The 55,976-nt window shown below is 64.1% G+C and carries 55 protein-coding genes and 1 tRNA gene (2 of these 56 running past the window's edge); 28 read left to right on the top strand and 28 right to left on the bottom strand.

The features are described 5' to 3' along the window. The 4 genes from prmC to FJ950_RS11580 form a co-directional block, all read right to left on the bottom strand. Positions 1-583 carry the 5' portion of a peptide chain release factor N(5)-glutamine methyltransferase gene (gene prmC, locus FJ950_RS11595; RefSeq protein WP_140616873.1) on the bottom strand. The gene continues 296 nt to the left of window position 1, outside the view, so 583 of the gene's 879 nt are visible here — the first part of the coding sequence; the start codon lies at positions 581-583; its stop codon lies off the left edge, out of view. Beyond that, entirely contained in the window at positions 576-1,655 is a 1,080-nt protein-coding gene (prfA, locus tag FJ950_RS11590) for a peptide chain release factor 1 (protein WP_140616872.1), read from the bottom strand. Before prfA ends, prmC begins: the two co-directional genes overlap by 8 nt. A 10-nt stretch (positions 1,656-1,665) precedes the next feature. Continuing rightward, positions 1,666-3,936: a phosphoenolpyruvate--protein phosphotransferase gene (gene ptsP / locus FJ950_RS11585; RefSeq protein WP_015315601.1), complete on the bottom strand. Its 2,271-nt coding sequence runs from the start codon at positions 3,934-3,936 to the stop codon at positions 1,666-1,668. Between the two features lie 81 nt (positions 3,937-4,017). After that, a complete protein-coding gene (locus FJ950_RS11580) occupies positions 4,018-5,271 on the bottom strand; it encodes an aspartate kinase (RefSeq protein ID WP_140616871.1) in 1,254 nt (417 codons plus the stop codon). Positions 5,272-5,514: 243 nt separating this feature from the next. Here FJ950_RS11580 and FJ950_RS11575 point away from each other — a divergent pair, with 243 nt between their 5' ends. Continuing rightward, entirely contained in the window at positions 5,515-7,353 is a 1,839-nt protein-coding gene (locus FJ950_RS11575) for a CHASE3 domain-containing protein (RefSeq protein ID WP_140616870.1), read from the top strand. A gap of 203 nt (positions 7,354-7,556) precedes the next feature. Next, positions 7,557-8,306 carry a bifunctional 2-polyprenyl-6-hydroxyphenol methylase/3-demethylubiquinol 3-O-methyltransferase UbiG gene (gene ubiG / locus FJ950_RS11570; RefSeq protein WP_140616869.1) on the top strand — a complete coding sequence of 250 codons (750 nt, stop codon included), beginning with the start codon at positions 7,557-7,559 and terminating at the stop codon, positions 8,304-8,306. A gap of 76 nt (positions 8,307-8,382) precedes the next feature. On the opposite strand, the gene FJ950_RS11565 is transcribed toward ubiG, so the two are convergent. Then, positions 8,383-9,273: a DMT family transporter gene (locus FJ950_RS11565; protein ID WP_140616868.1), complete on the bottom strand. Its 891-nt coding sequence runs from the start codon at positions 9,271-9,273 to the stop codon at positions 8,383-8,385. A 99-nt stretch (positions 9,274-9,372) separates the two neighbouring features. Here FJ950_RS11565 and FJ950_RS11560 point away from each other — a divergent pair, with 99 nt between their 5' ends. Beyond that, entirely contained in the window at positions 9,373-9,858 is a 486-nt protein-coding gene (locus tag FJ950_RS11560; RefSeq protein ID WP_140616867.1) for a MarR family transcriptional regulator, read from the top strand. Positions 9,859-9,862: 4 nt separating this feature from the next. On the opposite strand, the gene FJ950_RS11555 is transcribed toward FJ950_RS11560, so the two are convergent. Genes FJ950_RS11555 through FJ950_RS11540 form a run of 4 tightly spaced genes read right to left on the bottom strand, consistent with a single transcriptional unit; the run spans position 9,863 to position 12,281 of the window. Next, positions 9,863-10,288, bottom strand: a complete 426-nt coding sequence (locus FJ950_RS11555) for a DUF1178 family protein (RefSeq protein ID WP_140616866.1) — start codon at positions 10,286-10,288, stop codon at positions 9,863-9,865. Further along, the gene (locus tag FJ950_RS11550) at positions 10,285-11,163 is read right to left on the bottom strand and encodes a carbon-nitrogen hydrolase family protein (RefSeq protein WP_140616865.1); all 879 of its coding nucleotides are present in this window, start codon (positions 11,161-11,163) and stop codon (positions 10,285-10,287) included. The genes FJ950_RS11555 and FJ950_RS11550 overlap by 4 nt, the downstream gene beginning before the upstream one ends. Positions 11,164-11,173: 10 nt before the next feature. After that, positions 11,174-11,443 carry a glutaredoxin 3 gene (grxC, locus tag FJ950_RS11545; RefSeq protein WP_127280365.1) on the bottom strand — a complete coding sequence of 90 codons (270 nt, stop codon included), beginning with the start codon at positions 11,441-11,443 and terminating at the stop codon, positions 11,174-11,176. A 25-nt stretch (positions 11,444-11,468) separates the two neighbouring features. Then, positions 11,469-12,281: a ComF family protein gene (locus tag FJ950_RS11540; RefSeq protein WP_015315592.1), complete on the bottom strand. Its 813-nt coding sequence runs from the start codon at positions 12,279-12,281 to the stop codon at positions 11,469-11,471. Between the two features lie 66 nt (positions 12,282-12,347). Here FJ950_RS11540 and FJ950_RS11535 point away from each other — a divergent pair, with 66 nt between their 5' ends. Continuing rightward, entirely contained in the window at positions 12,348-13,220 is an 873-nt protein-coding gene (locus tag FJ950_RS11535; protein WP_140616864.1) for a methyltransferase domain-containing protein, read from the top strand. Positions 13,221-13,240: 20 nt separating this feature from the next. On the opposite strand, the gene FJ950_RS11530 is transcribed toward FJ950_RS11535, so the two are convergent. The 5 genes from FJ950_RS11530 to argJ form a co-directional block, all read right to left on the bottom strand. Further along, on the bottom strand, positions 13,241-13,420 hold the full coding sequence (locus FJ950_RS11530) for a Flp family type IVb pilin (protein ID WP_140616863.1): 180 nt from the start codon (positions 13,418-13,420) through the stop codon (positions 13,241-13,243). A gap of 110 nt (positions 13,421-13,530) precedes the next feature. After that, on the bottom strand, positions 13,531-13,845 hold the full coding sequence (locus tag FJ950_RS11525; RefSeq protein ID WP_015315589.1) for a hypothetical protein: 315 nt from the start codon (positions 13,843-13,845) through the stop codon (positions 13,531-13,533). A 121-nt stretch (positions 13,846-13,966) separates the two neighbouring features. Next, complete coding sequence (locus FJ950_RS11520; protein WP_140616862.1) at positions 13,967-14,389, bottom strand: (deoxy)nucleoside triphosphate pyrophosphohydrolase; 423 nt, start codon at positions 14,387-14,389, stop codon at positions 13,967-13,969. 8 nt (positions 14,390-14,397) lie between these two features. Then, positions 14,398-15,150: a GNAT family N-acetyltransferase gene (locus FJ950_RS11515; protein ID WP_140616904.1), complete on the bottom strand. Its 753-nt coding sequence runs from the start codon at positions 15,148-15,150 to the stop codon at positions 14,398-14,400. 29 nt (positions 15,151-15,179) lie between these two features. Continuing rightward, complete coding sequence (argJ, locus tag FJ950_RS11510) at positions 15,180-16,421, bottom strand: bifunctional glutamate N-acetyltransferase/amino-acid acetyltransferase ArgJ (protein ID WP_140616861.1); 1,242 nt, start codon at positions 16,419-16,421, stop codon at positions 15,180-15,182. Positions 16,422-16,642: 221 nt separating this feature from the next. Between argJ and FJ950_RS11505 the strand changes: the two genes are divergently transcribed. After that, a complete protein-coding gene (locus FJ950_RS11505) occupies positions 16,643-17,242 on the top strand; it encodes a TetR/AcrR family transcriptional regulator (protein ID WP_140616860.1) in 600 nt (199 codons plus the stop codon). A 61-nt stretch (positions 17,243-17,303) separates the two neighbouring features. Here FJ950_RS11505 and FJ950_RS11500 read toward each other — a convergent pair whose 3' ends face one another. After that, entirely contained in the window at positions 17,304-18,239 is a 936-nt protein-coding gene (locus tag FJ950_RS11500) for a peptidylprolyl isomerase (protein ID WP_140616859.1), read from the bottom strand. 261 nt (positions 18,240-18,500) lie between these two features. On the opposite strand from FJ950_RS11500, the gene secA reads away from it, so the two are divergent. Continuing rightward, the gene (gene secA, locus FJ950_RS11495; protein WP_140616858.1) at positions 18,501-21,233 is read left to right on the top strand and encodes a preprotein translocase subunit SecA; all 2,733 of its coding nucleotides are present in this window, start codon (positions 18,501-18,503) and stop codon (positions 21,231-21,233) included. A gap of 56 nt (positions 21,234-21,289) precedes the next feature. Here the strand turns inward: secA and FJ950_RS11490 are convergent, their stop codons facing one another. Then, positions 21,290-23,875: an AAA family ATPase gene (locus tag FJ950_RS11490; protein ID WP_140616857.1), complete on the bottom strand. Its 2,586-nt coding sequence runs from the start codon at positions 23,873-23,875 to the stop codon at positions 21,290-21,292. 213 nt (positions 23,876-24,088) lie between these two features. On the opposite strand from FJ950_RS11490, the gene FJ950_RS11485 reads away from it, so the two are divergent. From FJ950_RS11485 to FJ950_RS11460, 5 genes are all read left to right on the top strand, one after another. Next, entirely contained in the window at positions 24,089-24,361 is a 273-nt protein-coding gene (locus FJ950_RS11485) for a DUF4242 domain-containing protein (RefSeq protein ID WP_023770749.1), read from the top strand. A gap of 426 nt (positions 24,362-24,787) precedes the next feature. Beyond that, on the top strand, positions 24,788-25,285 hold the full coding sequence (locus tag FJ950_RS11475; protein WP_140616855.1) for a hypothetical protein: 498 nt from the start codon (positions 24,788-24,790) through the stop codon (positions 25,283-25,285). Positions 25,286-25,346: 61 nt separating this feature from the next. Continuing rightward, positions 25,347-25,544, top strand: coding sequence for a DUF1127 domain-containing protein (locus FJ950_RS11470; protein ID WP_140616854.1), 198 nt, complete (start codon positions 25,347-25,349; stop codon positions 25,542-25,544). Positions 25,545-25,723: 179 nt separating this feature from the next. Beyond that, positions 25,724-27,124 (top strand): lipopolysaccharide biosynthesis protein, encoded by a 1,401-nt coding sequence (locus FJ950_RS11465; RefSeq protein WP_140616853.1) that lies wholly within the window; start codon positions 25,724-25,726, stop codon positions 27,122-27,124. Further along, entirely contained in the window at positions 27,124-28,404 is a 1,281-nt protein-coding gene (locus tag FJ950_RS11460; protein WP_140616852.1) for a GNAT family N-acetyltransferase, read from the top strand. The genes FJ950_RS11465 and FJ950_RS11460 overlap by 1 nt, the downstream gene beginning before the upstream one ends. Before the next feature lie 201 nt (positions 28,405-28,605). Here the strand turns inward: FJ950_RS11460 and FJ950_RS11455 are convergent, their stop codons facing one another. Further along, on the bottom strand, positions 28,606-30,141 hold the full coding sequence (locus tag FJ950_RS11455; protein WP_140616851.1) for an FAD-dependent oxidoreductase: 1,536 nt from the start codon (positions 30,139-30,141) through the stop codon (positions 28,606-28,608). A gap of 47 nt (positions 30,142-30,188) precedes the next feature. On the opposite strand from FJ950_RS11455, the gene FJ950_RS11450 reads away from it, so the two are divergent. Next, positions 30,189-30,656 carry a MarR family transcriptional regulator gene (locus FJ950_RS11450; protein WP_015315575.1) on the top strand — a complete coding sequence of 156 codons (468 nt, stop codon included), beginning with the start codon at positions 30,189-30,191 and terminating at the stop codon, positions 30,654-30,656. Between the two features lie 469 nt (positions 30,657-31,125). Here the strand turns inward: FJ950_RS11450 and FJ950_RS11440 are convergent. Beyond that, a tRNA-Leu gene (locus FJ950_RS11440) sits at positions 31,126-31,210 on the bottom strand. Positions 31,211-31,389: 179 nt separating this feature from the next. Here FJ950_RS11440 and FJ950_RS11435 point away from each other — a divergent pair. Both FJ950_RS11435 and FJ950_RS11430 read left to right on the top strand, forming a co-directional pair. After that, positions 31,390-31,974, top strand: coding sequence for a YqaA family protein (locus FJ950_RS11435; protein WP_015315574.1), 585 nt, complete (start codon positions 31,390-31,392; stop codon positions 31,972-31,974). 85 nt (positions 31,975-32,059) lie between these two features. Beyond that, positions 32,060-32,578: a disulfide bond formation protein B gene (locus tag FJ950_RS11430; protein WP_140616849.1), complete on the top strand. Its 519-nt coding sequence runs from the start codon at positions 32,060-32,062 to the stop codon at positions 32,576-32,578. Between the two features lie 280 nt (positions 32,579-32,858). Here FJ950_RS11430 and FJ950_RS11420 read toward each other — a convergent pair whose 3' ends face one another. Together FJ950_RS11420 and FJ950_RS11415 are read right to left on the bottom strand one after the other, a co-directional pair. Beyond that, positions 32,859-33,416 carry an HNH endonuclease gene (locus FJ950_RS11420; protein ID WP_006328497.1) on the bottom strand — a complete coding sequence of 186 codons (558 nt, stop codon included), beginning with the start codon at positions 33,414-33,416 and terminating at the stop codon, positions 32,859-32,861. A gap of 128 nt (positions 33,417-33,544) precedes the next feature. Continuing rightward, positions 33,545-34,186 (bottom strand): DNA-3-methyladenine glycosylase, encoded by a 642-nt coding sequence (locus FJ950_RS11415; RefSeq protein ID WP_140616848.1) that lies wholly within the window; start codon positions 34,184-34,186, stop codon positions 33,545-33,547. 75 nt (positions 34,187-34,261) lie between these two features. Between FJ950_RS11415 and gluQRS the strand changes: the two genes are divergently transcribed. Further along, positions 34,262-35,137, top strand: a complete 876-nt coding sequence (gene gluQRS / locus FJ950_RS11410; protein WP_140616847.1) for a tRNA glutamyl-Q(34) synthetase GluQRS — start codon at positions 34,262-34,264, stop codon at positions 35,135-35,137. A gap of 149 nt (positions 35,138-35,286) precedes the next feature. Beyond that, a complete protein-coding gene (locus tag FJ950_RS11405; protein WP_140616846.1) occupies positions 35,287-36,189 on the top strand; it encodes a DMT family transporter in 903 nt (300 codons plus the stop codon). Here FJ950_RS11405 and FJ950_RS11400 read toward each other — a convergent pair. After that, complete coding sequence (locus tag FJ950_RS11400; RefSeq protein WP_015315569.1) at positions 36,159-37,010, bottom strand: YihY/virulence factor BrkB family protein; 852 nt, start codon at positions 37,008-37,010, stop codon at positions 36,159-36,161. The genes FJ950_RS11405 and FJ950_RS11400 overlap by 31 nt on opposite strands. Before the next feature lie 58 nt (positions 37,011-37,068). On the opposite strand from FJ950_RS11400, the gene FJ950_RS11395 reads away from it, so the two are divergent. The 7 genes from FJ950_RS11395 (at position 37,069) to FJ950_RS11365 (ending at position 42,605) form a co-directional block, all read left to right on the top strand. Beyond that, the gene (locus FJ950_RS11395; RefSeq protein ID WP_140616845.1) at positions 37,069-37,935 is read left to right on the top strand and encodes an SDR family oxidoreductase; all 867 of its coding nucleotides are present in this window, start codon (positions 37,069-37,071) and stop codon (positions 37,933-37,935) included. 26 nt (positions 37,936-37,961) lie between these two features. Further along, the gene (locus FJ950_RS11390; RefSeq protein WP_015315567.1) at positions 37,962-38,153 is read left to right on the top strand and encodes a twin transmembrane helix small protein; all 192 of its coding nucleotides are present in this window, start codon (positions 37,962-37,964) and stop codon (positions 38,151-38,153) included. An 18-nt stretch (positions 38,154-38,171) separates the two neighbouring features. After that, positions 38,172-38,753, top strand: coding sequence for a cob(I)yrinic acid a,c-diamide adenosyltransferase (locus tag FJ950_RS11385; protein ID WP_015315566.1), 582 nt, complete (start codon positions 38,172-38,174; stop codon positions 38,751-38,753). 31 nt (positions 38,754-38,784) lie between these two features. Then, entirely contained in the window at positions 38,785-39,585 is an 801-nt protein-coding gene (locus FJ950_RS11380; protein WP_140616844.1) for a rhomboid family intramembrane serine protease, read from the top strand. 233 nt (positions 39,586-39,818) lie between these two features. After that, a complete protein-coding gene (locus FJ950_RS11375) occupies positions 39,819-40,568 on the top strand; it encodes an electron transfer flavoprotein subunit beta/FixA family protein (protein WP_140616843.1) in 750 nt (249 codons plus the stop codon). Between the two features lie 20 nt (positions 40,569-40,588). Next, a complete protein-coding gene (locus FJ950_RS11370) occupies positions 40,589-41,518 on the top strand; it encodes an electron transfer flavoprotein subunit alpha/FixB family protein (protein WP_140616842.1) in 930 nt (309 codons plus the stop codon). 208 nt (positions 41,519-41,726) lie between these two features. Then, positions 41,727-42,605: a 3-hydroxybutyryl-CoA dehydrogenase gene (locus tag FJ950_RS11365; protein ID WP_015315562.1), complete on the top strand. Its 879-nt coding sequence runs from the start codon at positions 41,727-41,729 to the stop codon at positions 42,603-42,605. Positions 42,606-42,617: 12 nt separating this feature from the next. Here FJ950_RS11365 and FJ950_RS11360 read toward each other — a convergent pair whose 3' ends face one another. The 3 genes from FJ950_RS11360 to FJ950_RS11350 form a co-directional block, all read right to left on the bottom strand. Continuing rightward, positions 42,618-44,600, bottom strand: coding sequence for a PAS domain S-box protein (locus tag FJ950_RS11360; protein ID WP_181171170.1), 1,983 nt, complete (start codon positions 44,598-44,600; stop codon positions 42,618-42,620). Between the two features lie 164 nt (positions 44,601-44,764). After that, positions 44,765-45,403 (bottom strand): NrsF family protein, encoded by a 639-nt coding sequence (locus FJ950_RS11355; RefSeq protein WP_140616841.1) that lies wholly within the window; start codon positions 45,401-45,403, stop codon positions 44,765-44,767. Position 45,404: 1 nt separating this feature from the next. Further along, on the bottom strand, positions 45,405-45,956 hold the full coding sequence (locus FJ950_RS11350) for a sigma-70 family RNA polymerase sigma factor (RefSeq protein ID WP_015315559.1): 552 nt from the start codon (positions 45,954-45,956) through the stop codon (positions 45,405-45,407). A gap of 443 nt (positions 45,957-46,399) precedes the next feature. Here FJ950_RS11350 and FJ950_RS11345 point away from each other — a divergent pair, with 443 nt between their 5' ends. The 5 genes from FJ950_RS11345 to FJ950_RS11325 all read left to right on the top strand — a co-directional run bounded on the left by FJ950_RS11345 (position 46,400) and on the right by FJ950_RS11325 (position 52,771). Beyond that, a complete protein-coding gene (locus tag FJ950_RS11345; RefSeq protein ID WP_015315557.1) occupies positions 46,400-47,449 on the top strand; it encodes a hypothetical protein in 1,050 nt (349 codons plus the stop codon). A gap of 9 nt (positions 47,450-47,458) precedes the next feature. Continuing rightward, on the top strand, positions 47,459-48,811 hold the full coding sequence (locus FJ950_RS11340) for a hypothetical protein (RefSeq protein ID WP_140616840.1): 1,353 nt from the start codon (positions 47,459-47,461) through the stop codon (positions 48,809-48,811). Between the two features lie 121 nt (positions 48,812-48,932). Continuing rightward, positions 48,933-49,940 carry an iron ABC transporter substrate-binding protein gene (locus FJ950_RS11335; protein ID WP_015315555.1) on the top strand — a complete coding sequence of 336 codons (1,008 nt, stop codon included), beginning with the start codon at positions 48,933-48,935 and terminating at the stop codon, positions 49,938-49,940. Between the two features lie 171 nt (positions 49,941-50,111). Next, positions 50,112-51,692 (top strand): iron ABC transporter permease, encoded by a 1,581-nt coding sequence (locus FJ950_RS11330; RefSeq protein WP_181171168.1) that lies wholly within the window; start codon positions 50,112-50,114, stop codon positions 51,690-51,692. Further along, positions 51,689-52,771, top strand: coding sequence for an ABC transporter ATP-binding protein (locus FJ950_RS11325; RefSeq protein WP_140616838.1), 1,083 nt, complete (start codon positions 51,689-51,691; stop codon positions 52,769-52,771). Before FJ950_RS11330 ends, FJ950_RS11325 begins: the two co-directional genes overlap by 4 nt. A gap of 43 nt (positions 52,772-52,814) precedes the next feature. Here the strand turns inward: FJ950_RS11325 and FJ950_RS11320 are convergent, their stop codons facing one another. The 4 genes in view from FJ950_RS11320 to FJ950_RS11305 are tightly spaced (at most 32 nt apart) and all read right to left on the bottom strand, a layout consistent with a single transcriptional unit that may run on beyond the window. After that, a complete protein-coding gene (locus FJ950_RS11320) occupies positions 52,815-53,624 on the bottom strand; it encodes a phosphodiesterase (RefSeq protein WP_140616837.1) in 810 nt (269 codons plus the stop codon). A 32-nt stretch (positions 53,625-53,656) separates the two neighbouring features. Then, a complete protein-coding gene (locus FJ950_RS11315) occupies positions 53,657-54,757 on the bottom strand; it encodes a sn-glycerol-3-phosphate import ATP-binding protein UgpC (RefSeq protein ID WP_015315551.1) in 1,101 nt (366 codons plus the stop codon). A gap of 14 nt (positions 54,758-54,771) precedes the next feature. Beyond that, positions 54,772-55,686, bottom strand: coding sequence for an ABC transporter permease subunit (locus tag FJ950_RS11310; RefSeq protein ID WP_015315550.1), 915 nt, complete (start codon positions 55,684-55,686; stop codon positions 54,772-54,774). Between the two features lie 7 nt (positions 55,687-55,693). Continuing rightward, positions 55,694-55,976, bottom strand: the 3' end of a protein-coding gene (locus FJ950_RS11305; protein WP_015315549.1) for a sugar ABC transporter permease. Its footprint extends 602 nt past the window's final position; only the last 283 of its 885 coding nucleotides appear in the window; its start codon lies beyond the right edge, outside the window — the gene reads right to left on this strand; the stop codon is at positions 55,694-55,696.

Here is a 55,976-nt window from a genome sequence, read left to right as displayed (position 1 = left end):
CGGCAATTACATGGTACCGGCCGGAAACTTTTTTAAACCAGTCCGACTGAACCGCCGTGAACCGGCCGCCGAGGCCGAATTGCCCGGCATTGCGGGCCGCCGTGGCCAGAGCGCCGGCGGAGATGTCGACACCGGTGGCGGTCGCGGCCGGCACGACGCTCAGCAGCGCCAGGGCGATCGCGCCCGTTCCGGTGCCGAGATCGAGGATGCGGCATGTGCCCTCCCGCGTGGCCATTGCCTTGACGAAGGGCAGCACCGCCTCGACCAGCGTTTCGGTGTCCGGTCGCGGCTCCAGCGTCTCCGGCGACAGCGACAAGCGCAAACCGTAGAACTCGCGATAGCCGAGGATGCGATGCACCGGCTCGCCACGGGCTCGCCGTCTCAAGGCGCCGTCGATCGCGGCGATGGCGTTCCCGTCGATCTTGCACTCCGGGTCGGCGATCGCCTGGGTGCGCGTCGTGCCGGAATAGTGCTCGACGATCAGCCTCGCATCGAGCGCGGGATCATCGATGCCGGCTGCGGCAAGCCGGGTCCGCGCTTCCCGCAGCAGCGACCCCAGCGCCGCGGGCGGATGGTCAGCCATCGATGCCGATATCGGCCAGCAGCTTCGACTGATGATCGGCGATCAGTGCGTCGACGATTTCGTCGAGTTCACCCATCATCACCCGGTCGAGTTTGTAGAGCGTCAAGTTGATGCGATGGTCGGTGACCCGGCCCTGCGGAAAATTGTAGGTGCGGATGCGCTCGGAGCGGTCGCCGGAACCGACCTGCGACTTGCGCGACTCGGAACGCTCCTCATCCGCCTTGCTGCGCTCCATGTCATAGAGCCGGGCGCGCAGGATCTGCATGGCCTTGGCCCGGTTCTGGTGCTGCGACTTCTCCGCTTGCACCACCATGATGCCGGTCGGCAGATGGGTGATGCGGACCGCGGAATCGGTGGTGTTGACGTGCTGGCCGCCGGACCCGGAGGCACGCATCGTGTCGATGCGGATGTCCTCGGCCCTGATGTCGATGTCGACCTCTTCGGCTTCCGGCAGCACGGCGACTGTGGCGGCTGACGTGTGGATGCGCCCGCTGGCCTCGGTGGCCGGCACGCGCTGGACGCGATGCACCCCGGATTCGAATTTCAGGTGGGCGAACACACCTTTACCGGAGATCGTGGCGATGATTTCCTTGAAGCCGCCGGCATCGCCGTCGCTGGCCGATACCGTTTCGAACCGCCAGCCGCGTTCGGCGGCATAGCGCTCATACATGCGAAACAGGTCGCCGGCGAAGAGTGCCGCCTCATCGCCGCCGGTGCCGGCGCGGATTTCAAGAATGGCGTTCTTGTCGTCGGCGGCATCCTTGGGCAGGAGCAGGATCTGGATGTCTTTCTGCAGCGTCTCGATGCGCTCCTCGACACCGGGCAGATCTGCCTCGGCAAGCGCCCGCATCTCGGCGTCGGTGCCCTTGTCGGCGAGCATCGCTTCGAGGTCGGCCTGCTCGTGCTCGGCAGAGCGCAATTCCCTGACCTTGGCCACCATCTCCTGCAACTCGGCATATTCCGATGCCATCCTCACATAGGCATCCGGTGCCGGCCCGGCCGACATCTGCGCTTCGAGCATCTCGAAACGCTTGACGACTTGATCCATACGATCGCGGGGCAAATTGACCATGATGAGGGTGCTACAACGGGATCGAGCGGTCGTCGGCGAAGGCCTGCAGCAACGCCCGCATCGGCAGCCCTTGCGCCGGCGCCATCAGATTGTCGTCGAAGAAAGCCTTCAGCTCCTCCAGCGGCAGCTCCGTCAGCATGGCCTTGACCGGACCGATCGAGGCCGGCGACATCGAGATCGAGCGGAAACCGAGGCCGATCAGCGCCATCGCCGAGATCGGCTTGCCGGCGAGTTCACCGCACAGGGTGACCGGCGTGTGATTGCGGGCGCCGGCGTCGGCGATCTGCTTGAGCACGCGCAGGAACGGCGCCGACAACGTATCGAAGCGGTTGGCCAGTTGCGTGTTGCCGCGGTCGACCGCCATGACGAACTGGAACAGGTCGTTCGATCCGACCGAGACGAAGTCGACCGCCTTCATCAGTTCGTCGAGCTGGAACAGCAGCGACGGCACTTCCAGCATGGCGCCCAGCTTGAGACTGGTCGGCAGGTGATGGGCGAAGCGTGAGAGATGCCGCACCTCGCGGTCGATGATTTCGCGCGCCTGGGCGATTTCGCCGAGCTCGGTCACCATCGGCAGCATCAGCTTGAGCTCGCGCCCGCCGCTGGCCTTGAGCAAGGCGCGGATCTGGGTGCGCAGCAAGCCCGGCCGATCTAGCGTCAGGCGGATCGCCCGCCAGCCGAGCGCCGGATTCTCTTCCTGGATCGCGCCCTTGAAATAGGGCAGCACCTTGTCGCCACCAATGTCGATGGTGCGGAAGGTGACCGGCTTGCCGCGCGCTGCCTCGAGCACGTCGCGGTAGAGTTTTTCCTGGGCTTCGGCGCGCGGAAAGGTCGACGCGACCATGAACTGCAGTTCCGTGCGGAACAGGCCAATGCCGGCGGCGCCCGCCTCCGCCAACTGCGGCAGGTCGACGGCAAGCCCGGCATTCATCAGCAGGTCGACCTGGACCCCGTCCCGAGTCGTCGACGGCTTCTTGCGCAGTTCGCGGTAGACCTCCTGCCGGCGCGCCCGGAACCGCACCTTCTCGGCATAGGCGGCTTCAAGATCGGATTGCGGCCGCAGATGGATCGCGCCTTCCTCGCCGTCGACGATGATGGCATCGCCGTTTTCCGCCATGGAAACGGCGCCCTTCATCTGTCCGGCGACGGGAATGCCCATGGCGCGCGCGACGATGACGACATGGCTGGTCGCCGCGCCATCCTCCAGCACCAGCCCGCGCAGCTTGTCGCGAGGATAGTCGAGCAGTTCGGCAGCGCCCATCGAGCGGGCGACGATGATGGCGTCCTTGGGCAGCGAGGCCGCGACATCCTCGGGTCCACGTCCCATCAGCTGGCGCAACAGCCGGTTGGCAAGATCGTCGAAATCGCTCATCCGCTCGCGCAGATAAGGATCGGTCATGTGCAGCATGCGGGCGCGCATGTCGCTCTGAACTTTTTCGACCGCCGCCTCGGCCGTCAGGCCGTTACGGATCGCCTCTTCCAGGCGGCGTACCCAGCCCCGGTCGTTGGCGAACATGCGGTAGGCTTCCAGCACCTGGCGATGCTCGCCCTCGAAGGCGACATCGCGGCGCTCCAGCATGTCGTCGATGGAAAGCCGCAGAGAACCAAGCGAGGCTTCGAGCCGCCGGACCTCTTCCTCGCTGTCCTCGTTGAACAAATTGGTGACGACGATACGCGGCTCGTGCAGCACGACGTGACCGAGCCCGACGCCATCGTTGAAGGACAGGCCGGTGAAGCTGACAGGCCGGCGCAGGTCGAGTTCGAGGCCTGGCCGGGTCAGCCGCGCCAGATCGCCGGTGGCGATCATCTCTGCGATGACCATGGCCGTGGTTTCCAGCGCCTCGACCTCGTCGTCGCGGTAGTGGCGCATGGTCTTGTTCTGGACGACCAGGACGCCCAGCGTGCGCCCTGCCCTGAGCACCGGCACGCCGAGGAAGGAATTGTAGATCTCCTCCCCGGTCTCCGGCAGGTAGGCGAAGGCCGGGTGTTCTTGCGCGTTGGACAGGTTGAGCGGCCTGGCACTCGCGGCAATGGTGCCGACCAGGCCTTGCCCTAGCCGCAGCTGCGCCAAGTGGACGGCGTTCGGGTTCAGACCCTCGGTGGCGTAGAGCTCCAGCACCGAATCGGCGCGCAGCACGTAGAGCGAGCAGACTTCCGCGACCATGTTGGAGGCGATGTCGCGCACAATCCGGTCGAGCCGCTCCTGCGGCTCCAGCGGCTCCTGCATGAGCTCGCGGAGCCGTTTCAGCAAAACGCGCGGGCCAACGGCCGTGTCACGCATCGCGGCTTCTTCTCCAATAGACTTCTTGCCGGGGCAGTTTCCGCCGCGCCCGGCAAGTGCGCAACAGCTGATTCAGTCCTGCTACTGCTTATCCAGACCGTAGACGGAATGCAAAGTGCGAACCGCAAGTTCCGTATAGGGACCGTCGATCAGTATCGAAATCTTGATCTCGGAGGTGGTGATGGCGCGGATGTTGATCGCCTTGTCGGCGAGCGCCTTGAAGGCGGTGGCGGCGACACCCGCATGGCTCCTCATGCCGATGCCGATGACCGAAACCTTCGACATGCCGGCTTCCGACTGCACGACATCGTAGCCGATCTCGGCTTTCAGCCGGTCGAGCACGGCCAGCGCCTTATCGACATCGCCCGACGGCACGGTGAAGGTCATGTCGGTCAGCTTGCCGTCCTCGGAAATGTTCTGGACGATCATGTCGACATTGATGTTGGCCTCGGCCAGCGGTCCGAAAATGCCGGCGGCGACGCCCGGCCGGTCGCCGACGCGGCGCAGCGAAATCTGGGCCTCGTCCTTGGCATAGGCAATTCCGGTGACGACCTGCTGTTCCACGATCTCTTCCTCGTCGCAAATGAGCGTTCCCGGAGGATTGAGCAAATCCCCCATTCCGGGCGCACCGGGATCGTCGAAGGACGACCGCACGAAGGTACGCACCCTGTGCACCATGGCAAGCTCGACCGAACGCACCTGCAGAACCTTGGCGCCGAGCGAGGCCATTTCAAGCATTTCCTCGAACGATATCTTGGCCAGCCGCCGCGCTTTGGGCTCGATGCGCGGGTCGGTGGTGTAGACCCCATCGACGTCGGTGTAGATGTCGCAGCGGTCGGCCTTGACCGCGGCGGCGATCGCCACGGCGCTGGTATCGGAGCCGCCACGTCCGAGTGTCGCGATGCGGTTGTCCGGCCCGATGCCCTGGAAACCGGCGATGACAGCCACCTGGCCTTCGCCGAAGCGCTTGACCAGGAAGGCGCCGTCGATATCGAGGATGCGCGCCGCGCCATGCGCGTTGTCGGTCTTGATCGGAATCTGCCAGCCCTGCCAGGAGCGCGCATGCACGCCCATGTTCTGCAAGGTGATGGCGAGAAGGCCAGCCGTGACCTGTTCGCCGGAAGCGACGACCGCGTCATATTCGCGGGCATCGTGCATCGGTGAGGCCTCGCGGGTCCAGCCGACCAGCTCGTTGGTCTTGCCGGCCATCGCCGAAACCACCACAGCCACTTCGTGACCGGCGTCGACCTCGCGTTTGACGTGACGTGCCACGTTGCGGATGCGAGCGATGTCGGCGACGGAGGTCCCGCCGAATTTCATCACGATACGCGCCATGGAAGCGAAATGCCTTTGACTGGAGCCGGCCCGCGGCCGAAAATGGAAGAAAAGCGCCCGGCTGCCGCCGGCCACTGAATGCGCGGCCTCCATAGCCAAATGAGGAAGGTTTCGCAAGGCTGACGGCGGATTGCGTAACAGCACGACATATTGCCTTCCGGCCCGGCGCCGCTTACCAAATGCTGCCCGCGGGAAATTGCTTTTGGTTCGGCATAACAGATGATTGCTCGGCTTCGGCGCGCCATGCGATTGCAATCGCTCCCGCTTGTCGCGGGCTTTGCGGTGCTGGCACTGATCGTCGGCACCCGTGCGGTGCTCGTCGAGAGCCAAAGGGCCAATCGTGCCGCCGCACGTGAGACAATCGAGTACCAGGAGCAGCTTTCCGGGCTGCTTTCATTGGCGCAGGAGGCCCAGAGTGGTCAGCGCGGCTACCTGCTGACCGGTGAAAAATCCTATCTGGAGCCTTACCGGAAGGCCGTCGAGGCAATTCCGGGACAATTGGCGCGGGTCGACAGCGCGACCGCTCCCGACGATCAGATCGCCCAGCAGATCGGCCACATCAAGGACGCGCTTTCGCAACAGCAGGCCGACCTGGCCGAAACCATAGCTCTTTACGAGCGAGGCGATGCGGCAAAGGCCCTGCAACTGGTCCGCAGTGGCCAGGGCAAGGCCGCCATGGACGAGATGCGGGCCAGCATGGACACAATCCGACGCATCGGCGCCGCCGCGGTGGCCGCGCGCGACGAGCGTACCGACCGGGTCGAGGCCTGGCTGCGGATCGGCTCACTGGCCGCGTTGCTGGCGATTTTCCTGCTTGCCGCCTACACCATACGTCAATCCCGTCGCCGCTTCCACGAGGTGGTCGTCGCCCAGCAAGAGCTGATGCGCAAGAACATCGAACTCGGCAACGAGATCCAGACGCGTGAAAAGGCCGAATCCCAGATACGCCAGATGCAGAAGATGGAGGCTGTCGGACAGCTGACAGGCGGCATCGCCCACGACTTCAACAACATGCTGGCGGTGATCCTCAGCGCCATGAACCTTGCCCAGCGCAAGCTGAAGCGGGGCGAGCATGACATCGAAAAACTCGTCGAGGCCGCGACCGACGCGGCCAGCCGTGCCGCCAACCTGACCTCCCGCCTGCTTGCCTTCTCCCGCCTGCAGCCTCTGGCGCCGCAGGTTGTCGACATCAACGGGCTGTTGACCGGCATGTCCGATCTTCTGCGCCGCACCTTGGGTGAAGGCATCCGCATCGAGACAGTATTAGCGGGCGGCCTGTGGAAAACCCACGCCGATCCCAGCCAGATCGAGAACGCGATCCTCAATCTGGCCGTCAATTCCCGCGACGCCATGGACAATGAGGGCAAGCTGACCATTGAGACTGTCAACAGCCACCTCGACGACGGCTATGCATCGACGCACGCCGAAGTCACGCCTGGCCAATATGTGATGATCGCGGTAACCGACACCGGCGCGGGCATGTCGCCCGAGACCATCGCCAGGGCCTTCGAACCCTTCTTCACGACCAAGCCGGTCAACAAGGGCACGGGACTTGGGCTGAGCCAAGTGTTCGGCTTCGTCAAACAATCGGGCGGCCACGTCAAGATCTACTCCGAGCCCGGCGAAGGCACGACGATCAAGATCTACCTGCCCCGGTTTTTCGGAGCCGAGGAGCCGGCAGCGCCCGTCGGGCGCGACAAGAGCGCCGCCAAGGTCACCGAGACGATCCTCGTCGTCGAGGATGACCCCCGCGTGCGGGCCTCCACGACGGGTGTCATGCGCGAACTCGGCTACATCGTCATCCATGCGGGAAGCGGACCGGAGGCCCTTCAGAAGCTCGCCGCGACACCAGGCATCGCCCTGCTTTTCACCGACATCGTCATGCCGGTGATGAACGGCCGCAAGCTCGCCGAGGAAGCGCTCGCGCGCCAGCCCGAGCTGAGAGTGGTCTTCACCACCGGCTTCACCAGGAATGCCGTGGTCCACAACGGCATGCTCGATCATGACGTGCACTTCCTGGCCAAGCCGTTCACCATCGAGCAGTTGGCGGCCAAGCTGCGTGATGTTCTGGACACGAAATAAGCCGGGCCTTTGATCGCCCAGCCACTTTGTCAGCAGAGGAAAATGTTGCCTTGACATTCGATGCCTCACGCCCGACTTCCTAGCGCATGACCCCGAAATCGACTTCGATTTCGGAAAGGGATCATGCGCAGAATCAAAGTGCTACAGCGTCCTTTGCGCGTCCGAAGGACGCGCGGCGCTGTAGCGTCCGAGGAGACCAACCGATGCCTGAGCCCCGACGATCGACGATCGATGCCGGAGAGGTGGAACGCTTTTCCGCCCTTGCCGCCGAATGGTGGAACCCGAACGGCAAGTTTCGTCCGCTGCACAAATTCAATCCGGTCCGGCTTTCCTATATCCGCGACCAGATCGCGGCGCGCTTCGGCCGCGACCCACGGGCGGCGCGGCCGTTCGAGGGCCTGCGCATCCTCGACATCGGCTGCGGTGGTGGCCTTTTGTGCGAGCCGATGGCGCGGCTCGGTGCCGAGGTGGTCGGAGCGGACGCGTCCGAAACAAACATTGAAGTGGCGAAACTGCATGCCGCCGAGGGCAATGTCAGCGTCGACTATCGTGCCACGACGGCGGAAGATCTCGCCGAGGCCGGTGAAAAATTCGATGTCATCCTCAACATGGAAGTGGTCGAACATGTCGCCGATATCGACCTGTTCGTCGCCAAATGCGGCGAGATGGTCAAACCCGGCGGCATCATGTTCGTGGCCACTATCAACCGCACGCTCAAGGCGCTCGGCCTCGCCATCATCGGCGCCGAATATGTGTTGCGCTGGCTGCCGCGCGGCACCCACCAATTCGGCAAGCTGGTGCGCCCGGAAGAGCTGGAAAAGGCGCTGCGCGGCGCCGGCCTGACCATCATCGACCGCACCGGCGTCTCCTACAATCCGCTTGCCGATCGCTGGGCGCGGTCGAAGGACATGGACGTCAACTACATGGTGCTGGCGGAAAAGGGATCGGTCTGAACAGCCAATCCTCAGCCAGCCGGGGCCGGAGCCCGGCGTTGATGCTGACGGCAGTGCGACGTGAGCCTCGAAGCCTTCAGGCTTTCTGGCTCTGCGCCTTGGTGGTGATGAACACGCCCGCGGTGATGATGACGGCGCCGACCCAGGTCAGCAGTTGATAGTGTTCACCAAGGAAGATCGTGCCGGCAAACAGTCCGACCGCTGCCGCGACATAGCCGATCTGGCTGAGATAGACCGGACCGCCAACCGCCTGCAGCCGGAAGAAGAAAGCAAACATCGCCGATGCCGAGGCCATCTGCGCCACGACGATGAGCGGCACGGCGCCAAGCTGGACGAAGGCCTTGCCTCCGAGCAAGGTCAGGATGCCGACGAGCAGCATCGCCGCGGACGCCAGATGGCTGCCGACCGCGAGTTCGATCGGACCGGTTCCTTCCGGCCAGTCGATGGTGCGGTAGATGTTGCCGGCGGCAAGGCTGACCGGGATCAGCAGTCCCATTATCACCCAGAACAGATCGGCCGGCTGGCCGGCCTCGCCGCGCGTCACCGCCACCATGACGGCGCCGACGAAGCCGACGGCGATGCCTGATACGCTCAGCATGTTGGGGCGCCGGACGCCGAGCAGGATCGAAAACACCAATGTGATCACCGGCGACAGCGTGAACATGATGCCGGTGTAGCCGGCGCCCAGATGCGGAATGGCCGAAAACATCAGGAGATTGGGGACGGCATAGGACACTGCCGCGGTGACGAAGAAATAGCGCAGTTTGTGCGGGGTGAGCCGGATGCGCTGACCATGCGCCAGGAGCACGCACAAAAGCACGCCGCCAGCGCCGAGCGAGATGACAAAGGCCCAGACCATGGCCGGCGCGCCGGCCGCCGTGGCGAGCTTGCCGAAGGGCAGCGTCAGGCCCAGCAGGCCGCCGGTGACAACCAGCAGGCCGAGCGCCGAATCCCAGAGATATTTCATGATGGAACCCTATGGGTGCACAGCCTCTTGGCCGGCGTTGACTATTGAGATAAGATAATGGAAAGATTCTTAACGTCAAGATACATTATGGTGAGATAGATGGACCGCGCTGGGAAAGCCATCGAGCAATGGCGGCGGGAACGGCCGGACCTGGATGTGTCGCCGATGGCCGTGATCGGGCGCTTGAATGAGGTCTCCTCGCTGATAGCACGCGATCGCCTCGCTCCGCTGTTTGCCCGTTTTGGACTGCAGGCGGGAGAGTTCGATGTATTGGCGACGCTGCGCCGCTCCGGCTCGCCTTACGCGCTGACCCCGACAGCGCTCTACGAGGCCACCATGGTGACCTCCGGCGCCATGACCAACCGGCTCGACCGGTTGGAAAAGGCCGGATTGATCCTGCGTGCACCGCACCCCAACGATCGGCGCGGCATCGTCGTGCGGCTGACCGAAAAGGGGCTCGCCTTGATCGACGAGGCCGTTGCGGCCCATGTGGCGAACGAGCACCAGATCCTGTCCGGCCTGACACAGACCGAACGGGAAACGCTTTCGCACCTGCTGGAAAAGTTGATCGGCAGCGTGAGCTGATCGCTCAGTTCCGGTCGCCCGGAAACACCGGGATCGGCATGAACTCGACACCGTCCTCGGCCAGGCCCTTGGCCTCTTCCAGCGTCGCCTCGCCATAGATGCCGCGCGCATCGGTTTCGCCGAAATGGATCTTGCGCGCTTCCTCGGCGAACTTGTCGCCGACATAGTCGGCGTTTTCGCGCACCTTCTCGGCCATCGCCTTCAGCTGCGCCAGCGCCTGCTTCTGCGCCTCGCCCATGGCAAGCGCTATGGTTTCCTGCTTGCGGGCCGTGGAAACGGCCGGGGCCATCAGCGCCTTCCCGACCTTGTGCGAGCCGCAGCTGGGGCAATCGACAAAACCGCGCTTCTTCTGCGTGTCGAAATCGTCATTGCTGCGAAACCAACCCTCGAACTCATGCTCGTTTTCGCAGATCAGGGAAAAGCGGATCAAGATGCGGCGCCCCTGAGACGCGGCCCCTCGCCGGTATTGATGGTGAAATCCCGCGCATTCCTGAGATTGGGGATCTTCTTGCGCGCGGCAAGCGACTGCGCCGGGTCGATCTCCGCGACAATCACCGCTGGCTCGTCATGCGCGGCTTCGGCGATGATGCGGCCCCACGGATCGACGATCAGCGAATGCCCATAGGTCTCGCGGCCGTCCTCGTGCAGGCCGCCTTGCGCGGCGGCGACGACATAGGCGCCGTTCTCAATGGCGCGTGCCCTGAGCAGCACATGCCAATGCGCTTCGCCGGTCTGGCGGGTGAAGGCCGCGGGCACGGTCAGCACCTCGGCGCCGGCCATCGCTTCGGCACGGAACAATTGCGGAAAACGCAGGTCGTAGCAGACGGCAAAGCCTAGTTTCGCATCGTTGATCGGAATAACGACGGCTTCGGTCCCCGGCTCATAGGCGGCGGATTCGCGCCAGCTTTCGCCGTTATCGAGGTCGACGTCGAACATGTGGATCTTGTCGTAGGTGGCGAGCGTCGCGCCATCGGGCCCGAACAGGAGCGCGCGGTTGGCGAGCTTGCCGTCGGCGCGCAGTATGGCGGTCGAGCCAACGTGCAGGAAGATGCCAAGCTCACTGGCGAGCTTCCGCGCGGTTGCGACAACGATGTCCTTGTCCTGCGAGGTGAAGGAGGCGGCACGCGCTTCCTTGTCGCGGATCAGTGCACCGGTCATCTCCGGCGTCTGGATATAGGTCGCGCCCTGGCCCGCGGCCTCGCGCACCAGCCGCTCCATATCGGCCGCATTGCGCTCGGGGCTCTCGCCTGAACGCATCTGCACTGCCGCCGCCTTGAAAACACCCGCCGTCTTGAAAACACCCATTGTCATACCCTCAAATCGACGAGCCGTTGGCGAGCAGTTTGTCCAGTCGGCCTTCTGCCTCCAGATCATGGAGGTCGTCGCAGCCACCGACATGTGTGTCACCTATGAAAATCTGCGGAAAGGTCGTGCGCCCGTGAGCCCGCGACATCATCTCCTGGCGCAGTTCCGGGGAGAAGGAAGCGTCGTGCTCGGTATAGGCGACGCCTTTGCGCTCCAGCAACCGCTTGGCCGCCGTGCAGTAGCCGCACATCATGCGCGTATAGATCGTGACATCGACCATGACGAATTCCGCTTCCGTTGCCGACTTATATAGTCACGGACTCGTCCGCCCGGAAGTCCCCCGGCAACACACGGGCAAAGGTGAGCACGTCGACGGCGGCCGCACCTCCCCTTTTCAGCGCCTTGGTGGCGGCACGCACGGTGGCGCCGGTGGTGTAGACATCGTCGATCAGAAGCACCCTGCGGCCGGCAATCTCGATCTCGGCCTCTGCCGGCACGCGAAAGGCGGCGCGTACGTTTTCCTCGCGCTCCTGCCGCTCCAGTCCGACCTGCTGGCGGGTGAGTTTCACGCGCCGCATGGCGGAGGGCGAGAAAGGCAGCCCGCTGAGCTCGCAAACCGCGCGCGCCAGTTCCGCCGACTGGTTGAACCGCCGCCTGAAAAAACGGCGCCAATGCAGCGGCACCGGCACCACCACATCCGCGTCGGCGATGAGCTCGGCGCCCACACGGACCATCCAGCGCGCCATCCAGGGTGCGAGATCCGTGCGGTCCTGGTATTTCAGCCCTTGCACCATCTGGCGGGCAACGCCGGAGTAGACGACCGCGGCCCGTGCCCGTTCGAAGGGCGGCGGATCCGCGATCGCCTCCGCCGACAGAAAACCATCGCCCATGTGATGGGTGAACGGCGTGCCCATCACCGGACACCAGGGCCGCTCCAGCAGCCGCAGCTTCGGCCAGCAGCCGCCGCACAACACACCGGGCTGCGAGACCTGCCGGCGGCAACCGGCGCAGACCGGCGGAAACAGGATGCGCGCCGGCCAGCCCAGAGCCGACCGTGCAGCAGACCCGGCCAGCTTCCTGATCTCGACGGACTTGATCTTGGGCATCGGATCGGCCACGTGATTGGTTCCTCGGCGCCACCAATACCAATCACATCAAGGCGCCGACATACAAGGATCAATCCCTTGCAGCCTATAATGGACACCTCTCTGTGGCTGGCGCACAAGCGGCGCGCGCTCATCCGCCCGGTTGACGGCGCCGACTTCCTCATGCGCCGTGCCGCCGAGGATCTCGCCGACCGGCTGGGCGCCGTCGAGCGAAAGTTCGCCAAGGCGGCGGTGCTGTTTTGCCAGACATCGGCCGCGGCCGATGTCCTTGCGCGGAGCGGCAAGGTGGCGGATCTCGCCCGTGTCGAGACGGCCGCGGCTTTCCTGAACGGTGCCGCCGGCCTGATTGCACCGCCGGAGACCGTCCCGTTCGAGCCGCAAAGTCTTGATCTGGTGGTATCGCTTTTGTCGCTGCAGGCGATGAACGACATCCCGGGCATGTTGATCCAGATCCGTCGCGCGCTGCGGCCGGACGGACTTTTCCTCGGCGCCTTCGCAGGCGCCGGCACGCTTGCGGAACTGCGCGAAAGCCTGCTTGCCGCCGAGACAGAGCTCTACGGCGGCGTCAGCCCTCGCGTCATCCCGTTCACCGACGTACGCGATGCCGGTGCGTTGCTGCAGCGCGCCGGTTTCGCGCTGCCGGTCGCCGACGTCGAGACGGTGACGGTGCGCTATGCCAACCTGTTTGCCCTGATGGCGGATCTGCGTGCCATGGGCGAAACCAGCGCGCTGGCCGATCGCAGCCGGCGGCCGGGCACGCGCCAGCTGTTTGCCCGCGCCGCGGAAATCTACGCCGAACGCTTTTCCGACCCCGACGGTCGTATCAGGGCAAGCTTCTCGACGGTCTGGATGTCCGGCTGGGCGCCCGATGCATCGCAGCAAAAGCCGCTGAAACCCGGTTCAGCCAAGGTTTCGCTGAAGACTATACTGGAGGGACCTGATGGGCATTGACCTGTTCGCAGGCACCAGCCTCATTGCGCAAAGGCGTTGGCAAGCCTGCTGGAGTTGTCGCTGAACAGCCAGGTCAGCGAGTTGAAGACCTGGCCGATACCGCCGATGATCGTCAACGATAGCACGGCGATGATCAGACCGTATTCGACGACCGTGGCGCCGTTTTCGTCCTCCAGAAAACGCAGCAGCACTGTTTTCATGACCTCGATCCCCGTTGCCAAAACTTTTACCGCGGATCTGTTAAGAAAGGTTAACGGCAAAGGCTTAACAGGCGGTGAAGTCGCCGACCGTCGGAAATGTCCTGGCCTTGTCAGCAGTCTCCACTGCTTTTGCCATCGGAACGGATAATGCAGACGCCTCCCGGATCGGCCTGCAGCACGCTGCGGCGTACCGTATAGGTGCTGCGATGGCTGATCGAACCGGTAGCCGTCATGTCCAGGCCGGGGAAACCGTCGCGGGCCGTTTGCGAACGCGCCTGGCTGTCGAGGAAAGGGGTCGCGATCAACGCCAGCGCCACGGCGGCCGATCCGAACAGCAGCGTGAGGCGCAGGACGCCCATGCCCGCGTCAGCGACACGAAAGCCGCGCTCGGGCCGGATCGAATCCCAATCCCTGTCCAGGCTCATTCTATCGCTCCCCAGCGAAATGACGGCGGCCGCACGAAAAAACGGCCATGCATCAATTTTTCATGATGAGATAAATCTTCCATTAACGCTGGCTGATATGGACGGTGGTCCAATCAAATCCTCAAAGGAGATCGATCAGGAAGGGGATCAATGGCGCATCGGCCGGCGGCATCGGATAGTCGCGCATCTGTTTGGGCCGCACCCATTTCAGCGCCTGCCCTTCCCTTGGCTGGGCGATGCCGCGGAAGCGGCGGCAGACAAAAAGCGGCATCAGCAAGTGGAAGTCGTCATAGGAATGGCTGGCGAAGGTCAGCGGCGCCAGGCATGGGATCTCGGTCTCGATACCGATCTCCTCCTGCAGTTCACGGATAAGGCATTGTTCCGGCGTCTCGCCGGCCTCGACCTTGCCGCCGGGAAACTCCCACAGGCCGGCGAGTTGCTTGCCTTGCGGCCGCTGCGCCAGCAGCACCCGACCATCGGCATCGACCAGCGCGCAAGCGGCGACCAGAAGCAGGCGCTTGCCGCTGGATTTCACATCATTCATGCCCGACTTCACCCATGAACAGCGGGCCGGCGGTAGTGATAGCGATAGACTTCCTCGAAGCCGAGCGCGCGGTAGAGCGCCAGCGCCGGCGCGTTGCCGGCCTCGACCTGCAGCCAGGCTTCCCGCGCGCCGCGCAGCCTCGCCCATTTCAGCGCCGACAGGATCAGGTTGCGGCCGTGGCCCTTGTTGCGCGCCGCCTTGTCGGTAGCGACCTCGAACAGGCCGGCTAGATCGCCGTCATGCACGCAGATCAGCGTCGCCAGCGGCTCCGTCCCATCCTCGAGTGCGAACAGCCCGGCTTCAGGCTGGATAGCGCCGATGATCTCCGACAGGCCCGGCCGCAGCGATACGTCCGAGCCGCTGACCTTGAGCAATGCGCCGATAAAGCGGCTGATATCCTTGAGCGGGATCTGGTCCATGGCGGCGTCGAGTTGCGCATCGGCCAGCGGCAGCCGCATGACCAGCGATTCGTCGAACCGGCTCCAGCCCTCCTTGTCGAGATGACTGGCAAGATCGGGACCCGACAATGGCGACATGCGGAACGTCAGCGGCCGGCCGTACGCGTCGAAACGGCGGCTCGCGCGGCCGATGCGGTCGGCGATGTGCTGGATGTCGCCGGGATCGAGCGGATTGACCGAGTTCAGCCGCTTGGCCGGATGACCGGCGGTCAGGCGCACCACCCAGGTGCCGTCATAGTGGACGGCGGCCGCGGGCCAGGCGCGAAAGCCGGCCGCCTCATAGCGGCGCACGGTCGCGAGCATGCTTGCGGGATGACGCGAAACCAAGGCGATCAGCTCCGGTAGTCGCCATTGATGGCGACATATTCCTTGGTGAGATCGCAGGTCCACACTGTCGCCTTGCCGCGGCCGATGCCGATATCGGCGCGGATGCGGATGTCGTCGCGCTTCATATAGGCCGAGGTCTTTTCTTCCGAATAGCTGGGGTCGCGCTCACCCTCATGCGCCAGCCTGTTGTCGCCGAACCAGATCGACAGCCGGTCGCGATCCGCGGGCTCGCCGGCCTTGCCGACGGCCATGACGACGCGGCCCCAATTGGCGTCCTCGCCGGCGACCGCCGTCTTGACCAGCGGCGAATTGGCGATCGACAGCGCGATGCGTTTGGCCGAGCGGGCCGACTTGGCCCCGGTGACGGTGACCTCGACCTGCTTGCGGGCGCCCTCGCCGTCGCGCACCACCTGCAACGCCAGCGACTTCAGCACCTTGCCGAGCGCCCGGCGGAACTGACCAAGGCGGGCGTCCCTGGGATCGGTGATCTCGGGCGCGCCGCGCCTTGCCGCCTTGCCGGTGGCAAACAACAGCAGCGTGTCGCTGGTCGAGGTATCGCTGTCGACGGTGACAGCATTGAACGTCTTGGCCGTGCCGCGCGACAACAGGTCCTGCAGGACAGGAGCCGCGATCGGCGCGTCGGTGGCGATGAAGGACAGCATCGTCGCCATGTCGGGCGCGATCATGCCGGCGCCCTTGGAAATGCCATTGATGGTCACATCGGCGTCGCCGAGCTTGACCGTCGCCGTCGCCACTTTCGGATACGTATCCGTGGTCATGATGGCCTTTGCCGCCTCTGTCCACAGGTCCGGCTTGCCGTCGCTGACCAGCCCGGCGAGCAGATGGCTGAACTTGGCCGTGTCGAGCGGTTCGCCGATGACGCCGGTCGAGGCCAGGAAAACCTCGCCTGCCGTGCAGCCCGCGGCCTTCGCCGCCGCTTCGCCCGTCAGAGCGGTGGATTCGCGGCCCTTCTGCCCGGTGAAGGCGTTGGCGTTGCCGGAATTGACGACCAGCACCCGCGCCTTGCCCGAGCCAAGGTTCTGGCGGCAGAAATCAACCGGCGCCGAGGGACATTTCGACCTGGTGAACACGCCGGCGACCGCGGTGCCTGCATCGAACACCATGGCCAGCAGGTCGGTGCGGCCCTTGTACTTTATCCCTGCTTCGGCGGTGGCGATGCGCACCCCTTCGATTTCTGGCATTTTGGGGTATTTCTTCGGCGCAAGCGGGGAAATCGTCGTGGACATTCAGACCTCGGGCGGGAAAATCGCAAGGGAAGGCCGGTTTGCCCGATACGGCGAGCCGGTGCAAGCGCGTTTTCGTCGCTCCCGCGGAGGGCAAACCCGTTCAGGATCAAGCTTGCATTTCAAATCTGTTGGCGTCGCCGGGGTCCGTGGCGCTATGATCTTCCACATTGGCAGGCGGGATCACTTATCGTTGCCAGCGAATTGAAACGAGGACGACAGGCATGGCCGAGGAGGCGGATACGGCGCGCAGATCGATCGGTGCGCGGCGCAATCCCGACAGCGCGGACGCCATTCTGGAGGCGGCCGAGGCAGTGCTGGTCGAAGGCGGCTATGCCGGCTTCTCGATCGAGGCCGTGGCGCGCCGCGCGCGCGCCGGCAAGCCGACCATCTATCGCTGGTGGCCAAGCAAGGCGGCATTGCTGCTCGAAGTCTATCAGCGCCAGAAACGCGTCGACATCCCAGACAGCGGAAGCTTGGAAGAAGACCTCGTCGGCTTCCTGAAAAACCTGTTCGCGCATTGGCGCGACACGCCTTCGGGCAGCGTGTACAGGTCGCTGATTGCCGAGGCGCAATCGGACGAGACCGCCGGCGCGGCGCTCGCCGGCTATGCCACGGGGCGCCGGACTCACAACAGCCAGATCGTGGACCGCGCCAAGGCAAGGGGTGAGATTGCCGACGATATCGATTCAGAGGTGGTCGCCGATCTGATCGGGTCCTTCGCCTGGAAGCATCTTTTGACCAACCGTCTCGACGTGGATGAAGCCACGATACGAACCGCTGTTGGCTATGTCACGCGAGGCATCGTCACGCCCAAGCGCTAAAGAACGGCAAAAAATAGGCGCGGCGAGCTATCACTCGCCGCGCCGTTCCTGATTGCGTGTGTTACTTGGCGCTTTCCAGCGTGTCGACGGCCTTCTTCAGATTGGCGTCGGGAATCTCGACCTTGGCGCCGGCGCGAAGCGACTTGACCAGCGCGAAATACTTGTCGCGGATGACCGCCTGCTTGGCCTGGTCCTTGACGTCGTCGAAGGCCGGCGGCTGCTTGGCGCGCTTGTCCTCGAGCTTTATGACATGCCAGCCGAACTGCGTCTGCACCGGCTCCTTGGTGTATTTGCCGACCTCGAGCGCGAAGGCCGCCTTGTCGAACTCCGGCACCATCTGGCCAGGTCCGAACCAGCCGAGATCGCCGCCATTGGACTTGCCCGAGGGATCGCTGGTGTGCTCGTTGGCGAGCTTCTGGAAATCGCCGCCGCCGTCGAGCTGCTTGATGATCGCCTCGGCCTCTTCCTTCGTCTTCACGAGGATGTGACGGGCATGCAGCTCGTTGACCGGCGGCGTGTTGGCGATTTCCTGGTCGTAGCGGGCGCGAACCTCGGCGTCGGTGACCTTGTCGACCACACCCTTCTCGACCATCTCGCCATGCAGCGCGCGCTGCTGCAGGAAAGCCATGCGGCGCTGGAAGTCAGGATCCTTGTCGAGACCGTCGGTGACCGCCTTGGCTGCCATGACGCGGATTTCGATGGCCGCCGAAAGTGCCGCGGCGCGGCGCTGCTCGGGCGGCAACTGCGCGAACTGCTGCGACAGCTCGCCTTCGGCAAGCACCAGATCCGCTTCGGTCAAGGGCTGGCCGTTGACGGTGGCGATCACCGTATTCGGGTCGACCGGCGCTGCGGCCGGGGCAGCCGCATCCGCCGGCGCGGCGGGGGCGGCCGGAGCGGGAGCGGTCTCCTGCGCCGTGACAGGCGACAAGCAAAGAGCCGACAGGCCGAGGGCCAGGCCAAGGCTGGCAAGCGACGCACGGCTGAACAACAAGGACATAAGGATGACTCCGGTCAGGGATTGTAGGGAGGGTGGCTTCCAGATCAGCCAGATTGTGGCGGAATTTGGCGCGACCGGCAGGGCCAGCGCGGCGTTGACATCAGTTGAGCCCCCTCTTATCTGTCCATCGACTTGGCGTCCAGAACCGTTTTCCGGGCGCTTTTTGTGTTTGCCCGTATTCAGGCGGTGCGTTCACGTGGATGTGATGGGGCCGGCCGGCGCCTGTCTCAAGATTGAGAATTCTATCGAAAGGACCATTGGATGGTCAGTCTCGGCGGTCTCGCCCGTAAGGTTTTCGGTTCCTCCAACGACCGTCGGGTCAAATCGACCCGCCCCCGTGTCGAGGCGATCAACGCCATGGAAAACGAGATGCGGGCGCTCTCCGATGCCGAGCTTGCCGGCCGCACGGAAAAATTTCGCCAGGATATCGCCAACGGCGCCAGCCTCGACGATCTGCTGATCCCAGCCTTCGCAACCGCCCGCGAGGCCGCGCGCCGCGTGCTTGGCATGCGCCCCTTCGACGTCCAGCTGATCGGCGGCATGGTGCTGCACAATGGCGGCATCGCCGAGATGCGCACCGGCGAGGGCAAGACCCTGGTCGCGACGCTGCCGGTCTATCTCAACGCGCTCGCCGGCAACGGCGTCCATGTCGTTACCGTCAACGACTACCTCGCCACCCGCGACTCCGAATGGATGGGCCGCGTCTACAAATTCCTCGGCCTCTCGGTCGGCGTTATCGTCCACGGCCTGTCGGACGAGGAGCGTCGCGTCGCCTACGCCTCCGACGTCACCTACGCCACCAACAATGAGCTCGGCTTCGACTATCTGCGCGACAACATGAAGTACGAGCGCGCCCAGATGGTGCAGCGCGGTCACAATTACGCGATCGTCGACGAGGTCGATTCCATTCTGGTCGACGAAGCGCGCACGCCGCTGATCATTTCCGGTCCGCTCGAGGACCGTTCGGAAATGTACAACACCATCGACACCTTCATCATCCAGCTGCAGCCGCAGGATTATGAGATCGACGAGAAGCAGAAGACCTCGATCTTCACCGAGGAAGGCACCGAGAAGCTGGAGAACATGCTGCGCGATGCCGACCTGCTCAAGGGCGAGTCGCTCTACGACGTCGAGAACGTCGCCATCGTCCACCACGTCAACAACGCGCTGAAGGCGCACCGGCTGTTCCAGCGCGACAAGGACTACATCGTGCGCAACGGCGAGATCGTCATCATCGACGAGTTCACCGGCCGCATGATGCCCGGCCGCCGCTATTCGGAAGGCCTGCACCAGGCGCTTGAAGCCAAGGAACACGTGGCGATCCAGCCGGAGAACCAGACGCTTGCTTCCGTCACCTTCCAGAACTACTTCCGCCTCTACAAGAAGCTTTCCGGCATGACCGGCACGGCGCTGACCGAAGCCGAGGAATTCGGCAACATCTACGGTCTCGAAGTCACCGAGATCCCGACCAACCTGCCGGTCATCCGCAAGGACGAGGACGACGAGGTCTACCGGACGGTCGAGGAGAAGTACAAGGCGATCGTCAGGGAGATCCGCGAAGCCAGCGCCAAGGGTCAGCCGACACTGGTCGGCACGACCTCAATCGAAAAGTCCGAGCAGTTGGCCGAGCGCCTGCGCAAGGAAGGCTTCACGGATTTCGAGGTTCTCAACGCCCGCCATCACGAGCGGGAAGCGGCAATTGTCGCCCAGGCGGGCAAGCCCGGCGCCATCACCATAGCCACCAACATGGCCGGCCGCGGCACCGACATCAAGCTCGGCGGCAATGCCGAGATGCGCATTGCCGAGGAGCTGGGCGACATGCCGGAAGGCCCCGAACGCGAAGCGCGCGAAAAGGAAATCAATGCCGACGTCGAGCGCCTGAAGGAAAAGGCGCTGGCCGCCGGCGGCCTCTACGTGCTTGCCACCGAGCGCCATGAATCGCGCCGCATCGACAATCAGCTCAGAGGCCGCTCTGGCCGCCAGGGCGACCCCGGCCGATCGAAATTCTTCCTGTCGCTGCAGGACGATCTGATGCGCATCTTCGGCTCCGAGCGCATGGACGGCATGCTGCAGAAGCTCGGCCTCAAGGAAGACGAGGCCATCATCCATCCCTGGATCAACAAGGCGCTGGAAAAGGCGCAGAAGAAGGTCGAGGCGCGCAACTTCGACATCCGCAAGAACCTGTTGAAATATGACGACGTCTCCAACGACCAGCGCAAGGTGGTGTTCGAGCAGCGCATCGAGCTGATGGACGGCGAGGGCCTTTCGGAGACCATCGGCGAGATGCGCGCGGGCGTCATCGACGAGATCGTCGCCAAGGCCATTCCCGAAAACGCCTATGCCGAGCAGTGGGACGTCGCCGGCCTGAAGGCCGAGGTCGCCGAATTTCTCAATCTCGACCTGCCGATCGAGGACTGGGTGAAGGAAGAGGGCATCGCCGAGGACGACATTCGCGAGCGCATCTCTCAAGCCGCCGACGCCGCCGCACAAGAACGCGCCGATCGTTTCGGTCCCGAGGTGATGAACTATGTCGAGCGCTCCGTGGTGCTGCAGACGCTCGACCATCTGTGGCGCGAGCACATCGTCAATCTCGACCATCTGCGTTCGGTCGTCGGCTTCCGCGGCTACGCCCAGCGCGATCCGCTGCAGGAATACAAGAGCGAGGCGTTCGAGCTGTTCCAGGCGATGCTCGGCAATCTGCGCCAGGCCGTCACCGCGCAGCTGATGCGCGTCGAACTGGTCCGCCAGGCCGCCGAAGCGCCGCCGCCTGAAGCGCCCGACATGTTCGGCACGCATATTGACGGCACCACCGGCGAGAATGATTTCGAAGGCGGCGAAACGGCCCTTCTGGTACGCCAGGAAAGCGCCGCCATCGTCGCTCCCGAGGATCGCGACCCGAACAACCCCGCAACCTGGGGCAAGGTCGGCCGCAACGAAGCCTGCCCCTGCGGCTCCGGCAAGAAATACAAGCACTGCCACGGGACTTTCGCGTAAAGACCTGCAGGATCGGTGTTCCCCGGACTTCTAATCCGGGGGCGGCTCCCATATTGTCAGATCAGCCCGGAATCGCGCGCCGCGGCGGTTGCCTCGCCGCGCGAAACGGCGTCCAGCTTGCCCAGCACCGCTGAGACATGATGATCGACGGTCTTAGGTGAGATGGTTAGGTGCTCGGCGATTCTCTTGTTGGAGAAACCGCGCTCGATCAGGTGCAGAACCTCCATTTGGCGAAGCGTCAGGCCAGCGTGATTGGCGCGTGTGCTCTGCCGCGGTCCCCTGGCGATGTTATGGACGCCATTCTGCCGCATGACGGCGCGGACGTGCTGGGCCACCGGCCGGGCACCGAGCCCTTCGAATATGTCCAGGGCCAGGCGCAGCGCCGGCTCGTCGCCGTACAACAGGGCGAGCGCCCGTTCGAACGGAGCGCCCAGCCGGGCCCACAGCATCGCGGCACCACGCCAGTCGCCGGTGAGCAGCAGGCGATAGGGCTCCGCCATGCCGGTCGTGTCGCCAGGATCGCTTTCAGGTGACAAGAGCAGCCGCCAGACGGCCAACTCGGCGAACATCGCCCTCGTCGGCGACAGGCTTTCGGCCAGATCGATCAGGCGAAGTGCCTCTTCGGTGTCGCCTTGCCCGAGCCATGCCAGTTCGGCCATCGACGCCGTGTAGGGGACCAGCCGCTGCAGCTCCATTCCCTTGTCTAGGAACCGCTTCATTTCGTCCAGCAAGGGCGCGGCCGGATCGCCTCGTCTTATGCGCAATTTCGCCAGCGCGACCAAGGATGGGTAGCGCACCAGGGCCGTGGTCGCACTATCGTCGATGACGTCGTGAGCCATCGCGGCCGCATCGTCCCAAAGGCCGCGTCGCAAAAGCAATTGCGCCTGCACGCCCCGCATATAGTCGCGCCAGGTCGCGAGATCATTCTCGACGCAATAGGCAATGCCCCGGTCGAGAAAGGATTGCGCCCGGACAAGGTCGAGCTGATTCATTTCGGCGCAGGCGCAATTGGTGAAGCCGCGTGCGGCGTGCTCCTGGAAATTCTGCCCGAGCGCGATGTCAAGGCTGCGGGCGAGGTGCAGACGGCCCTTGGCCAGGTCAAGCCACTGCTCGGCGGAGCCAAGATTGTTGAGCGCATGACAGACTATCTCCGGCTTGTTCAACCGTTCGGCCAAACCGACTGCCTTGCAGCCGAGCAGCAGCGTCTCGTCGAGCTTCTCGGCCAGCATCGCCAGCTGCGAGAGATTGGAATAGGCCATGGCAAGCTCCGGACTGGCCGGCGCCTGTTCCAGCAATTCCACCGCCTGTGCCCCGAACAGGTCCGCCTGTTCTCGGTCACCCACCAGATAGGCGAAGCGCGACAGGCATCTGAGGCTGTCGCCCTCCCTGAGCGTGTCGCCCAACGCCTGCTGCAACCGCCGCGCCTGGCCCTGCGCCTCGATGGCCATATCGATGCGGCCGATCAGATGGCATTCAAAGGCATAGCCTTCGTAAAGCCTCGCCCGGTCGCCCATGGGCAGGCTGTCGGCGTGCCGCAGGGCGACCTCGTAATAGCCGGCCGCATCGCGATGCGCGCCGACGCGGGAAGCCTCGCGCGCCGCGAGCGGGGCAAGCTCGCGCACCGCTTCCAAATTCTGGGCCTCCACCGCATGGTGCACAAGTCTTGCGGTAGCCACCTCGACGTTTTCCTGCAATGCGGAAAGCGCGCGCTGGTTGAATTCGCGCCGATGGCTTGGCGTCAGCGCCATCTCGACGGCACGACGGGCGATCTCGTGGCGGAAGGCATAGCCATCGCCGAGATCGTCGAGCAGGCCGTTCGAGACACATTCCGCCAGCTGGCCCGCGCTGGCGACACCACAGAGGCCGCGCAGCGCCCAGATATCGGCGCGGCGTGGAAACACCGAGACCGCGTCGAGCATCGAACGCCCGCCCGGCGACAGGCGCTCGGCACGCGCCAGCACAGCGTCGCGGACGCTGGCCGGAGGGATCATCTCGCTTTCGGCAGCCAGCAACTCGGTGACGAAGAAGGCGTTGCCCGCGGTGGCGCGATAGATTGCGCTGCCGTCGCGGTTGGCGGCTTCTGCAAGCGACAACACCGCCGCTTCGCTAAGCAGCGGCACTTCGATACGCTGGACGTTGGCGGCCGGAATTTCACCGAGCACCCGACGCGCGCGCATCTGCCCTTCGCTGCGGTCGGTGCGTGCCGTGAACAGCACCAGCATATGCGTGTTGGCGATGCGTCGGCCCAGGAAACGGACGAAATCCAGGGTCGCGTCGTCGGCCCAGTGCATATCCTCGATGACCAGCAGGCCCGGCCGAGACCTCGCCTCGAAAACCTCGAGAGCGTCTGAAAACAGCGGCAGCCGCTGGCCTTGCCGGTCATCGATCGCGCGGGGCAATGCCCACTGCGCGTCCCGGGCCAGATCGTAGAGGGGTCCCAGCGGATCGGGGATCGACAGATCCTCGCAGGCGCTGCGGAATATGGAAACGTGCTGCCCAACACCGCTTACGAACGCCTCGACGAGTGCCGTCTTTCCGGCGCCGGCCTCGCCCAGCAATGCCGCCACGCGGCCGCGACCGCGCGCCGCCGCCGCGAGCAGTTCCTCCAACTGATCAAGTTGCGCCTGCCGCTCCAGAAGCATCGTTACTGGCCCATGAGTATCGTCGTCTGCCCCATCCCCCAGGATACCCACGCTTCGGTATCCGCAGTGTGGCTCCAAGATCGAACGTCGAAAACATAGGGAATCGTCCCGCGAAATATGGGGAAAGGCTCCGATGCGCGCTTTCGAAGGCCATGGTTTTTCTCCGACCGCGCTCATTTCGAGCGTGAATCAATCGTAAAAGGAAGCCATTCCATGCCTCGCTATCTGATCGAACGGACATTCCCCGACGGACTCAACCTGCCGATGAACGACATCGGCGCAACGGCGCTTGGCGGCATCATCATGCGCAATGCCGAGAAGGGGGTCACCTGGGTGCAGTCCTTCGTCTCGCCCGACAAGAGCAAGAGTTTCTGCATCTACGACGCCCCCTCGCCGGAGGCCATCCGCAGCACGGCGCAGAAGAATTCCCTGCCGGTGGACAAGATCACGGAGGTGAGGGTCCTGGACCCCTACTTTTATCGCTGATCCAATGGAGCAAGGATGGAGCCATGAGCGTGAAATTGTCCTGGGCAATGATAGTGGGCGGTTTTCCCTGTTGTTCCCTCCCGAAACGGCCGCCGGCATGGCGTTCGACCCTGCACCCCACCGGCGCGGTCTCGCATCGCGGATTGTCTCCGCGCTGCTATTGCCATTGCGAGGCCGGCGCGGGCGCCTGCCTCCGCAAGACGATTATTTGAGACGGGACGTCGGTCTGCCGGAGCACGAGATGCGGCGGGACTACTGGGAATACTGGTGGTGGCACCAATGAGACCGCGGTCCGGTTAGACGGGATGGACGAGGATCGAACCCGTCCCGTACTGCCAATCCCATACCGCGGGCGTCTGCAGCCAGGCCTGGCCTTGCTGGCCGGCCTGGGCGCCTGCGGATCATCAACAATCAATGGAGAACAAAATGAACGTCAATTTCTGGCGCCTTGCCGCGCTGTTCATCACGTCGATCGCTTCCACCGCCGCATCGGCGGGGAAGGGCAATCCGCTTGCCGACGAGGTGCGGGCGGCCAACAGCCGCTTCGCGAACGTCGCGGCGGCCACCGCCGAGGGCTATGCGCCGATTCCTTGCGCCAGTGGCATCACTGGCGGCGCCATGGGCATTCATTACGTCAATGGCGCCTATCTGAAGGACGATGCGATCGACCTCGCCAAGCCGGAGGCCGTGATGTACGAGCCGATGTCCGATGGCACGCTGAAGCTGGTGGCCGTCGAATACATCACCGCGAAGGGTCCGGCCTCGCTCGGAGGCCAGTTGTTCAACTTCAACAGCGCTCCCAACCGCTATGGCCTCGGCCCTTTCTACGAACTTCATGTCTGGGCCTGGAAGCAAAACCCGACCGGCGCCTTCGCCGACATGAACCCGAACGTCTCGTGCGACGCCATGAAAAAGGCCGACTGAGGGCACCCGGCCTGCCGGTCCAGTCCCGGCAGGCCTTTCGCGCGCATCGCGAGGAGAAATCATGCCCGAAATCGATGTCGTCCTGGCGAGGCCGCGCACCCGGCCTTCGCGCCTGATGGCCGTTATCGCTTGGCTTGCACACGGATGGCACCTGCGGCATGGCCGGCGTCGCTTGGAGGCCATGCCCGGTTTCATGCTGAAGGACATCGGTATCAGCCGTTGCGCGATCGACCATGTTGCAAGGCGCGGCGAGACGTGACGCCGGTAGACCTGACTGATTGACAAACGGCGCTGCGCCTGTGTCGCCTTTGCGGCACCCTCACCCGTTCGTCGTCGCTCGACCGTCGGCTACTACGCACGCCCTCCCACCCACGCTTTCTTAAGGTGTCTTCGCTACACCAAAGCCTGAAAAGAGGCGGAAAACGGAGAGAAATCGGGGTGCGCTTTTCCGCGGCCACGACTGCCGGGCGGTTCTTGCCGCAGCGTTTGGCGCTGCGCGTGGAGCCTTTGCTTGGCCGTCTGGACGCCGTGCTGTTCACCGCCGACGAACGCGGCGAGGCCGGCCGCATGTCGGTCATCGCCTTCTCCATCCGCATCGTCAGTGCCGTCATCGCCTTCATCAGCCAGGTACTGATGGCGCGTTGGATGGGTTCCTTCGAATACGGCATCTTCGTGCTGGTCTGGGTGACGATGGTCATCGTCGGCAACCTCGCCTGCCTCGGCTTCCACACATCGGTCATCCGCTTCATCCCCGAATACCGCGAGCGCGGCCTGATGGATGAATTGCGCGGCATCGTCGTTGCGAGCCGCCTGTTCGTGCTGATCGCCTCGACGGTCATCGCCGGGCTCGGCGCCCTCGGCGTCTGGCTGGCCGCGCCCTGGATCGAAAACTACTACGTGATACCGTTCATCCTCGGGGTCATCTGCTTGCCGATGATCGCGCTGTCGGATTTGCTGCAAGGGCTGGCGCGCGCCAATTCATGGGCGTTGTTCGCGCTGTCGCCGACCTACCTGATCCGGCCGGTGCTGATCCTGCTGTTCATGGCGCTGATGCTTTGGGCGGGCTACGCCGCCGACGCGCGGACGGCGATCTTCGCTTCGATCGCCGCTACCTACACCACCACGCTGACCCAGCTCATCGGGGTCACCCAGCGCATGGAAAGGCAAATTCCGGCCGGCCCGATGAAAGTGCATTTCGCGCAATGGTTCGTCGTCTCGCTGCCGATCTTCCTGGTCGAGAGCTTCTTCTTCCTGCTCACCAACGCCGATGTGCTGATGGTCGGCGCCTATATGGATCCCAATGACGTCGCCGTCTATTTCGCCACGGTCAAGACGCTGGCGCTGGTGCATTTCGTCTATTTCGCGGTCAAGGCCGGCGTCGCCCAGCGCTACGCGCAGTTCACCCATGGCGAGCCGCAAAAGCTTGCCGCCTTCGCCCGCGAGACGGTATCATGGACCTTCTGGCCCTCGCTGCTGATGGCGTTTCTGGTGCTGGCGCTGGGCGAGCCGATGCTGGTGCTGTTCGGCCCCGAATTCACGTCGGGCTATCCGCTTCTGTTCCTGCTCGTCTTCGGCGTCGTGGCGCGCGCCGCCGTTGGTCCCTGCGAAAGCCTGCTCACCATGAGCGGCAACCAGAATGTCTGCGCCGCCGTCTATGCCATGACACTGGCCTTCAACATCGGGCTCAACGTGGTGCTGATCCCGCTTTTCGGCCTTTGGGGCGCGGCCATGGCCACCGCCTTTGCCATGATCTTCGAGGCCGGCGCGCTATCCTTCACGGTCTGGCGCAAGCTCGGCATCGTCATGGCGATCTTCGTGCCAGCCAAAGGAGCCGCCTGATGGCCGCCATCCCTCTGCTCGAGGAAACCAGCGGCGGTCCCGCCGGCGCCATGGTGTCCGGCCTTGCCGGGCTGGCGCGCGACGCCGATCCCGCCCATATCGAGATCCTCGCCAACAACCGGCCCGAGCGCAAACTCGCCATCTACCCGGCGTCGGCCGGCTTCGACCTGGTCGAGGAACTGGACTATCTCTGCGCCCGCACGATCGAGCCGAACGTCTTCTTCAACCCGCGTTTCCTGGCGCCGGCCATGCCCCGGCTGGAAGATCGCGAGGTGCGCCTTGCCGTGATCCGCGACGGCGATGAATACCGCAACCGGCTGCGCCTGCTGGTGCCGATCTCGGTGGAACGGCCGGTGGTGCCGCTCGGCGTGCCGGTCATGCGCACATGGTCGAGCCCATTCGGCCCGCTCGGCACGCCACTGATCGACCGTGACGATCCGGTCGGCGTGGTCGAGGACTTCTTCTCGATGCTGTCGCGCCCGCATCTCAAGCTGCCGAAAGTCCTGGTCCTGCCCGACATCAGGCTCGACGGTCCGGTGTCGAGCCTGGTCGCCACCGTGGCCGAGACGCGTGGCCTGGCGCTGGTCACCACGGGCCAGACTTCACGCCCGGTGCTGGAGAGCGAACTCGACGGCGACGATTATCTCAAGGCTTCGCTGCGCGCGCACCACTATCGCGAATTCCGCCGCCTGAAGCGGCGCCTCGGCGATCTCGGCAAGCTCGAACATGTCGTGGCACGCGGCCCCGAGGAAATCCGCCACGCCATCGAGCACTTCCTGACGCTGGAGGCGTCCGGCTGGAAAGGCCGCGAGCGCACCGCCATGGCGATCGACCGCTTCCGCGCCGCCTTCGCCCGCGAGGCGGTGCACCGGCTCGCCGAACAGGACATGTGCCGCATCCATTCGCTGACGCTCGACGGCCGCACCATCGCTTGCCTGATCGTCTTCGTCGAGGCCGGCGTCGCCTACACCTGGAAGACGGCCTATGACGAGACGCTGGCCGCCTATTCGCCGGGCACGCTGCTGATGATCGAGGTCACCAGGCAGCATCTCGACGATCCCAACATCATGATGACCGATTCCTGCGCCGTGCCCGACCACCCGGTGATGAGCCGGCTGTGGAGCGAGCGCAAGCCGGTCGGCACATTGGTGATCGGGTTGACAAGGGACGCCGACCGTCTCGCCCGCCAGGCCGCCTCGCAGCTGCATCTCTACCGCGAAACCCGCAACATGGCGCGCCTGCTGCGCAACCGGATGAAGAGTTTGCTCAGACGGCGCTAGACCTGCGCTGGGGTGGGTGATGCAAAACCGTAGATTGGCGACAACCTGCCCGGTGGGTCGCGCTGCTGGTCGGCCTTGCAATCCCATTCAGAAATGTCCTCTGGCATGGCGGGCCTAGGACAGTCGAACGGCCGACATGCGTTCCAGCGGCTGTCGTGTCCGGGGACGGCCTCCGCAGGCCGTCCTGATCTCGCAAGTCCGTCATGTTGGTGCAACGTCGACCCTCCCGTTTGACTGAGAGCAGGCGTTCTCGGAAGGAAGTACCTTCGCCAGATAGTCACCGACCAGGGTGGAACTCGCGGCATCGAAAGTGGCGCCGACGTAGCCGTCCGGCCGGATGAGCAGGCAGCCGCCCTCGGCCAAGCTGAGCTGATTGGAGGGGTCGCGCAGTTCCGCGCCTTCGCCCACCGTGACCACTCGCAGGCCCGCGCGCGCAGCCACGATCGGCCAGTAGTCAGGGCTCGATAGAAGCAGAGTCCAGTGCGTGCCGGTCACCACGTCGAACAGACGGCGGGGCTGTCCAGCGGCGCCAGTTAGGGTCGCGTCCGGCATGCGCTCACCGGCCCGCCGGCCAATCGTCCGACCACCTCCGTCGTGAGAAAGTGATGAGTGGGGATAGCCGATGTCGAGCTGATGTGTGTCGCGGCCGCGCCGCATGCCGCCTTGTTCGCGCTGACGGTCGAGCAACTGGGTCGAAAGCCCCAGGACATCCGCCGCAACGGCGCGTCGCTCCTCCTCATAGGTGTCTAGCAGCGTTGCGGGGGCGCCGGCCAAGACTGCGGCCAATTTCCAACCGAGATTGTAGGCGTCCTGAACGCTGGTGTTGAGGCCCTGTCCGCCCGTTGGCGGATGGATATGCGCGGCGTCGCCGGCTAGCAAAACCCGTCCGACCCGGTAGCGGTCAGCCAGACGCGCGTTCATCGCGTAGGCGGATGCCCAGGCCACCGACTGAACATCGATGTCGCTACGGCCAGTCCGCTCGGCGATCATCCGCGTCAATCCATCCGCGGAAAGGTCAGGCTCGCCGTCCAGCGGGATCGGCGCCTGCAGCTGGAACAGGTCCGTGCCGGCGAGCGGGCAGATCATGACGAGCCGCTCCATGTCGCCGTCATTGAACTGGTGCCAGGCAGCGCGGTCGAGTCCGCTCAGATGGGCATCCGCCACGATAGCACGGACACCCAGCGTCTTACCGGGAAAGTCGATGCCGAGCGCACTGCGGATCGAGCTGCGGCCACCGTCAGCACCAACCAGATAGCGCGTATGGACCCGCTCCTCGCCGCCAGACGACTTGAGGCGGGCGCCGACGCCATCATCGTCCTGCTCGAAGTCGATCAATGCGGTGCCGAACTCGACACGATGGCCCAGCTCCGCGAGGCGCTCGCGCATCACGCCCTCTGTAAGGAACTGCGGGATCATGAGCGCGATGAAATAGGGGACGTCGGGCGAGGGTTCGGGCGCTTCGAAAACTGCCTTTTCGTCATAGCCGCCGTCGTTGCGATACTCCCTCATCGGCGGATAGACACCGCCGGCTGCCATGATGCGGTCGATTATGCCCAGATCCTCGAACACCTCCTGCGTGCGTGGCTGCAAGCCCTTGCCGCGCGAGCCGGCGAAGGGACGTTCCATCTGCTCAACGATGCGGAACAACACGCCTCGCCTCGCCAAGTCGATTGCAAGCGTCAGCCCGGCTGCTCCCGCGCCGCAGATCAGGACGTCAATTTCAGCTCGCTCTTCCATTTTCGGCTCCAATGTGCATAATGCACATATTAAAGGGAGCCAAGCCGGTGTCAATAAAGAAAGTGCATAACGCACATATTAAAGTGTTGTTGCCCGAGCTGCATCGCTCGCTGATTGACATCGTCACCATCATGAACCGACCCGAGCGGGATGTGGAATTGCTCACCAAGGCGGGCCTCACGCTCGAGCGTGCCCTCTTCCCGCTGCTCGTTCTTGTCGAGAGACTTGGCCCGATCGGCGTTGTCGATCTGGCTGGCCGCGTCGGTCGCGATTACACGACCGTCAGTCGACAGGTGTCACGACTGGAGGAGCTGGGACTGGTCACGCGGCGCTTGAGCGCTGCTGACAAGAGAGTTCGCGAGGCCGTTGTCACACCGCAGGGAAAAGCGGCGACGGACGCGCTGGATGCGGCGCGGGAGCAAATAGCCGTTGCGAAATTCGCCGACTGGGACCGCAAGGACTTCGACGATCTAGTCCGCTTGATGCGAATGCTCGTCGATACGATGAAGGATTAGACCATAACCAACAGCAAGTGTCGCACTTTGCAAGGATCGACCTGCGCTCTCACTCAGTAATATGTGTCTTATACACACGTCTGATGAAAAGTGCAGCAGGCGCGACATGTCTGCTTACGCTGCACTTTCTCGACAGAAGCGAGCGGCTGAAACCGGCGCGCGCCTTGTTGTCGCCCATCACAGCGTGCCGAACGGAACGGCGAAGCGCTGGTTGGCGCGTTCGTCCGCCTTCGCCGACCGCGCCGGCGTCGATCGGGGAAAGGCCGCGGCCTGGGCAGAAATGGCCGGCCGTTTGCCGCTGCTTTCCGGCGCCGAAGAGGATCTGCTTTGCGAGGCCGGGTTCTCGGATGTCGAGCTTCTTCTATGCCGCCTTCTCGTTCCGTGGCTAAGTGGCGACGGCAAGCATGGCCTGAGCGCCTCCCGCGATAGCTGCCCCAACATGGCTAAGCTTTGCTCTGATTTTGAAGGATGGTGCCCCTAGCCGGGATCGAACCAGCACTCCTTGCGGAACTCGATTTTGAGTCGAGCGCGTCTACCAATTCCGCCATAGGGGCTCAGGCCGCGCGGCCTGGATGGGCGCGGACTATACGGTCGGAGGCCTGTTCGTCAACAGGCCAATTTCCAAACCAGCCTCTGCCGCGACCAGACGGCACCTTTCCAATTTGTAAGACCGCAGCCATTGTGCAGCGCGAAAAACCTTTCTAGACAGACGGGCCGTTCCATAGGAGAGCCGATGCTTCGCGGACTGTATGACTGGACCCTGTCGCTGGCGGCGCGCAAATCCGCCGAATGGTGGCTGGCCTTCATCGCTTTCGTCGAGAGCTCGGTGTTCTTCATACCGGCAGACGTTCTGTTCCTGCCCATGGCGCTGGCGCGCCCCGAACGCGCCTATCGCTACGCGCTGACCGCCACCGTTGCGTCCGTGCTGGGCGGCATCGCCGGCTGGCTGATCGGCTACTATGCCTACGACACAATAGCACGGCCGATCCTGGAGCACTTCGGCGGCCTTGCCACGTTCGAGAAGTGGCAGTCTTCCGGCACCGGGCTAATGCTGGTGCTGCTCGTCACATCCGGCGTTGCGCACCTGCCGCCGATCAAGGTGGTCACTATTCTGGCCGGCGCGCTCCACATCAACCTTGTTGTCTTCATCGTCTCGGCCATCATCGCGCGCGGCGCCCGCTTCCTGCTGCTGGCGTGGCTTTTGCGCCGCTATGGCGAGCCAATCCGCGAATTCATCGAAAAGCGCCTGGGCCTGATCGTCGGCGCCGCCGCGGTCGCCCTGATTTTGCTCTATATCCTGATCAAATACGCCCTCTGAGGTTTGATGCTTAAAACCGCGCAACGGTTTTGGCAGCGCGGCGAGCAGACTTTGCGGACGGCGAACACAACGGACGAAAGACGCCATGACAGCGACCATGAATGCCGATACCGGCCACCAGCGGACACGCGCGGCCCTGTTTCTCGCCGTCGCGATGGCCGCGACCGTTGGCTCGGCGCTCGGCTTCCAGCACATTGGCGGCTACATCCCCTGCCACCTCTGCCTGGAACAGCGCACGCCGTATTACATCGGCGTGCCGTTGATGGTGCTGGCGGCGATAGCGTCGATGCTGCGCGCACCCGCATGGCTGACGCGCGGCCTGTTGGCCATTGGCGGCCTCCTGATGCTGTACGGGCTCTATCTCGGCGTCTATCACTCCGGCGTCGAATGGGCCTGGTGGCAGGGTCCTGCCGATTGCACGGCGGGCGCCGGACCGGTCGACACCGGTGGCAAGGGCGTCCTCGACGCGCTCGACAAATTCGTGCCGCCCTCCTGCGACAAGGCCGCCTTGCGCATTCTCGGCCTGTCGCTGGCCGGCTGGAACGCCATTGCCAGCCTTATCCTCGCCGCCGTCGCCTTCCGTGGCGCGCTGGCCCGCGATTGACGCGTCAGTCGGCACGAAGCAAAACTCGCGCTGCCCTGCATGGCTGGTTTGAGAAGTCGGCGCCGCCCCTCATTGTCCTGCCGGACATTTCTCCCCGTATAGTGACGGGGAGAAAGATGCCGTGATCAATGGTTTCGCCAATCATCGACGCTGCAGAACGGGTGCCGGCGTCGCGGACATCTCCCTTCTCCCCGTCACTATACGGGGAGAAGGTGGCGGCAGCCGGATGAGGGGCAGCGCCGGGATCGACAATTTGCGTGGCTGACCGATCGCGTCGAACTCAAGGCTCCAGTTCGACATCCCAGTAGAGATAATCCATCCAGCTTTCATGCAGATGGTTGGGCGGGAACAGGCGGCCGTTATTGTGCAGATCATGCACCGTCGGCTGAAACGGCTTCTGCAGCGGCCACATCTTGGCGTGAGCCGGCATCATGCCGCCCTTCCTCAGATTGCAGGGCGAACAGGCGGCCACGACATTCTCCCATGTCGTGGCGCCGCCACGGTGACGCGGGATGACATGGTCGAAGGTCAGGTCCTCGGGGGTACCGCAATACTGGCACTGGAAACGGTCGCGCAGGAAGACGTTGAAACGGGTGAAGGCCGGATGCCTGGACGGCTTCACATAGGCCTTCAGGCTAACCACGCTCGGCAGCTTCATCGAGAAGGTCGGCGAGGATACGGCGTGCTCGTATTCGGCCACGATGTTCACCCTGTCGAGGAACACCGCCTTGATGGCGTCCTGCCAGGACCAGAGCGACAAGGGGTAATAGCTGAGCGGACGGTAATCCGCATTCAGCACCAGCGCTGGAAGCCCATCCGGAGATACGGCAACCGTCACCTTGTTGACCTCCTAGTTCTAGAACCGTTCGGCGTGGATACTGTAAGCCTGACATGACAGGGATGTGAAGCGGATTGTCGCTGGCACGAAGCGCCAAAAACACATGATTTTTAGGCTTTCTTGCGGATTCAGGCCGGCGGCGCGGCGTCCCGGCCCCTGGTTTCGCGATAATAGGACCAGAAAAGCCGCGATGCGACACCTCGCCACGGGCTCCATGATTCGGCCAGCGCGATCAGTGTTTTCTCCGCTGGACGAGGGTCGATGCCGAGCGCATGGCCGACAGCGCTCTGCAGGGCGACGTCGCGCGCCGGGAAAATGTCGGGATGCCCGGCCGCAAACAACAGATACACTTCCGCCGTCCACGTACCGATACCGGGCACCGCCGTCATCCTGGCGATCGCCTCCATGGCATCGAGCGAACAGAGGTGATGCAGATCGAGCCCATCGGCCACGGCCTGGGCGACCGCGATCAGGCCGCGCTGCTTGGGCCGCGACAGGCCGGCCTCGCGAAACATGTCCTCGCCGGCGGCAAGGATCGCCCGCGGCGTCAGCGGATCGACGAGTTTCGTCAGCCGGCCGAAGATCGCATCGGCGCTCGCCCGCGACACCTGCTGCGAGACGATGATCGAGGCCAGGCTCCTGAAGCCCGGCTCCGAAAGCCTGAGCGGCACCTCGCCGGCCATGCCGCGCACTTTCCCCAGGCGCGGGTCGATGAGGCAAAGCGCGTCCAGCCCCCGCTCAACGTCGTCCAGTGTCGCGATGCGCTGCATGGTATCCTTGTCCGAAGATGTGCAGCAAGGTAGCAACCGCCAAAACCACAGCACAACCCGATTGCCGCTCGAGACATGACGCTCCTGACATTCCGCTTCGCGCCCAGCCCCAACGGCGAACTGCATCTGGGCCACGCCTATTCGGCGCTGCTCAACCAGAAGCTCGCAAATACCAGTGGCGGCCGCTTGCTGCTGCGCATCGAGGATATCGACACCACGCGCTGCGCGCCAGAGTTCGAGGCGGGCATGATCGCCGATCTGAAATGGCTGGGCCTCGACTGGGAAAAGCCCGTGCGCCGCCAGTCCGAGCATTTTGCAGAATATGGAACGGTGCTCGAGCGCCTGATCCGCGAGGAACTCGTCTATCCCGCCTTCATGAGCCGCGGCGAGATACGTGCCTTCATCGCCGACGGCGAAAAGCGCGGGCGCGACTGGCCGCGCGATCCCGACGGTGTGCCGCTCTATCCCCCGGCCGACAAGGCGCTTTCGATGAAGGAACGCAACCGGCGGATTGCCGAGAATGCGCCCTTCGCCTGGCGGCTGGACGTCGGCGCCGCCATGGCGCGTGCCGGCAGGGACCTCTCATGGGCCGAATTCAGCGACGGGACGCTGTCCACGACGCGCTCCGTCGAGGCGCGTCCGCAGGATTGGGGCGACGTTATCGTGGCGCGCCGCGACATCCCGACCAGCTACCACCTCGCCGTAGTCATCGACGATGCCCTGCAAGGCGTCAGCCATGTCGTGCGCGGACAGGACCTGTTTTCCGCGACCGGGGTGCAGCGCCTGCTGCAGGAGATTCTGGGATTGCAGCCACCCGCCTATTTCCATCATCGGCTGATCCTCGGGCCGGATGGGCGAAAACTGTCGAAGAGCCTGAGGGATACCGGCCTTGCCGCCTTGCGCGACGCAGGCGCTTCGCCGGAAGAAATCAGAAGGATGGTAGGGCTTTGACCAGCATTATATCAGGAGAAACGCTCTCCGGACACGCCACCCGTTCAACCCCCTTGACGCATGGATCAATCGTTTCGTTTTGCGCCCGGGGTTGAACAGGACTAGAGCATCCTCACGGTTAATTCTCACCAGCGCGGCGATCCCGGAAAATGTCCAGCATCAAGCGGTTCATCCCCGCCACCTTCGTTGTCCTGTGGGCGACCGGCTTCATCGGCGCGCGTTACGCCATGCCATGGGCGGAGCCGTTCACCTTCCTCGCCGCGCGTTTCGTGCTCGCCGCCATCCTGCTGGCCGTGCTGATGCTGGTGCTGGGCTCGAAACGAGCCACCCGCGAGGAGGCGCTGCATGCCACCGGCGCCGGCGTGCTGATGCATGGCATCTATCTCGGCGCCGTCTTCTGGGCCATCCATCGAGGCATGCCGGCCGGCTTTTCGGCCCTGATCGTCGGCCTGCAGCCGCTGATCACCGCAGTGCTTGCCGGCAAGGTTCTGGGCGAGGCCATCCTGCCGCGCCACTGGCTTGGCCTCGCTATCGGGCTGGTCGGCATCGTCATCGTGCTGTGGCCGAAACTCGGGGCGCTCGGTGGCGGCGTGACGACGGCGACGCTGGCCGCCTCGCTGGTCTCGGTGCTCGGCATGAGCGCCGGCACGATCTGGCAAAAGCGTTTTGCGTCCGGCGGCGACCTCGTGGCGGCCACCATGTGGCAATATGTCGGCGGCGCTTCGCTGATGATCCTGGCTTCGCTTGCCTTCGAAACCCAAACCGTCGTCATCAATGGCGAATTGGTCTTCGCCATGGCCTGGCTGCTGCTGGTGCTGTCGCTCGGCGCCATCTTTCTCCTGATGGTGATGATCCGCGACGGCGAGATGTCGAAAGTGGCCTCGTTGTTCTACCTGGTGCCGGCGGTGACGGCCGTCATCGCCTGGGCCTTGTTCAACGAGCAGCTCAACGCGCTGCAGATCGTCGGCATGGCCATCACCACTTTCGGCGTGGGCCTGGCAACCGCCCGAACAGGCAAACTTCAGCCGACCCGGGCACGCGCCTCTAGATAACGGCTGATCGCGGCGTTGAGCTCGCCGCCGAGGATGAAGATCGCCGAGACGATGTAGAGGAAGACCACCGCGATCATGATCGAGGCGAGACCGGCATAGGTCGTCACATAGGACGAGAAATGGTCGAGATAGGTGGCGAACATGGTCGAGCCGATAAGCCATGCGGCCAGTGTGAAGATGATGCCCGGAATCAGCGAGACGAAACGGCGCTTGCCGGCCGGTAGCCAGTAATGGACGGCAAACAGTCCGCCGATGATGACGGTTGAGGCGATGACGTACCGCCACAGCGTGATCGTGCCCGTATAGGGTTTGATCCATTCGAAATGGGCTTCCGCCAGCCGCGCCAGCAGGGGAGCGAACACCAGCAGCACGCTTATCGCCAGGAACCCGGCGGTCGCGATCAGCACGAAAAAGATGCTTTGCACCCGGCGATAGATGATGCCGCGCGTTTCCGTGACCCGATAGGCGCGGTTGAGCGAGGTGCGCAGCGCCTCGATGCCGTTGGAGGCAAAGTAGGCGGCAAGCAGCACACCATAGGTCAACAGATCGCTGCGCCTGACGGTCAGCACGTTCAGCACCTCGTGTGCGATCGGCTTGGCGATCTGGTCCGGCCAGGTGTCGAAGACCAGGTGCACCGCTGTGTCGGCAAAGGCCTGGGCGCCAAGGAAGCTGCCCAGCGTCGTGGCGAAGATCAGGAATGGAAACAGCGCCATCAGCGAGGTGATCGCCAGATGGCTGGCCATCGCCCAGCCGTCATCGGTGTTGAAGTGGCCGAGCGCGTCGTAGAGCACGCGGCGCAGGGCGACAATGTTCCGCAGCAAGGACGCGCGCTCCCCTCGATTGTCTCGACGCCGCGAATATGGGAAATGAATGCGGCAAATGGCAACCCTTCGTCAAACCCCGAATTCTCCAGCTGCAGAGTTGCGCACCATCATCGTCACCGGCGCGTCTTCCGGCATAGGCGCCTATTGCACCCGTGCATTGAAGGCTGAGGGCTGGCGGGTGTTCGCGACGGCGCGCAAGCCGGAGGACATCGCCGCCCTCGAAGCCGACGGCATCGAGGCTTTTTACCTCGATTATAGCGAACCGGACTCCATAGCCGCCCTGGTGACGGCGGTGCTCGACCGCACCGGCGGCAGGCTCGACGCGCTGTTCAACAACGGCGCCTACGCGCAGGCAGGCGCCGTCGAGGATCTGCCCGTTGCGGCGCTCAGGGAGCAGTTCGAGGCCAATTTCTTCGGCTGGCACGACCTGACCCGCCGCCTGGTTCCGGTGATGCGACGCCAGGGCCACGGCCGCCTCGTCCACTGCTCGTCGATCCTCGGTCTCGTGCCGGTGCGCTTCCGCGGCGCCTATTCGGCCTCCAAGCATGCCTTGGAGGCGCTGATGCTGTGCCAGCGCCAGGAACTGGCCGGCAGCGGCATCCATGTCTCGCTGATCGAGCCGGGGCCGGTGAAATCGAAGATCGCCAGCAATGGCCTGCCCTGGTTCCTCAGGAATATCGACCATGAGAATTCCGCGCATCGCGCCGACTATGCCGCGCAAGTGGAGCGCATGCGCGCCGGCGGCAGCCAATCGACGCGGAAGCCCGGGCCTGAAGTGGTCCACAAGGTGCTCCGCCATGCACTTCTGTCGCGGCGCCCGCGCCCGCACTATGTGGTAACAATGTCGGCCAGGATCGGCGCCATGCTTAAACGCATCCTGCCGGCCTCGATGCTCCACCGCCTGCTCGCCAAGCGCGCCTGAACAAGCAAAGAACTGGAAACGCAAAAATGGCCACTGCCTTCAACATCCTTGCCATTCTGGTCATGGCCGCCGTGGTGGTCGTGCTGATCAGGGGGCTCATCAACATGATGCGCGGCGGCTCCGGTGTGACCTCCAACAAGCTGATGCAGGCCCGCGTCCTGCTGCAGGCCGTGGCGCTGGCGCTGATCCTGCTGGCCGTGTATTTCACCCGCAAGTGAGGCTTTTCGGGAGGCGATGTGGTCAAGCTCAACAAGATCTACACCCGCACCGGCGATGATGGCACTACGGGCCTTGGCACTGGTGAGCGGCGGCTGAAATCCGATCTCAGGGTGGACGCCTACGGCACGGTCGACGAAGCCAATGCCTGCATCGGCATGGCTCGCGTGCATACCGAACAGAGCTACCAGGCGATCGACGCCATGCTCTCGCGCATCCAGAACGATCTCTTCGACCTCGGCGCCGACCTCGCCGTGCCTGATGACGGCAAGCCGCTTGGCTACGAGCCGCTGCGCATCGTTGCCACGCAGACCGACCGTGTCGAGCACGATATCGACGTCCTCAACAAGAAGCTCCAGCCGCTGAAATCCTTCGTGCTGAACGGCGGCACGCCGGCAGCGGCGGCGCTTCATCTCGCCCGCACGGTGGCACGGCGCGCCGAGCGGCTGATGGTCGCCCTGGCTCAGGACCCGGCCGAACACGTCAACCGCGACGGGCTGAAATACATCAACCGCGTCTCGGATTTCCTGTTTGTCGCCGCCCGGGCGGTCAATGACAACGGAAATGCCGACGTGCTATGGGTTCCCGGCAAGAACCGCTGAACGGACCAGAGGCGGGAGGGGCCGGCGACCGATGTTCATCCCGCTTTACGACACCAACAGGCTGCGCCACATCAGGCTGCAATATGTGACCATCGGTCTGATTGTCGCCAACGCCGTGATCTATTGCGCCACGGCGCTCGGCGGCGAGAACTTCACCAATGCCGCCGTGCTTGGTCTCGGCTTCATCCCGTCCGTCGTTCACGACACGGCCGAACTCGACCCCCGCTTTGTCATCATCCCCGAGAGCCTGAGCTATCTCACCTATTCCTTCCTGCATGCCGATATTTTCCATCTCGGCGGCAACATGCTGTTCCTTTGGGTTTTCGGCGACAATGTCGAGGACGCGCTCGGCCACATCCGCTACCTGATCTTCTATCTGCTGTGCGCCATCGCCGGAGCCGCCTTCCAGGGGCTGGTCGCCTGGGATTCGCAGGCGCCGCTGATCGGCGCGTCGGGTGCCATCGCCGGCGTGGTCGTCGCCTACCTGATCCTCTATCCCAGGGTGAAGGTGTGGGTGCTTGCCTTCGCCCGCATCCCTTTGCGCATTCCAGCCTTTATTCCGCTCATCCTGTGGGTGCTGTTCCAGATCGTGATGTTCGCGGCCGGCGGCGAGGATCAGATATCCTGGGCCTGCCACATCGGCGGCATCATTGCCGGCGCGGTTCTGGTGCTGGTCCTGCGCAGCCGCGGCGTGCCGCTGTTCGCACCCGCCGACGAGGATGCCGTGGTACCGAGCCCTGAACAGCCGCCGGTGGTCGGCGAACCAGCGGCGCCCCAAACGGCCACCACCACGACGCGCTGGGGACGTGGAAATCCTTCTGGCCCAAACTGAACCGATTTGAGCGGCTTTCAGCGTATTGACGGCAGGGGTTGCCACAATTACGGAAACGTCTCCGCCGCGGCCCAAGGCGTTTAAGGAGCAGCCAGGGCGGGCAAAGACCAGAATTTCCATCCGGCCAGAATTCCGTCTGGCCGGAATTCAGTCAGGAATGTCGGCTTTCGACAACTCAGAAGGGGCGCAGGCTGCTATAGCGCGCCCAACTAGCGTGAAGAGGTGACAGGCAAATGAAGATCCTTGTGCCCGTGAAGCGGGTTGTGGACGCGAACGTCAAGGTGCGCGTGAAGGCTGATGGTTCGGCGGTGGAACTGGCCAACGTCAAGATGGCGATGAACCCGTTCGACGAGATCGCGGTGGAAGAGGCGATCCGGATCAAGGAAGCCGGCAAGGCCGAAGAGATCATCGTCGTGTCGATCGGTCCGCAGCAGGCGCAGGAAACCTTGCGCACCGCGCTCGCCATGGGCGCCGACCGCGCCATCCTGGTCAAGACCGACGAACAGACCGAGCCGCTGGGCGTCGCCAAGGTGCTGAAGGGCGTCGTCGATGCGGAACAGCCAGGCCTTGTCATTCTCGGCAAGCAGGCGATCGACGACGATTCCAACCAGACCGGCCAGATGCTGGCCGCCCTGCTCGGCTGGGCCCAGGGCACCTTCGCTTCCAAGGTCATCATCGACGGCGACAAGGCCAAGGTGACGCGCGAAGTTGACGGCGGACTGCAGACGGTGGAGTTGAAGATGCCGATAATCGTCACCGCCGACCTTCGCCTCAACCAGCCGCGCTATGCTTCCCTGCCCAACATCATGAAGGCCAAGAAGAAGCCGCTCGACGAGAAGAGCCCGGCCGATTACGGCGCCGACGTCAAGCCACGCCTCAAGGTGATCAAGACCGAGGAGCCGAGCGGCCGCAAGGCGGGTGTCAAGGTCAAGAGCGTCGCCGAACTGGTTGACAAGCTCAAGAACGAAGCCGGCGTGCTCTGAGATCGGAAGGAACAGACAACATGGCAATTCTCCTCATCGCCGAACACGACAACGCTACCCTTTCCGACCAGACCGCCAAGGCGCTTTCGGCTGCCCTGCAGATCGGCTCGGACGTGCATGTGCTGGTGGCCGGCAAAGGCGCCAAGGCTGCCGCCGACGCAGCCGCCAAACTGAAGGGCGTCACCAAGGTGCTGCTCGCCGAAGCCGACGAACTCGCCGAGCGCCTGGCCGAGCCGACGGCGGCACTGGTCGTCTCGCTGGCTGGCGCCTACGACACGGTCATCGCGCCGGCGACGTCGGCCGGCAAGAACATCGCGCCGCGCGTGGCGGCCCTGCTCGATGTCGCGCAGGTCTCCGAGATCATCGAAGTGGTCTCGCCCGATACCTTCAAGCGGCCGATCTATGCCGGCAACGCCATCCAGACGGTGCAGTCGAGCGACGCCAAGAAGGTCATCACCGTGCGCACCGCCTCCTTCCAGGCCGCGCCCGACGGTGGCTCGGCTTCGGTCGAGACGGTCAATGCGGCAGCCAATCCCGGCCTGTCCACCTTCGTCGAGAACAAGCTGTCGGAGACCGACCGTCCGGAGTTGACCTCGGCCAAGATCATCATCTCGGGCGGCCGCGCGCTCGGTTCCTCGGAGAAATTCCAGGAAGTCATCCTGCCGGTCGCCGACAAGCTCGGTGCCGCCGTCGGCGCCTCCCGCGCCGCCGTCGATGCCGGCTACGCGCCGAACGACTGGCAGGTCGGCCAGACCGGCAAGGTCGTCGCCCCCGATCTCTACATCGCGGTCGGCATCTCCGGCGCCATCCAGCACCTTGCCGGCATGAAGGATTCCAAGGTCATCGTCGCCATCAACAAGGACGAGGAAGCGCCGATCTTCCAGGTCGCCGACTACGGCCTCGTCGGCGACCTCTTCGTCATCCTGCCGGAGTTGCAGAAGGCGCTTTGACGCTTCCGCGCAACCGTATTAAATTGTGAGGGGTGGGGTAGACGAAGTCGCCCCACCCTTTTAGTTTGCACCGCACAATAAGCAGGCCACAAAGGCTGAGAGCAATTCCAGCAGCAGTGCGCAGGGGTTTTGCGCCGGGAATTGCGGGAAAACAAAGAGATGGGGCGGTTCGCGATCCAGCGAAAAACGCTCCGGACGGGATCGGGTAATGAGCAAGATCGAGACGATCGGCATCATTGGTGCGGGCCAGATGGGCGGCGGCATCGCCCACGTCTCCGCGCTTTCGGGCTATAAGGTGCTGATCTACGATATATCGCCCGACCGCATCGAGAAGGGCATTGCCACAATCAGCGGCAACATGGCCCGTCAGGTGGGGTCCGGCAAGCTCGACGAGAAGCTGCGCAATCAGGCCATGGCACGCATCGCGTCGGCACCGACGATGGCCGATCTCGCCGGCGCCGATCTGGTGATCGAAGCGGCGACCGAGGACGAAACCGTCAAGCGCAAGATCTATGCGCAGCTCTGTCCGCAGCTCAATCCCGAAGCGATCCTGGCGACCAACACCTCGTCGATTTCGATCACACGGCTAGCTGCCCAGACCGACCGACCGGAGCGGTTCATCGGCATACATTTCATGAACCCGGTACCGCTGATGAAGCTGGTCGAACTGGTGCGCGGCATCGCCACCGAGGACCAGACCTTCGAGGCGGCCAAGACCTATGTGAAGCAGCTCGACAAGACGATCACCGTCTCGGAAGATTTCCCGGCCTTCATCGTCAACCGCATCCTTCTGCCGATGATCAACGAAGCGATCTACACACTCTATGAGGGCGTCGGCTCGGTCGATGCCATCGACACCGCCATGCGGCTCGGCGCCAACCATCCGATGGGACCGCTGCAGCTTGCCGATTTCATCGGCCTGGATACCTGCCTGTCGATCATGCAGGTGCTGCATGACGGCCTGTCGGATTCGAAGTACCGGCCTTGCCCGCTGCTGGTCAAATATGTCGAGGCCGGCTGGCTCGGCCGCAAGACCGGGCGCGGCTTCTACGATTATCGCGGCGAGCATCCCGTTCCGACGCGCTGACGTGATTGCCGCTCACGAGGCCGCGGCGAGTGGCTTGGGCGGTTCTGACCTGTCATCGTCGCTGACCTTGCCGTCCGGCGCCACCGAAACGCATCCCCGGCCGGCGGCCTTGGCTGCATAGCAAGCGGCGTCGGCCCTTGCGATGATCTCGTCGACTTCGCCGCAATTGGCGCAGATCGCGGTCAACCCGATGCTGGCGCCGATCCCGTGCGGCCGGCCATCCCAGGTGAAGTTCAGGCCCGCTATCGCATCGATGATGGAACGCGCCGCGATCCTCGCGTCGGTGGTGGAAGCCGATTTCAGGATCACGGCGAATTCGTCGCCACCCAGGCGCGCGACGATGTCTTCAGGACCAAGCACGCCGCGCACGGCGTCAGCGACCCGCTTCAGCAGGGCGTCTCCGGCAGCGTGACCTCCCGTGTCGTTGACCAGCTTGAAATGGTCGAGGTCGATGAACATGAACTGATGGCGGCCCCCTGTCGTCGTGCCGTCCTTGCGCGCCTGATCGACCATCCCCTCCATGGCGCGGATGAAGCTCGAGCGGTTGGCAAGGCCCGTCAGTGCGTCGTGCGCGGCGGCATGGGCAAGCTGTCGCTGCAGGGCACGCGCATCGGTGAAGTCCTGGAAGACGATCACCAGACCGCAGAATTCGTTGCGTTCGTTGAGGATCGGCGACACGACCTGGCGGATGCTGCAGCGCGTGTCGTCGCGGCGGATGAGGACCGCGCGGCTGTTCTGGTCGGAGCGCGCCTCTTCGCCTGTCACCGGCCGCGTCATCCCGATCCTGTGGCCGGTCTCCTCGTCGACTGCCCAGTAGACATGGCTCAGCGTCTTGCCCAGCGCATCGTCACTGGAAACGCCGGTCAACTTTTCGGCCACCGGGTTCATGAAAGTGACGCGGTTCGCGGCATCGGTGCAGATGACGGCATCCCCGATCGATTGCAGCGTCACCCTCAGCCGCTCCTTCTCGTCGGCCAGCATCGCCGCCGAGACGATGAGCCGTTCTTCGGCCTGCTTTCGCCGGGTGATGTCCATCAAGCTGCCGATCGCTCTGACCAGGTGTCCGTCCGCATCGCGCTCGATGGCCTTGCCGCGGTCGAGGATCCAGATCCAGCGGCCGTCCTTGTGGCGCATGCGGAACTCGGCTTCGAAAAATTCCGTCTCGCCGGCGAGATGGGCGCGATCGGCCTCCGCGACCGTGGCGCGATCGTCTGGATGGATCATCGTCAGCCAGCGATCGGGGTCGCCATCGAGCTCGCCATCCCCGTAGCCCAGCATCTTGACCCAGGTGGAGGAATAGGTGGTGCCCCCCTTGCGCATGTCGAAATCCCAGACACCTTGACCGGCGCCGGCCAGCGCGAAGTTCCAGCGCGTTTCGGCCTCTGTGATGCGCGCCTCGGCCTGTTTGCGCGCGTCGATGTCCTCGATCTGCGAGACGAGATAGAGTGGCCGGCCGCTTTTCTCGTCGCGAATAACCGAGCCGGCAAGATGAGCCCAGACGGGTGTGCCGTCCTTCTTGAGATAACGCTTCTCGAAGTGGAAGGCATCGACGGTGCCCGCCTTCAGGCCGGCCATCGTTTCGCTGCCGATCTGCACATCGTCGGGATGCGTGAGCTGGAAGAAGGTCAGTGCCTCGATCTCGTCGCGGCTGTAGCCAAGCATGGCGGCAAAGGCCGGATTGGTCTGGAGAATACGCCCGTCGAGACCGACGATAGCGATGCCGATCGCCGAGTCCTCCATGGCCCGGCGGAACCGCTGCTCGCTATCCGTGATCTGCCGTCGATCCTCCGAGATTCGACCGATGAACAGATAGGCCGCGAAAAGCGCGCAGACCGTCACCGCGACCGATATTTGGAGGCAAAGTCTGAGGGCTTGCGCGCCAAGGTCCAGCCTTGACAGTACAAGCGAGGCGGCCACTACGGCCAGACCGGCCACAAGCAGCGTGAGAGCTGCATGCTTGTGCCGTCCCGGCCTGATGATACCTCGCAATGTCACGATTCGTGCCACCCCCGTGGGCAATCGCTTTTTCCCGTTAAAACCCTGAAGGATCGATTTTAAGGAAAGGTTGCGCCAAGGGCATAGGCGACATGGAAAACCGGCAAACAATTGCCGGCATGATTAAGGATCGGTATTCACGGGGTGTAGGCGTGAGTATCCTGCTACCAGCGCACGAAAAACCGCCCGCCGAGCGCACCAAGCAAAGCGAGAGCTGCGATGGCGATCGTGTACCAGGTGGCAACGAAAAGCGGCGAATCGTCGAAGCAGTGCGCCGCATAGAAAGTCGCCGCCAGCCCGCCGGCAAGCAGCCCCGCGACCGCGCCGGCAAGCACCGGCCGTGTCGGCGCGCCATAGCGCAGCATCCACAGGAAGATGGCCAGCGGGCCGATGCCGATCAGCGGGATGAAGCCCATGCAGATCATCATGTTCGAGCCGATCATGCGCGTGCTCCACAGGGCCTGCGGCACCACGAAGAGCTCCAGCACCACGGCCACCGCGACCAGCAGCGGCGCCGCGATCATCGCCGCCATAGCCCGGCCTGTCGCCGCGCCCGGCGTCGATAGGGCACGGATCAGGGCAAAGGCGCTGATGGCGAGCACGATGGTGAAAACGAATTTGGACAGGAAACGGATCGTGTGCGCGGCCACCATGAAGTCGGGGCGCGGCCCGATCGTCATCATGAAGACAGCGGCCGCGACCAAGGCGGCCGCACCAGCCGCCAGCCACCAGGCCGAGCGCAATGGCATCGCCTTGCTGCGGGCATCGGCGTCGAGCGCCTTGATGAGATCGTCGGTCTTCATGTCATTCCCGCCCGAACCGCCCCTGCCCGAATCGCCTGGCTATGGCGGTAAGTCCCCGGTGCAGCGACACCCGCACCGCCGTCTCGCTGATGCCGAACTTAGCCGCCGTCTCGCCGATCGAGCGGCCCTCCACGGATACTGCTGAAACCACGGAACGCTGTGCCGGCGGCAGCCCGTCAAGCGCCCGGTTGATGTCCCGCTCGCTGACGGTTTCCGTTTCGGGCTCGGCGAACGTTTCGGCGATGTCGTCGACATCGATCTCGATGCGCCGTCCGCGCCGCCGGAACGCATCGATCAGCTTGAAACGGGCAATCGCATAGACCCAGGGCAGCACCGGCGCGTCCTGGCGCCAGGTGTGCCGTTTCACATGAATGGCCAGCAAGGTTTCCTGCACGACATCCTCGGGATCGACCCCGCCCTGCACGATCTTGCGCCTGACGAAACCGCGCACCAGCGCGGCAATCCGGTGCAGAAAGTCGGCATAGGCCTTTTCATCCCCCGCGATCGCGGCCCGCATCAGCCGGGAAAGCTCGGCCTCGTCCTTGCCGCTCACAAGAGTTCACTCCCCGATCTTCGCGCCTCGGCACTGATTTGTTACGTGGCCGGCGAAATAATGTCCAAGCCAAACTAGGGGCAAATCACGAAAGTTTGCGGGATGGCTCGCTAAATTCCCGGACGGGTTCTCTGGTTCCCAGCTCATGCGTGAGGAGCGGCGCGGGACCAACCTTTGATTGACGTAAGGTAAACCCTTCTGTAGCGTCAAGGGATCGGAGGGCGGCCGAAATGGATTTCATTGAACGCATTTTTGGATTTTCTCCCGACAATGGCTCGGGAACTTTCGAGAGCAGCCTTGTCATTGCGGCCATAGTCCTTGTCGCCGCCGTCTACTTCTACAGAAGACAGGGATCACTGAAGAAATAGCCTCTGGACAACCGGCGGAGACAGGTCCGCCGGGAAAACATTACCGTTGCGTCCTCTCAGCGTGGGAAACACGACATGGCAGGATCTCTGGTCAACCACATCAGAACCGCGGCCTTGCTGTTGTTCGCCGCCGAATTCTGGAAGCGTCTGGCCGCCGGGCTGAAGGTGCTGTTTGCCACGATATGCAGGCTGCTGTGCCGGCTGGCCAAGGACCAGCGGCTGCCCAGCCCGGCGCAGAATGACTGCTGCATCCAGCTACCGCCCGACATCTACAAGCGCGCCGATCCTCTTCTATACGCCCAGTACTATCTGATGGCGCAGGGGCTCGCGGTCACCTGGGACAATCCCGACATCGACATTTTCGACGGCACCTTGCCGGTCAGCGGCGCGCTTCAGCCAGCACATGCATATCGCGTTCGCGTGCGCGTCTGGAACGGGTCCTATGACGCCCCAGCGGTGGGCGTCGGGGTGGCACTGTCCTACCTGTCATTCGGCGCCCAGACCATTTCCCGTCCGATCGCCAACGTCGCCATAAATCTCGGAGCCAAGGGCACGATCGATTGCCCTGCCTATGCCGAGTTCAGTTGGACCACCCCCGCCACCGGCGGCCACTACTGCCTTCAAGCACAGCTTTCCTGGGGCGATGACGCCAACCCCAGCAACAACCTTGGCCAGAAGAACGTCAACATTGCCGAGATGCGCTCACCGGCGAAGTTCGTCTTCAGCGTGCGCAACGAGGCCTCGGTCGTCCGGCGTTTCCAGATCGAGGCGGACTGCTACGCTCTGCCGAAGCTGCGGCCATGTATCCCGCCACGCGGCCAGGGTCGAGACGAGCGCACGGACACCCCACAGCCGCGGCTCGCCGAAAGCAAGGCGCGCTGGGCCGAGGCCCTCGAGGAACAGGCGTATGGCCGGTTTCCCGTGCCGGACGACTGGTCGGTCAGGATCGTCCCAAGAACGCTTTTGCTGCAGCCGCGCCAGCTGACCGAGATCGCTGTCGAAATCGAACCGAAGGACACCGCGTTCCGCGGCTCAAAGACCTTCAACGTCCACGTCTTCACGATCGGCGAGAGTGGATCGCGCACCATGACCGGCGGCGTGACGCTCACCGCCACGAAAGGCTGAGGCGCTCCGATGGCTTACAAGCACTATACGAGCTGCTTTCTCTATCCGGCCGGTGGCAAGCCCTACAACGAGGACGATCGGCTGGCTTTCCTCGCCGGCCAGGCGCTGCAGATCATCGTGATCACCGGGTTGGCGGCCGCCTTCGGCCTGCTGCTGGGGCCGGTCGGTGCGGCACTTGCCGCGGCAATTGCATTTCTGGCGTCCGCCACCGCGACGATCGACAAGGCCGCCGGGGAATGGCTCAACCATCGCCTGGTCTGCCTCGACAAGGACAACCCGAAATGCGCCGTCGGCATCGTCTCCTACAATCCGTTCCGCAGCGATCTCGGCGCCTTCGACAACGACCAGTATTTCGACGTCATACTGATGCCGCATCCGACGACCGAAATTCTCAACGCCGAGACCAACGAGGCGGCCTTGGCGGCGGCCAATCGCTACAATGCCGACGGCACCGTCGTGGCGGAATTCGCCGCCAGCGTCGCGGCCCATCCGGCCAACGATATTCTCAATGACGGCTTTCAGGGTCATGAGTTGCTGTTGCCACGCGACGACCTAAAGACGGATCTGGGCTACGCACCGGCCGATGATCATGCCCGCTGGGGCCTGCACTGCGAGGCCGAGGGCGACTTCTGGATCAAGATGCGCCAATGGGCGCCGGCCATCGTCATCCTGCTCACGGCGGCCCTGGTCGTCACGGTGGCCGCGGCGGCCGCCGGCGCCAGTGTCGGAGCGGCTGTCGGCTGCGCCATAGGATCGTTCTTCCTGGGTGCGCTGGGCTGCGCCATCGGCTCGTTCCTGGGAGGATTGCTCGGAGCGGCCATTGGCGGCGCCATCGGCGGAGCGGCATCCTATTTCGGCGGGGTCAAGCCGGTCCTGCAGGGATTGTTCAACTGGAACCCCGGCAATGTCGAGGACGCCAATGTCGGCGACAAGGTGCTCGGCCCCATCAGGATGGGCGATCATGTCGCCGTCCTCGGCGAACATGTCTATGACGGCTATCACAAGGGCTGGCACGAGTTTCATCCGCTGATGGCGGTGGTCAAATTCGATGCGGTCGCCGGTGTCGACGCGAAACACTATCTGCAGTGGGATCCTGACTTTGCCGACACGGGCACGGTTCCGCCCAAACCGCCGGGCGAGACCACCGACCTGACCGCGCAGGATATACGTGACGGGCTTGGCAGCGCGGCGTTCCGGACGCGCTGCGACAATCTGCGCAGGACCTGGTGCGCCATGCTGAACGAAGCGTTCGATCCCGAGACCAAACGAACACAGCAGGGGCTGGACCAGCGCTGGACCATTCATCCGATGGTCGATGGCTGCATCCCGCAGGAGCAGCCACCAGCCCCGCATATCGGGTGATGCCATCGGCGTCCGACACGCGAGACCGTGATGATGCCCGTCGTCTTTCAATCTTGACTAGTGCATTCATGAATTGGTACTCGGACGCACCCCAGTGCGGGACAACCCGAGGAGTACCCTTATGAAATCCCCCCTTCTTGCCCTTGCCAGCGTAGCCGCGCTTGCAATCAGCCTCGCCGCTGGTCCGGCGACGGCCGAAGATGCCGGCATCGTCGTCTATAACGCCCAGCATGAAAGCCTGGCGAAGGAATGGGCGGAAGGGTTCACCAAGGAAACGGGGATAAAGGTCACCTTGCGCAACGGCGGTGACAGCGACTTCTCCAACCAGATCGTCGCCGAAGGTGCTGCCTCGCCCGCCGACGTGTTCCTGACGGAAAATTCGCCGGCCATGGTGCTGGTCGAGAATGCCGGCCTGTTCGCGCCGGTCGACGCCGATACGCTGGCTCAAGTCCCGCAGGACTATCAGGCCACCAGCGGCAAATGGGTGGGCGTGGCCGCGCGCAGCACCGTGTTTGCTTATAACACCACCAAGCTCAAGGCAGACCAGCTGCCCAAGTCGATGCTCGATCTCGCCGACCCGAGCTGGAAGGGCCGCTGGGCGGCTTCGCCTTCCGGCGCCGATTTCCAGGCCATCGTGAGCGCTTTGCTGCAGCTCAAGGGCGAGCCCGCCACGGCCGACTGGCTGAAGGCGATGAAGGAGAACTTCACCGCCTACAAGGGCAACAGCACCGTGATGAAGGCGGTCAATGCCGGTGAGATCGAAGGCGGCGTGATCTACCACTACTACTACTTTGGCGATCAGGCCAAAACCGGCGAAAACTCCAAGAACGTCGCGCTGCACTATTTCAAGAACCAGGATCCGGGCGCTTTCGTATCGGTTTCCGGCGGCGGCGTGCTGGCCTCGAGCAAGCATCCCAAGGAAGCCCAGGCCTTCCTGAAATGGGTGACCGGCAAGAACGGCCAGGACGTGCTGAAGAACGGAACCTCCTTCGAATACGCGGTCGGCAAGGGCGCGCAGTCCAATCCGAAGCTGGTGCCACTGGCCGACCTGCAGGCGCCGAAGGTCGATGCCACGACGCTGAACTCCAGGAAGGTCACCGACCTGATGACGGCAGCCGGCTTGCTTTAGTTGTCGTTCTTCCTAATAAGGACGTCAGATCGTGCTCCCGCGGGAATTCACCTTTCGCGGGAGCGTTTTGTTTCGAGATGCATTCGTCCATGACGACACGCTTCGTTCCTGACCGCGACCGTGGTCCCATGATTGCCGCTGCCGCGTCGCAACGGTATGGCGCCTGAACTGATGCAGTCCGCGGTCGATCTCGCGCGTCCCGGCCTGCCGCCCAAGATGCGTCGACGGGCGCAGCGGCGGGCGGCGCCTTGGCTTGTCGCCGCCGCCATATTTGTCTCCCTGCTGGCGCTGCTGCCGCTCGCTTTCATCATCTGGATCGCGGTGCAGACCGGCTGGGAGACGGTCTCGGCACTGGTCTTTCGGCCGCGTGTCGGCGAACTGCTGGTCAACACCGGCCTGCTCGTCCTGCTGGCGGTGCCGATCGCCATCACCTTGTCGGTGACGCTGGCCTGGCTGACGGAACGCAGCGACCTGCCCGGTGCCCGGCTCTGGTCCTGGCTCTGCGTGGCGCCGCTCGCCATCCCCGCTTTCGTGCACTCCTATGCCTGGATCACCCTGGTGCCCGGGCTGCACGGCCTGTGGGCTGGCGTGCTGGTGTCCGTCATCGCCTATTTCCCTTTCCTCTATCTGCCGGTGTCGGCGGCCCTGCGCCGTCTCGATCCCGCTCTCGAGGACGCGGCCGCGGCACTTGGCCATGGACCCTGGCGCGTGTTCTGGCGCGTCGTGCTGCCGCAGCTCAGGCTCGCAATATGCGGCGGCTCGCTGTTGGTCGGCCTGCATCTGCTGGCCGAATATGGCCTCTATGTCTTCATTCGCTTCGACACCTTCACGACCGCGATCGTCGATCAGTTCCAGTCGACCTTCAACGGCCCGGCCGCCAACATGCTGGCCGGCGTGCTGGTGACCTGCTGCTTCGTGCTGCTCGGCCTCGAAGTGCTGGTCCGCGGCGAGGAGCGTTATGCCCGTGTCGGCTCCGGTGCCGCGCGATACCAGCAACGAATGAACCTCGGCCGCGCCACCCTGCCCAGCTTGCTGCTGCTCGCCGTCACCACACTGCTGGCGCTTGGCGTTCCGTTCGTGACCATCGGGCGCTGGCTCGCCGCCGGCGGCGCCGATGTCTGGCGCTTCGACGAGATCGGCCTGGCACTCGGCCAGACGCTGTTCCTGTCCCTCGCTGGCGCCCTGCTTGCCACTGTCGCGGCCATGCCGATGGCCTGGATCTCTATCCGCGCGCCGGGTCCGTTGCAGCGCTTGCTCGAGGGATGCAATTACATCGTCGGCTCGCTGCCCGGGGTCGTGATCGCGCTGGCACTGGTCACCATCACGGTGCGCATCGCACTGCCGCTCTACCAGACCTTGTTCACTATCCTGGTCGCCTATGCACTGATGTTCCTGCCGCGCGCGCTGGTCAGCCTGCGTGCATCGATCGCGCAAGCGCCGGTCGAGCTCGAACGCGCCGCGTCCAGCCTCGGCCGGCGGCCGCTCAATGCGCTGTGGTCGACGACGATCCGCCTGTCGGCGCCCGGTGCGGCGGCGGGCATGGCGCTGGTGGCGCTCGGCATCATGAACGAACTGACCGCGACCCAGATGCTGGCGCCGAACGGCACCCGCACACTGGCCATGGCGTTCTGGTCCTACAGCAGCGAGATCGATTACGCCTCGGCGGCTCCTTACGCCTTGATCATGGTGGCGATGTCGCTGCCCCTGACCTGGCTGCTCTACGTCCAGTCGAAGCGGATGGCAGGACGATGAGCTTTCTCGAACTCGGTAATCTGCACAAGCACTACGGCCCGGTCGCCGCACTGGCCGGCGTCAACCTGAACGTCGCCAGCGGCAGCCGCACGGCGATCGTGGGACCTTCCGGCTGCGGCAAGACGACCTTGCTGCGGCTGATCGCCGGCTTCGAGGCGCCTGACCAAGGCCGCATCGTACTCGACGGCCAGATGCTGGCCAATGGCGGCGCCGCTGTCCCGGCACACCGCCGCGGCATCGGCGTGGTGGCGCAGGACGGCGCCCTGTTCCCGCATCTGACCATCTCGGACAATATCGGCTTCGGCATGGCACGGGACGACGACAGGCGCGCCGAGCGCATCGTCGAACTTGCCTACATCGTGGGACTCGACAAGGCGATCCTCAAACGCCGCCCGCACGAGCTCTCCGGCGGCCAGCAGCAGCGCGTGGCGCTGGCCCGCGCCATGGCGATGAAGCCGCGGCTGATGCTGCTCGACGAGCCGTTCTCGGCACTCGACACCGGCCTGCGCGCCTCGATGCGCAAGGCGGTGGCCGAACTTCTGGAGGCGGCCGGCATCACCACCATCCTGGTGACGCACGACCAGGCCGAGGCGCTGTCCTTCGCCAGCCAGGTGGCGGTAATGCGCGATGGGAAATTTTCCCAGGTCGGCACGCCGCGCGAGCTCTATCTCAAGCCGAAGGACAGGATGATCGCCGAGTTCCTCGGCGATGCCATCATCCTGCCGGCGAGCATTTCGGGCGGCTTCGCCAGTTCGCCGCTGGGCCGCATCGCCGTCGACGCGCCGGACAGCCGCGATGTCGCCCGCATCATGCTGCGGCCGGAACAGATCGGCCTGAAACGCACCTCGCGCGAGGGCATGTCGGGCACATCGGACATGCCGTTCGGCGAGGTGACGGAATCGGAGTTCGCCGGCTCGACATGCACGATCGCGGTGCGGCTCCTGAACAATTCCGATCCGCCCGACGCCGCGGCCATCGGCGGCACACCGCTGATCCTGCGCAAATCCGGCATGGACGCGCCGGCGGTCGGCGAGATCGTGCGGCTGACCGTATCGGGCAAGGCGCACGTCTTCGCTTGAGCCCGACGATTTTAAGCCGCTGAACCCAAGCGAAGTGGCAAGCTTACGCCGTGATGCGTTCGCCGGTTTCGGCTGAATAGATCGGCCATTGCTCGATAAAATCGCAACCGTGCACCACCACGCACGCGTTGGCGCTGTCGATGAGGATGACGGCGTAGGACGGCGGCGCTTGTTCGACGATCTCGCTCGATCGCTCGAGGGCGAGCTCGAAGCGGGCATGCAGGCCGCGCTGCGCCGAGAACGGGATGCCGGCAACGGTGCCGGCAATGTCTCGATGCACATGGCCGAAGAAGATATGCCGGACGTTGCCATGGCCCCGCAACAAGTCGAGCAACCGCTCGGGCTGTTGAAGCGCCAGCGGATCGAGTTGAGGCAGGCCGAGCGCGACCGGCGGATGATGCAGGAACACGTAAGCGGGCCGGCCGGCCGACTGTTCCATCCGGGCTTCGAGCCAGGCAAGCCGCCTCTCGCACAGTTCGCCCTCGATGCGCCCTTCCGCCAGGCAGTCGAGAAACAACAGCACTTCGTTGCCGGTATCGTGGACCGATTGCACGAAGCCGTTTTCGTCGACCGGAACGTCGGGAAACGCAGCGATGAGATTGGCCCGCCGGTCGTGGTTGCCCGGCAGCAGCCTATACGGCACCGACAGCGTGGTCAGGGCAGCGCGCAAATCGGCATAGCTCCGCGGCGCACCGGTCTCCGTCAGGTCGCCGGTGAAGACGCAAAGCGCCGCGTCGGCGTGATGCGCATTGATGTGCGCGATGCACTGATCCAGCCGCTGGTGCAGGTCGGCCCCATAGCGGCGCTCACCTTGCCGACCGAGATGCACGTCGGTGACCTGGATGATTTTCATGTACGTCTCTTTGGCTGTGCGCGTGCTGGAAATCAAAGCGCTGGCTCTGGCACCGAAGCCTTGAAGACATCGAGACGGGTCCCTGTCTCCGACGAGAAGAAGTGCATGTCGTCCGGCGAGATCTTCAGGCCGACGGTACTGCCGGGCTCCGGGTGAACGGGCTCCGAGGTCATCACCGAAAACGGCGCGCCGTCGAGGTCGACATAGATCACCCGCCCCGCGCCCAATTCCTCGACCAGGTCGACAGTCGCATCGAGCGCGCCCGGCGTTCCCGGCGCCACCAGCCGCACCGCCTCCGGCCGGATGCCCATCGCCACTTTCGTACCGACCGGCAGGCCGGCGCGAGCCATCGCCAGGCGCCGGCTGCCGCCGAGCAGCGACAATCCGTCGAGTTCGGCGGTGCCTTCGAGGATGTTCATGGCCGGCGCGCCGACGAAGGTGGCGACGAAGCGGCTGGCCGGGCGGGTGTAGATTTCACCTGGCGTGCCGACCTGTTCGACCCGTCCCCCATTCATCACCACCAGTCGGTCGGCCAATGTCATGGCCTCGACCTGGTCGTGGGTGACGAAGACGGAGGTGGCATTCAGCCGGCGATGCAGCTTGCGGATCTCCGAGCGCATCTGCACGCGCAGCTTGGCGTCGAGATTGGACAGAGGCTCGTCGAACAGGAACACCTTCGGCTCGCGGATCATGGCGCGGCCCATGGCGACGCGCTGCCTCTGGCCACCCGAAAGCGCCATCGGCTTGCGGTCGAGCAGTTGCTCGAGTTCCAGTGTGCGGGCCACCGCCTGGATGCGCTGGTTGCGCTCGGCCGAGGGAACACCGGCGACTTTCAGCGAATAGCCGATGTTCTGGGCCACGCTCATATGCGGATAAAGCGCGTAATTCTGGAACACCATGGCGCAGCCGCGCTCGCGCGGCTCGAGCTTGTTGACCACCGTGCCGTCGATGGCGATCGTGCCGTCGGAAATTTCTTCCAGCCCCGCGATCATCCTGAGCAGCGTGGACTTGCCGCAGCCGGACGGCCCGAGGATGACGACGAATTCGCCCGAGGCAAAGTCGAGATCCACGCCGTGCACGACCTGCGTCTTGGCATAGTTCTTCTTGACGCCGCGTATTGCGATGGAGGCCATTTTTTGTCTCCTTGTTACTTCTCGGTGGCGATCAGGCCGCGCACGAACCAGCGCTGCATCAGCACCACGACGATCATCGGCGGCAGCATAATGATGAGAGTGCCGGCCATGGCGATATGCCACTCCGGAGTGCCGCCGACGTTGGGGATGAGCTGCTTGAGCTCGGTCACCGCCATCGCATGCGACTGGTCGGTGGTGATGAGCAGCGGCCATAGATACTGGTTCCATGCCCACAGGAACATGATGGTCCCGAGCGCCGCCATGTTGTTGCGCGACAGCGGCAACAGGATATCGATGAAGAAGCGCAGTGGCCCGGCGCCATCCATGCGTGCGGCCTCCGTCAATTCGTCCGGCACGGTCAGGAAGAATTGGCGATAAAGGAACGTCCCGGTCGCCGTGGCGACCAGCGGCAGAATTAGGCCGGGATAGGAGTTGAGCAGCCCAACGCTGAGGTGGACCTGCACGCCCGAAACCGTTTCGATCAGCCAGCTCAGGCCGGTCACGTCCAGGATAGCCTGATACGGCTCGAGCACGTTGGCGACCACCGCGTAGGTCGGCACGATGCGCACTTCAAGCGGCAGCATCAAAGTGATGAAGATCAGCCAGAAGATCAGCGTGCGTCCGGGAAATCGGAAATAGACGATCGCGAAGGCGGTCAACGCCGAGACGATCACTTTGCCTGCGGCAACGCCTGTCGCAACGATGAAGCTGTTCAGCAGCTTGGGACCAAGGTCGGCCGTCACCCAGGCGGTCTTGATGTTGATCCAGAAATCGCTGCCCGGCAGCAGCGACATCGGCACGTCGTTGACATCCCTGAGATTATGCGAGGCCGCGATCGCCACGATGGCGAACGGCGCCACGCAGAAAACGAAGCCGACGAACAAGATCAGGTGCGTGAAAAAATTGAGGAACGGGGTGCGCTCGACCATATCAGTCTCACCTGTAGTGGACGCGCCGCTCGATGAAGCGGAACTGGAAAATGGTCAGCACGATGATGAGCAGCATCAGGATGATGCTCTGCGCGGCGGCGCCGGAGTAATCGAGGCCTTTGAAGCCGTCGGAATAGATCTTGTAGACCATCAGATTGGTGGCATTCGCCGGCCCACCGGACGTCATGATGTCGACGATGCCGAAGGAATCCTGGAAGCTTTCCGTGATGTTGATGACAAGCAGGAAGAAGATGGTCGGGGTGATCAGCGGAAACTGGATGTCCCAGAAG

The sequence above is a fragment of the Mesorhizobium sp. B2-3-14 genome (assembly GCF_006442175.1).
In the GTDB taxonomy this organism is placed as follows: domain Bacteria; phylum Pseudomonadota; class Alphaproteobacteria; order Rhizobiales; family Rhizobiaceae; genus Mesorhizobium; species Mesorhizobium australicum.
Note: the sequence above shows the minus strand (reverse complement) of the source record. Positions and strands in the feature narration are given on the sequence as shown.

Coding starts and splice junctions, on each gene's coding strand:
- prfA (WP_140616872.1), bottom strand. CDS start 1,655: ATGGTCAATTTGCCCCGCGATCGTATGGATCAAGTCGTCAAGCGTTTC.
- ptsP (WP_015315601.1), bottom strand. CDS start 3,936: ATGCGTGACACGGCCGTTGGCCCGCGCGTTTTGCTGAAACGGCTCCGC.
- FJ950_RS11580 (WP_140616871.1), bottom strand. CDS start 5,271: ATGGCGCGTATCGTGATGAAATTCGGCGGGACCTCCGTCGCCGACATC.
- FJ950_RS11575 (WP_140616870.1), top strand. CDS start 5,515: ATGCGATTGCAATCGCTCCCGCTTGTCGCGGGCTTTGCGGTGCTGGCA.
- ubiG (WP_140616869.1), top strand. CDS start 7,557: ATGCCTGAGCCCCGACGATCGACGATCGATGCCGGAGAGGTGGAACGC.
- FJ950_RS11565 (WP_140616868.1), bottom strand. CDS start 9,273: ATGAAATATCTCTGGGATTCGGCGCTCGGCCTGCTGGTTGTCACCGGC.
- FJ950_RS11560 (WP_140616867.1), top strand. CDS start 9,373: ATGGACCGCGCTGGGAAAGCCATCGAGCAATGGCGGCGGGAACGGCCG.
- FJ950_RS11550 (WP_140616865.1), bottom strand. CDS start 11,163: ATGGGTGTTTTCAAGACGGCGGGTGTTTTCAAGGCGGCGGCAGTGCAG.
- grxC (WP_127280365.1), bottom strand. CDS start 11,443: ATGGTCGATGTCACGATCTATACGCGCATGATGTGCGGCTACTGCACG.
- FJ950_RS11530 (WP_140616863.1), bottom strand. CDS start 13,420: ATGAAAACAGTGCTGCTGCGTTTTCTGGAGGACGAAAACGGCGCCACG.
- FJ950_RS11525 (WP_015315589.1), bottom strand. CDS start 13,845: ATGAGCCTGGACAGGGATTGGGATTCGATCCGGCCCGAGCGCGGCTTT.
- FJ950_RS11520 (WP_140616862.1), bottom strand. CDS start 14,389: ATGAATGATGTGAAATCCAGCGGCAAGCGCCTGCTTCTGGTCGCCGCT.
- FJ950_RS11515 (WP_140616904.1), bottom strand. CDS start 15,150: ATGCTCGCGACCGTGCGCCGCTATGAGGCGGCCGGCTTTCGCGCCTGG.
- argJ (WP_140616861.1), bottom strand. CDS start 16,421: ATGTCCACGACGATTTCCCCGCTTGCGCCGAAGAAATACCCCAAAATG.
- FJ950_RS11505 (WP_140616860.1), top strand. CDS start 16,643: ATGGCCGAGGAGGCGGATACGGCGCGCAGATCGATCGGTGCGCGGCGC.
- FJ950_RS11500 (WP_140616859.1), bottom strand. CDS start 18,239: ATGTCCTTGTTGTTCAGCCGTGCGTCGCTTGCCAGCCTTGGCCTGGCC.
- secA (WP_140616858.1), top strand. CDS start 18,501: ATGGTCAGTCTCGGCGGTCTCGCCCGTAAGGTTTTCGGTTCCTCCAAC.
- FJ950_RS11490 (WP_140616857.1), bottom strand. CDS start 23,875: ATGCTTCTGGAGCGGCAGGCGCAACTTGATCAGTTGGAGGAACTGCTC.
- FJ950_RS11485 (WP_023770749.1), top strand. CDS start 24,089: ATGCCTCGCTATCTGATCGAACGGACATTCCCCGACGGACTCAACCTG.
- FJ950_RS11475 (WP_140616855.1), top strand. CDS start 24,788: ATGAACGTCAATTTCTGGCGCCTTGCCGCGCTGTTCATCACGTCGATC.
- FJ950_RS11470 (WP_140616854.1), top strand. CDS start 25,347: ATGCCCGAAATCGATGTCGTCCTGGCGAGGCCGCGCACCCGGCCTTCG.
- FJ950_RS11460 (WP_140616852.1), top strand. CDS start 27,124: ATGGCCGCCATCCCTCTGCTCGAGGAAACCAGCGGCGGTCCCGCCGGC.
- FJ950_RS11455 (WP_140616851.1), bottom strand. CDS start 30,141: ATGGAAGAGCGAGCTGAAATTGACGTCCTGATCTGCGGCGCGGGAGCA.
- FJ950_RS11435 (WP_015315574.1), top strand. CDS start 31,390: ATGCTTCGCGGACTGTATGACTGGACCCTGTCGCTGGCGGCGCGCAAA.
- FJ950_RS11430 (WP_140616849.1), top strand. CDS start 32,060: ATGACAGCGACCATGAATGCCGATACCGGCCACCAGCGGACACGCGCG.
- FJ950_RS11415 (WP_140616848.1), bottom strand. CDS start 34,186: ATGCAGCGCATCGCGACACTGGACGACGTTGAGCGGGGGCTGGACGCG.
- gluQRS (WP_140616847.1), top strand. CDS start 34,262: ATGACGCTCCTGACATTCCGCTTCGCGCCCAGCCCCAACGGCGAACTG.
- FJ950_RS11405 (WP_140616846.1), top strand. CDS start 35,287: ATGTCCAGCATCAAGCGGTTCATCCCCGCCACCTTCGTTGTCCTGTGG.
- FJ950_RS11395 (WP_140616845.1), top strand. CDS start 37,069: ATGGCAACCCTTCGTCAAACCCCGAATTCTCCAGCTGCAGAGTTGCGC.
- FJ950_RS11390 (WP_015315567.1), top strand. CDS start 37,962: ATGGCCACTGCCTTCAACATCCTTGCCATTCTGGTCATGGCCGCCGTG.
- FJ950_RS11380 (WP_140616844.1), top strand. CDS start 38,785: ATGTTCATCCCGCTTTACGACACCAACAGGCTGCGCCACATCAGGCTG.
- FJ950_RS11375 (WP_140616843.1), top strand. CDS start 39,819: ATGAAGATCCTTGTGCCCGTGAAGCGGGTTGTGGACGCGAACGTCAAG.
- FJ950_RS11370 (WP_140616842.1), top strand. CDS start 40,589: ATGGCAATTCTCCTCATCGCCGAACACGACAACGCTACCCTTTCCGAC.
- FJ950_RS11365 (WP_015315562.1), top strand. CDS start 41,727: ATGAGCAAGATCGAGACGATCGGCATCATTGGTGCGGGCCAGATGGGC.
- FJ950_RS11355 (WP_140616841.1), bottom strand. CDS start 45,403: ATGAAGACCGACGATCTCATCAAGGCGCTCGACGCCGATGCCCGCAGC.
- FJ950_RS11345 (WP_015315557.1), top strand. CDS start 46,400: ATGGCAGGATCTCTGGTCAACCACATCAGAACCGCGGCCTTGCTGTTG.
- FJ950_RS11340 (WP_140616840.1), top strand. CDS start 47,459: ATGGCTTACAAGCACTATACGAGCTGCTTTCTCTATCCGGCCGGTGGC.
- FJ950_RS11335 (WP_015315555.1), top strand. CDS start 48,933: ATGAAATCCCCCCTTCTTGCCCTTGCCAGCGTAGCCGCGCTTGCAATC.
- FJ950_RS11330 (WP_181171168.1), top strand. CDS start 50,112: ATGCAGTCCGCGGTCGATCTCGCGCGTCCCGGCCTGCCGCCCAAGATG.
- FJ950_RS11325 (WP_140616838.1), top strand. CDS start 51,689: ATGAGCTTTCTCGAACTCGGTAATCTGCACAAGCACTACGGCCCGGTC.
- FJ950_RS11320 (WP_140616837.1), bottom strand. CDS start 53,624: ATGAAAATCATCCAGGTCACCGACGTGCATCTCGGTCGGCAAGGTGAG.
- FJ950_RS11315 (WP_015315551.1), bottom strand. CDS start 54,757: ATGGCCTCCATCGCAATACGCGGCGTCAAGAAGAACTATGCCAAGACG.
- FJ950_RS11310 (WP_015315550.1), bottom strand. CDS start 55,686: ATGGTCGAGCGCACCCCGTTCCTCAATTTTTTCACGCACCTGATCTTG.